The sequence below is a fragment of the Tessaracoccus sp. genome, from assembly GCF_016714275.1.
GTDB lineage: Bacteria > Actinomycetota > Actinomycetes > Propionibacteriales > Propionibacteriaceae > Arachnia.
This window is the reverse complement of the sequence record NZ_JADJNP010000002.1, coordinates 341,371-395,618: the sequence shown is the minus strand read 5'-3', so window position 1 is coordinate 395,618 and position 54,248 is coordinate 341,371. Positions and strand designations below refer to the sequence as shown.

58 protein-coding genes and 2 tRNA genes (2 of these 60 only partly in view) are annotated in these 54,248 nt (G+C 69.1%); 38 read left to right on the top strand and 22 right to left on the bottom strand.

From position 1 onward, the window contains the following. Together IPJ61_RS10440 and IPJ61_RS10435 are read left to right on the top strand one after the other, a co-directional pair. Positions 1-551: the 3' portion of a DeoR/GlpR family DNA-binding transcription regulator gene (locus IPJ61_RS10440; protein WP_297106695.1), read on the top strand. It extends 217 nt beyond the left edge of the window; the window shows 551 of its 768 coding nt (coding positions 218-768); its start codon lies off the left edge, out of view; the stop codon is at positions 549-551. A gap of 30 nt (positions 552-581) precedes the next feature. Further along, on the top strand, positions 582-1,577 hold the full coding sequence (locus tag IPJ61_RS10435; protein ID WP_297106691.1) for a 1-phosphofructokinase family hexose kinase: 996 nt from the start codon (positions 582-584) through the stop codon (positions 1,575-1,577). 338 nt (positions 1,578-1,915) lie between these two features. Here the strand turns inward: IPJ61_RS10435 and IPJ61_RS10430 are convergent, their stop codons facing one another. The 4 genes from IPJ61_RS10430 to IPJ61_RS10415 all read right to left on the bottom strand — a co-directional run bounded on the left by IPJ61_RS10430 (position 1,916) and on the right by IPJ61_RS10415 (position 4,894). Beyond that, positions 1,916-2,728, bottom strand: coding sequence for a hypothetical protein (locus tag IPJ61_RS10430; RefSeq protein WP_297106688.1), 813 nt, complete (start codon positions 2,726-2,728; stop codon positions 1,916-1,918). An 11-nt stretch (positions 2,729-2,739) separates the two neighbouring features. Continuing rightward, positions 2,740-3,237 (bottom strand): SigE family RNA polymerase sigma factor, encoded by a 498-nt coding sequence (locus IPJ61_RS10425; protein ID WP_297106685.1) that lies wholly within the window; start codon positions 3,235-3,237, stop codon positions 2,740-2,742. A gap of 280 nt (positions 3,238-3,517) precedes the next feature. Continuing rightward, on the bottom strand, positions 3,518-3,826 hold the full coding sequence (locus IPJ61_RS10420) for a hypothetical protein (protein WP_297106682.1): 309 nt from the start codon (positions 3,824-3,826) through the stop codon (positions 3,518-3,520). A gap of 12 nt (positions 3,827-3,838) precedes the next feature. Beyond that, positions 3,839-4,894, bottom strand: a complete 1,056-nt coding sequence (locus IPJ61_RS10415; protein WP_297106680.1) for a 3-isopropylmalate dehydrogenase — start codon at positions 4,892-4,894, stop codon at positions 3,839-3,841. A gap of 128 nt (positions 4,895-5,022) precedes the next feature. Between IPJ61_RS10415 and cimA the strand changes: the two genes are divergently transcribed. The 5 genes from cimA to IPJ61_RS10390 all read left to right on the top strand — a co-directional run bounded on the left by cimA (position 5,023) and on the right by IPJ61_RS10390 (position 8,714). Beyond that, the gene (cimA, locus tag IPJ61_RS10410) at positions 5,023-6,609 is read left to right on the top strand and encodes a citramalate synthase (protein WP_297106678.1); all 1,587 of its coding nucleotides are present in this window, start codon (positions 5,023-5,025) and stop codon (positions 6,607-6,609) included. A gap of 56 nt (positions 6,610-6,665) precedes the next feature. Then, positions 6,666-7,469 carry a fumarylacetoacetate hydrolase family protein gene (locus tag IPJ61_RS10405; protein ID WP_297106675.1) on the top strand — a complete coding sequence of 268 codons (804 nt, stop codon included), beginning with the start codon at positions 6,666-6,668 and terminating at the stop codon, positions 7,467-7,469. Further along, complete coding sequence (locus tag IPJ61_RS10400) at positions 7,466-8,392, top strand: CPBP family intramembrane glutamic endopeptidase (RefSeq protein WP_297106672.1); 927 nt, start codon at positions 7,466-7,468, stop codon at positions 8,390-8,392. Before IPJ61_RS10405 ends, IPJ61_RS10400 begins: the two co-directional genes overlap by 4 nt. A gap of 148 nt (positions 8,393-8,540) precedes the next feature. Further along, positions 8,541-8,612 (top strand) — tRNA-Gln (locus tag IPJ61_RS10395). A gap of 29 nt (positions 8,613-8,641) precedes the next feature. Continuing rightward, positions 8,642-8,714 (top strand) — tRNA-Glu (locus IPJ61_RS10390). A gap of 97 nt (positions 8,715-8,811) precedes the next feature. Here IPJ61_RS10390 and IPJ61_RS10385 read toward each other — a convergent pair. Together IPJ61_RS10385 and IPJ61_RS10380 are read right to left on the bottom strand one after the other, a co-directional pair. Continuing rightward, positions 8,812-11,349 (bottom strand): PEP/pyruvate-binding domain-containing protein, encoded by a 2,538-nt coding sequence (locus tag IPJ61_RS10385; RefSeq protein ID WP_297106669.1) that lies wholly within the window; start codon positions 11,347-11,349, stop codon positions 8,812-8,814. Between the two features lie 50 nt (positions 11,350-11,399). Then, the gene (locus IPJ61_RS10380) at positions 11,400-12,125 is read right to left on the bottom strand and encodes an IclR family transcriptional regulator (RefSeq protein ID WP_297106666.1); all 726 of its coding nucleotides are present in this window, start codon (positions 12,123-12,125) and stop codon (positions 11,400-11,402) included. Between the two features lie 105 nt (positions 12,126-12,230). Here IPJ61_RS10380 and leuC point away from each other — a divergent pair, with 105 nt between their 5' ends. Both leuC and leuD read left to right on the top strand, forming a co-directional pair. Further along, positions 12,231-13,637 carry a 3-isopropylmalate dehydratase large subunit gene (gene leuC / locus IPJ61_RS10375; RefSeq protein ID WP_297106664.1) on the top strand — a complete coding sequence of 469 codons (1,407 nt, stop codon included), beginning with the start codon at positions 12,231-12,233 and terminating at the stop codon, positions 13,635-13,637. A 2-nt stretch (positions 13,638-13,639) separates the two neighbouring features. Next, on the top strand, positions 13,640-14,245 hold the full coding sequence (leuD, locus tag IPJ61_RS10370; RefSeq protein ID WP_297106661.1) for a 3-isopropylmalate dehydratase small subunit: 606 nt from the start codon (positions 13,640-13,642) through the stop codon (positions 14,243-14,245). A gap of 90 nt (positions 14,246-14,335) precedes the next feature. Here leuD and IPJ61_RS10365 read toward each other — a convergent pair whose 3' ends face one another. Both IPJ61_RS10365 and IPJ61_RS10360 read right to left on the bottom strand, forming a co-directional pair. Next, complete coding sequence (locus IPJ61_RS10365; protein WP_297106659.1) at positions 14,336-14,674, bottom strand: type II toxin-antitoxin system PemK/MazF family toxin; 339 nt, start codon at positions 14,672-14,674, stop codon at positions 14,336-14,338. Beyond that, a complete protein-coding gene (locus IPJ61_RS10360) occupies positions 14,658-14,855 on the bottom strand; it encodes a hypothetical protein (protein ID WP_297106656.1) in 198 nt (65 codons plus the stop codon). The genes IPJ61_RS10365 and IPJ61_RS10360 overlap by 17 nt, the downstream gene beginning before the upstream one ends. A 95-nt stretch (positions 14,856-14,950) precedes the next feature. Between IPJ61_RS10360 and IPJ61_RS10355 the strand changes: the two genes are divergently transcribed. Together IPJ61_RS10355 and IPJ61_RS10350 are read left to right on the top strand one after the other, a co-directional pair. Further along, positions 14,951-15,301: an ArsR/SmtB family transcription factor gene (locus tag IPJ61_RS10355; RefSeq protein ID WP_297106653.1), complete on the top strand. Its 351-nt coding sequence runs from the start codon at positions 14,951-14,953 to the stop codon at positions 15,299-15,301. Positions 15,302-15,312: 11 nt separating this feature from the next. Next, positions 15,313-16,290, top strand: coding sequence for an SRPBCC family protein (locus tag IPJ61_RS10350; RefSeq protein ID WP_297106650.1), 978 nt, complete (start codon positions 15,313-15,315; stop codon positions 16,288-16,290). 139 nt (positions 16,291-16,429) lie between these two features. Here IPJ61_RS10350 and IPJ61_RS10345 read toward each other — a convergent pair whose 3' ends face one another. Next, complete coding sequence (locus tag IPJ61_RS10345; protein WP_297106648.1) at positions 16,430-17,566, bottom strand: hypothetical protein; 1,137 nt, start codon at positions 17,564-17,566, stop codon at positions 16,430-16,432. A gap of 234 nt (positions 17,567-17,800) precedes the next feature. Between IPJ61_RS10345 and IPJ61_RS10340 the strand changes: the two genes are divergently transcribed. Next, a complete protein-coding gene (locus IPJ61_RS10340; RefSeq protein ID WP_297106645.1) occupies positions 17,801-19,357 on the top strand; it encodes a prolyl oligopeptidase family protein in 1,557 nt (518 codons plus the stop codon). Beyond that, complete coding sequence (locus IPJ61_RS10335) at positions 19,300-19,833, top strand: prolyl oligopeptidase family serine peptidase (protein ID WP_297108130.1); 534 nt, start codon at positions 19,300-19,302, stop codon at positions 19,831-19,833. The genes IPJ61_RS10340 and IPJ61_RS10335 overlap by 58 nt, the downstream gene beginning before the upstream one ends. 109 nt (positions 19,834-19,942) lie before the next feature. Here the strand turns inward: IPJ61_RS10335 and IPJ61_RS10330 are convergent, their stop codons facing one another. From IPJ61_RS10330 to IPJ61_RS10315, 4 genes are all read right to left on the bottom strand, one after another. Next, positions 19,943-20,620, bottom strand: coding sequence for a helix-turn-helix transcriptional regulator (locus tag IPJ61_RS10330; protein ID WP_297106643.1), 678 nt, complete (start codon positions 20,618-20,620; stop codon positions 19,943-19,945). Between the two features lie 15 nt (positions 20,621-20,635). Beyond that, entirely contained in the window at positions 20,636-21,991 is a 1,356-nt protein-coding gene (locus IPJ61_RS10325; RefSeq protein WP_297106640.1) for a D-serine ammonia-lyase, read from the bottom strand. A 15-nt stretch (positions 21,992-22,006) separates the two neighbouring features. After that, a complete protein-coding gene (locus IPJ61_RS10320; RefSeq protein ID WP_297106637.1) occupies positions 22,007-23,347 on the bottom strand; it encodes a gluconate:H+ symporter in 1,341 nt (446 codons plus the stop codon). A gap of 172 nt (positions 23,348-23,519) precedes the next feature. Next, entirely contained in the window at positions 23,520-24,041 is a 522-nt protein-coding gene (locus tag IPJ61_RS10315) for an acetamidase/formamidase family protein (RefSeq protein ID WP_297106633.1), read from the bottom strand. A gap of 63 nt (positions 24,042-24,104) precedes the next feature. On the opposite strand from IPJ61_RS10315, the gene IPJ61_RS10310 reads away from it, so the two are divergent. The 4 genes from IPJ61_RS10310 to IPJ61_RS10295 all read left to right on the top strand — a co-directional run bounded on the left by IPJ61_RS10310 (position 24,105) and on the right by IPJ61_RS10295 (position 27,098). Next, positions 24,105-25,136: a prolyl oligopeptidase family serine peptidase gene (locus IPJ61_RS10310; RefSeq protein WP_297106629.1), complete on the top strand. Its 1,032-nt coding sequence runs from the start codon at positions 24,105-24,107 to the stop codon at positions 25,134-25,136. Positions 25,137-25,189: 53 nt separating this feature from the next. Next, positions 25,190-25,426, top strand: coding sequence for a helix-turn-helix domain-containing protein (locus tag IPJ61_RS10305; protein ID WP_297106627.1), 237 nt, complete (start codon positions 25,190-25,192; stop codon positions 25,424-25,426). Next, positions 25,419-26,675 (top strand): type II toxin-antitoxin system HipA family toxin, encoded by a 1,257-nt coding sequence (locus IPJ61_RS10300; protein WP_297106625.1) that lies wholly within the window; start codon positions 25,419-25,421, stop codon positions 26,673-26,675. The genes IPJ61_RS10305 and IPJ61_RS10300 overlap by 8 nt, the downstream gene beginning before the upstream one ends. A 141-nt stretch (positions 26,676-26,816) precedes the next feature. Then, a complete protein-coding gene (locus IPJ61_RS10295; RefSeq protein WP_297106623.1) occupies positions 26,817-27,098 on the top strand; it encodes a helix-turn-helix domain-containing protein in 282 nt (93 codons plus the stop codon). Between the two features lie 87 nt (positions 27,099-27,185). On the opposite strand, the gene IPJ61_RS10290 is transcribed toward IPJ61_RS10295, so the two are convergent. Next, entirely contained in the window at positions 27,186-27,752 is a 567-nt protein-coding gene (locus IPJ61_RS10290; protein WP_366505497.1) for a ClpP family protease, read from the bottom strand. A 20-nt stretch (positions 27,753-27,772) separates the two neighbouring features. After that, positions 27,773-28,384 carry a ClpP family protease gene (locus tag IPJ61_RS10285; protein WP_297106617.1) on the bottom strand — a complete coding sequence of 204 codons (612 nt, stop codon included), beginning with the start codon at positions 28,382-28,384 and terminating at the stop codon, positions 27,773-27,775. 302 nt (positions 28,385-28,686) lie between these two features. Here IPJ61_RS10285 and IPJ61_RS10280 point away from each other — a divergent pair, with 302 nt between their 5' ends. After that, positions 28,687-28,965, top strand: coding sequence for a hypothetical protein (locus IPJ61_RS10280; protein WP_297106614.1), 279 nt, complete (start codon positions 28,687-28,689; stop codon positions 28,963-28,965). A gap of 33 nt (positions 28,966-28,998) precedes the next feature. On the opposite strand, the gene IPJ61_RS10275 is transcribed toward IPJ61_RS10280, so the two are convergent. After that, the gene (locus tag IPJ61_RS10275) at positions 28,999-30,135 is read right to left on the bottom strand and encodes an acetamidase/formamidase family protein (RefSeq protein WP_297106611.1); all 1,137 of its coding nucleotides are present in this window, start codon (positions 30,133-30,135) and stop codon (positions 28,999-29,001) included. A gap of 115 nt (positions 30,136-30,250) precedes the next feature. Next, complete coding sequence (locus tag IPJ61_RS10270) at positions 30,251-30,409, bottom strand: hypothetical protein (RefSeq protein ID WP_297106609.1); 159 nt, start codon at positions 30,407-30,409, stop codon at positions 30,251-30,253. 153 nt (positions 30,410-30,562) lie between these two features. Here IPJ61_RS10270 and IPJ61_RS10265 point away from each other — a divergent pair, with 153 nt between their 5' ends. The 6 genes from IPJ61_RS10265 to IPJ61_RS10240 all read left to right on the top strand — a co-directional run bounded on the left by IPJ61_RS10265 (position 30,563) and on the right by IPJ61_RS10240 (position 35,577). Beyond that, on the top strand, positions 30,563-31,351 hold the full coding sequence (locus tag IPJ61_RS10265; RefSeq protein WP_297106606.1) for a lysophospholipid acyltransferase family protein: 789 nt from the start codon (positions 30,563-30,565) through the stop codon (positions 31,349-31,351). A 55-nt stretch (positions 31,352-31,406) separates the two neighbouring features. Beyond that, entirely contained in the window at positions 31,407-32,513 is a 1,107-nt protein-coding gene (locus tag IPJ61_RS10260) for a D-alanine--D-alanine ligase family protein (RefSeq protein ID WP_297106603.1), read from the top strand. A 1-nt stretch (position 32,514) separates the two neighbouring features. After that, on the top strand, positions 32,515-33,438 hold the full coding sequence (locus IPJ61_RS10255; RefSeq protein WP_297106601.1) for a thiamine-phosphate kinase: 924 nt from the start codon (positions 32,515-32,517) through the stop codon (positions 33,436-33,438). A gap of 84 nt (positions 33,439-33,522) precedes the next feature. Further along, complete coding sequence (locus tag IPJ61_RS10250) at positions 33,523-33,993, top strand: hypothetical protein (protein ID WP_297106598.1); 471 nt, start codon at positions 33,523-33,525, stop codon at positions 33,991-33,993. 4 nt (positions 33,994-33,997) lie between these two features. Further along, entirely contained in the window at positions 33,998-35,206 is a 1,209-nt protein-coding gene (locus IPJ61_RS10245; protein ID WP_297106595.1) for a phosphotransferase family protein, read from the top strand. Beyond that, positions 35,206-35,577 carry a hypothetical protein gene (locus IPJ61_RS10240; RefSeq protein ID WP_297106593.1) on the top strand — a complete coding sequence of 124 codons (372 nt, stop codon included), beginning with the start codon at positions 35,206-35,208 and terminating at the stop codon, positions 35,575-35,577. The genes IPJ61_RS10245 and IPJ61_RS10240 overlap by 1 nt, the downstream gene beginning before the upstream one ends. Here the strand turns inward: IPJ61_RS10240 and IPJ61_RS10235 are convergent, their stop codons facing one another. Together IPJ61_RS10235 and IPJ61_RS10230 are read right to left on the bottom strand one after the other, a co-directional pair. Further along, positions 35,578-36,243 carry a response regulator transcription factor gene (locus tag IPJ61_RS10235; RefSeq protein WP_297106590.1) on the bottom strand — a complete coding sequence of 222 codons (666 nt, stop codon included), beginning with the start codon at positions 36,241-36,243 and terminating at the stop codon, positions 35,578-35,580. Further along, positions 36,240-37,646, bottom strand: coding sequence for a sensor histidine kinase (locus tag IPJ61_RS10230; protein WP_297106588.1), 1,407 nt, complete (start codon positions 37,644-37,646; stop codon positions 36,240-36,242). Before IPJ61_RS10230 ends, IPJ61_RS10235 begins: the two co-directional genes overlap by 4 nt. Before the next feature lie 78 nt (positions 37,647-37,724). Here IPJ61_RS10230 and IPJ61_RS10225 point away from each other — a divergent pair, with 78 nt between their 5' ends. The 5 genes from IPJ61_RS10225 (at position 37,725) to IPJ61_RS10205 (ending at position 43,251) form a co-directional block, all read left to right on the top strand. Beyond that, a complete protein-coding gene (locus IPJ61_RS10225; protein WP_297106585.1) occupies positions 37,725-40,226 on the top strand; it encodes an FtsK/SpoIIIE family DNA translocase in 2,502 nt (833 codons plus the stop codon). A 25-nt stretch (positions 40,227-40,251) separates the two neighbouring features. Further along, positions 40,252-41,676, top strand: coding sequence for a 30S ribosomal protein S12 methylthiotransferase RimO (gene rimO / locus IPJ61_RS10220; protein WP_297106582.1), 1,425 nt, complete (start codon positions 40,252-40,254; stop codon positions 41,674-41,676). Continuing rightward, positions 41,670-42,278, top strand: coding sequence for a CDP-diacylglycerol--glycerol-3-phosphate 3-phosphatidyltransferase (pgsA, locus tag IPJ61_RS10215; RefSeq protein WP_459251297.1), 609 nt, complete (start codon positions 41,670-41,672; stop codon positions 42,276-42,278). The genes rimO and pgsA overlap by 7 nt, the downstream gene beginning before the upstream one ends. A gap of 31 nt (positions 42,279-42,309) precedes the next feature. Further along, a complete protein-coding gene (locus IPJ61_RS10210; RefSeq protein ID WP_297106576.1) occupies positions 42,310-42,789 on the top strand; it encodes a CinA family protein in 480 nt (159 codons plus the stop codon). Between the two features lie 186 nt (positions 42,790-42,975). After that, positions 42,976-43,251: a helix-turn-helix domain-containing protein gene (locus IPJ61_RS10205; RefSeq protein WP_297106573.1), complete on the top strand. Its 276-nt coding sequence runs from the start codon at positions 42,976-42,978 to the stop codon at positions 43,249-43,251. A gap of 26 nt (positions 43,252-43,277) precedes the next feature. Here IPJ61_RS10205 and IPJ61_RS10200 read toward each other — a convergent pair whose 3' ends face one another. Then, a complete protein-coding gene (locus IPJ61_RS10200) occupies positions 43,278-44,036 on the bottom strand; it encodes a DeoR/GlpR family DNA-binding transcription regulator (RefSeq protein ID WP_297108127.1) in 759 nt (252 codons plus the stop codon). Between the two features lie 101 nt (positions 44,037-44,137). On the opposite strand from IPJ61_RS10200, the gene IPJ61_RS10195 reads away from it, so the two are divergent. The 4 genes from IPJ61_RS10195 (at position 44,138) to rny (ending at position 47,869) form a co-directional block, all read left to right on the top strand. Then, positions 44,138-44,332 (top strand): DUF3046 domain-containing protein, encoded by a 195-nt coding sequence (locus IPJ61_RS10195; protein ID WP_297106570.1) that lies wholly within the window; start codon positions 44,138-44,140, stop codon positions 44,330-44,332. 166 nt (positions 44,333-44,498) lie between these two features. Further along, on the top strand, positions 44,499-45,542 hold the full coding sequence (gene recA / locus IPJ61_RS10190; protein WP_297106567.1) for a recombinase RecA: 1,044 nt from the start codon (positions 44,499-44,501) through the stop codon (positions 45,540-45,542). Continuing rightward, positions 45,532-46,047: a regulatory protein RecX gene (locus tag IPJ61_RS10185; RefSeq protein WP_297106564.1), complete on the top strand. Its 516-nt coding sequence runs from the start codon at positions 45,532-45,534 to the stop codon at positions 46,045-46,047. Before recA ends, IPJ61_RS10185 begins: the two co-directional genes overlap by 11 nt. A gap of 214 nt (positions 46,048-46,261) precedes the next feature. Continuing rightward, positions 46,262-47,869, top strand: a complete 1,608-nt coding sequence (gene rny, locus IPJ61_RS10180; protein ID WP_297106560.1) for a ribonuclease Y — start codon at positions 46,262-46,264, stop codon at positions 47,867-47,869. Between the two features lie 6 nt (positions 47,870-47,875). Here rny and IPJ61_RS10175 read toward each other — a convergent pair whose 3' ends face one another. Next, entirely contained in the window at positions 47,876-48,751 is an 876-nt protein-coding gene (locus IPJ61_RS10175) for an aldose 1-epimerase family protein (RefSeq protein WP_297106557.1), read from the bottom strand. A 253-nt stretch (positions 48,752-49,004) separates the two neighbouring features. Between IPJ61_RS10175 and miaB the strand changes: the two genes are divergently transcribed. Next, positions 49,005-50,474: a tRNA (N6-isopentenyl adenosine(37)-C2)-methylthiotransferase MiaB gene (miaB, locus tag IPJ61_RS10170; RefSeq protein ID WP_297106554.1), complete on the top strand. Its 1,470-nt coding sequence runs from the start codon at positions 49,005-49,007 to the stop codon at positions 50,472-50,474. Between the two features lie 27 nt (positions 50,475-50,501). On the opposite strand, the gene IPJ61_RS10165 is transcribed toward miaB, so the two are convergent. Continuing rightward, positions 50,502-50,684, bottom strand: coding sequence for an antitoxin (locus IPJ61_RS10165; protein ID WP_297106550.1), 183 nt, complete (start codon positions 50,682-50,684; stop codon positions 50,502-50,504). Positions 50,685-50,793: 109 nt separating this feature from the next. On the opposite strand from IPJ61_RS10165, the gene miaA reads away from it, so the two are divergent. From miaA to IPJ61_RS10145, 4 genes are all read left to right on the top strand, one after another. Then, positions 50,794-51,717, top strand: coding sequence for a tRNA (adenosine(37)-N6)-dimethylallyltransferase MiaA (gene miaA / locus IPJ61_RS10160; protein ID WP_297106546.1), 924 nt, complete (start codon positions 50,794-50,796; stop codon positions 51,715-51,717). Positions 51,718-51,781: 64 nt separating this feature from the next. Beyond that, the gene (gene dapF / locus IPJ61_RS10155; protein WP_297106543.1) at positions 51,782-52,597 is read left to right on the top strand and encodes a diaminopimelate epimerase; all 816 of its coding nucleotides are present in this window, start codon (positions 51,782-51,784) and stop codon (positions 52,595-52,597) included. Positions 52,598-52,667: 70 nt separating this feature from the next. Next, a complete protein-coding gene (gene hflX / locus IPJ61_RS10150) occupies positions 52,668-54,071 on the top strand; it encodes a GTPase HflX (protein ID WP_297106541.1) in 1,404 nt (467 codons plus the stop codon). 67 nt (positions 54,072-54,138) lie between these two features. After that, positions 54,139-54,248 carry the beginning of an ATP-dependent DNA helicase gene (locus tag IPJ61_RS10145; RefSeq protein ID WP_459251296.1) on the top strand. 1,807 nt of this gene lie beyond the right edge of the window, so only the first 110 of its 1,917 coding nucleotides appear in the window; the start codon lies at positions 54,139-54,141; its stop codon lies off the right edge, out of view.

Sequence of the window (54,248 nt, the reverse complement as noted above, 5' to 3'; positions counted from 1 at the left end):
AGGAGACGGCCCAGCCGGAGAAGCTGGCGATCGCCACCCGCGCCGTCGACCTCCTCCCCGAGGGCCGCGAGTTGACCGTGCTGCTCGACTCCGGCACGACGACGGCCAAGCTGTGCGGCCTCCTCCCAGAGCGTGTGAGCACGGTCTTCACCAACTCGGTGCGCTCGGCGGGAGTCCTCGCCGAGCGGCCGGGGATCGAGGTCTTCCTGCTGGGCGGCCGCGTGCGTGGAGTGACGCAGGCGATCGTCGGCGCCGAGGCCCACGCCATGTTGGCGAAGCTGAGGGTCGACGTCGCGTTCATGGGAACCAACGGCATCTCCGTCGAGCATGGGTTCTCGACCCCGGACCCCGCCGAGGCTGCGATGAAGGAGGCGATGGTGCGCGCCGCGCGCCACGTCTACGTCCTCGCCGACTCGGCGAAGTTCGGCTCCGACGAGGCCGTCCGCTTCGCTGCGCTGGCGGACGTCGACGGCCTTGTCACCGACGAGCAGCTCCCGCTCGCCGCCCGCGCCGCGCTCGAGGCGGCAGGGCTAGAGGTCACTCTCGCCTAGACGCAGTCCGTCAGAGGAGGAACGAACATGATGAGCGAACCCGCACTGGCGAGGGTCCTCACCTTCACGGCCAACCCCAGCATCGACCGGACCGTCCTCCTTCCCGGTCCGCTCGCGCCCGGCGAGGTGACCCGGGCGCTCGGTGTGACCGAGCAGGCCGCGGGCAAGGGAGTGAACGTCGCCCGGGTGCTGCGGCTCGCCGGCTGCCCGGTCACCGTCGTCGCCGCGGGCCTCGACGACGCGTTCCGGCGGCTCGCGGAGGAGGCCCGGCCCTCGATCGAAGTGCAGGGGCAGCGGTTGGGTGCGGGCCAGCGGGTCCGGATCAACACCACGCTCACCGACTCCGCGGGCGTGACCACGAAGATCAACGAGGCGGGCCCGACGCTCACAGCTGAACAACTCGAGGTTGCCGCTGAACTGCTGCTCGCCTCCGCCCGAGGCGCCGCGTGGGTGGCGCTGTCCGGCTCGCTGCCGCCAGGCGCCCCCGACGACTGGTATGCGCAGCTCATCACGCGACTGGCCCGATTGGGGGCGCGGGTCGCCGTCGACACCTCCGAGGCGGCGCTCGACGCCGTCCTGGCCGCGCTGCCGGAGGGTCGCTTCGACCTGATCAAGCCCAACTCCGACGAGCTTGCGCAGCTGGTGGGTGGCGACGCGGCTGCGTTCGAGCAGGCTGCGGCGGCGGGTGAGGTCGGCGACATCGTCGCGGCGGCCCGAGACTTGCACCTCCGCGGCGTCTCGAACGTGCTCGTGACCCTCGGCGGCGCGGGCGCCGTGCTCGTGAACGCCGACGGCGCCTGGTTCGGCCGCGCGCCCCGCACGGAGGTGCGCAGCACCGTCGGCGCAGGGGACTCGGCCGTGGCCGGCTTCATCCTCGCCCAGGTCGCCGGGCGCCCGCCCGCCGAGTGCCTCGCCTCGTCGATCGCCTACGGCTCCGCGGCGGCCTCGCTGCCGGGCACGACCCTTCCGTCGCCGCGCGACCTCTCACCTCAGCCTGTAGAGGTCACGCCGGTGGTGCTGCTCTAGGCCGGCCCGCAGCTGTCACAGATTCCGATGGCGTTGACGGTGCTGGTCTGGAGGCAGCCTAGGCAGCGGGTGCCGGGGTACAGCACCGAAGGCGGATTGTGGATCGGCTGCATCGGCGAGTACTTGACGGTCTTTCTCGGCGTTGGCGCCGAATCGTCCTCCTGCTTCGCCTGACGCGCTGAGTTCTTGACCAGCAAGGTTGCGTACCTCGGTGATGGAGCGCTGTCTATCTCGTAGGTGTGCCTGCGGGAGTGGGCGTGGTGGCGGAGTCTCCCCGGAACGACGCTACCGGCCCCGCGGGACGTGCCCACGGAGCCGGTAGTTGTGGCGCGGGTTGGCTAGCGCGACGCCATCATCTCGTCCAGGACGTCGTCCCACACGGGCGAGCTCAGCAGCTTCGCGATCTCGTCCTGGCCGAGCGGCAGCGTGCTCGTGGTCGACGTGATCTTCTTGCCATCCTCGCCGGAGCGCTTGATGGTGCTCAGGTAGAAGTTGATCTGGGCGCCGTCCTCGCGCTGGTAGTACCAGTCGTGCTTACCCTGCTTGTCGTCGAGGGAGCCCGCGAAGTACCAGACGTTCTTCTTGCCGACCTGGACCATGCCCGGGCCGTCGAGGTCGTAGCCACCGCCGTCGAAGAGGAACAGGTCGACGGTGGCGTAGCCGTCGTCGCTGGGGATCTTGAGGATGGCCGCGTGGTCGGTCTCGGTGCCTCCATCCGCGAACTCGAACCTGGCATCCGGCAGGAGTTCCTTGACTGCGGCCTTCAGCTTCTTGGAGGTGGACATGTTCGGGGCGGGCGGCTGCTCGTCCTGGCCCTGCTTGGCGTTCTGATCCTCCTGGGCGGGATCCACCTTCTCGGCCTCGACCTTCCGCAGGTTCTCCTGCTCGATCGGGCCCGCCGGGGCCTCGGACGCGGGCGGCGCCTCCTGAGGTGCCGTCGGGGCCGGCGGCGCGGCGGGCGCGATGTTGTTGCCGGGGGAGACGGCGTTGACGACGTTGAACGCGCCGATGCTCAGCGCGCCGACGACGGCGAGGGCCGCGACGCCGCTGACGGCGCGGCGGGTGGTGTTCATCCTGCGGCCCTTCGCGATGCCGCGCCGGACGAGGGCCTGGGTCTGGGCGTCGGTCAGTTCGGTGTTGTCGGTGTGCATGATCAATTCCTTCAGGCGTTGGCGGCCAACGGGGCCAGTTGGGGATGGTGGCGGAGCCGCGCCAGGGCGCGGGAGGAGGTGGTGCGCACCCACCCCTCGGATCGGTCGAGGAGCGTCGCCACCTCGGCGACGGGCCTGTCGTCGATGTAGCGCGCGACGACGACAGCCCGTTCCGTGGGCTTCAGCTCGGCCAGGGCCCTGGCCAGGTCGAGTCGCAGCTCGTGGTCGATCTTGTAGCCGGCGAGGGTCTCCGGGATGAGGTCGGTGGCGATCTCGCCCGAGGACTTCTTCCGGCGGCGGGAGACGAAGAGTCGGAAGAGGGTCTGCAGCGCGTACCCCGTCGGGTTCTGCCCCTGGTCCACCCGGTGCCAGTTGACGTACATCTTCGCGAGCGTGTCCTGCACGAGGTCCTCGGCCAACTGCCAGTCGCCCATGAGCAGCCTGGCGTGGCGAAAGAGCCGCGGCGTGGCCTGAACGGCCCACGCCTCGAACTCGTCGATCTCGTGCATCCGGTTTCCCTTCGTCACCAGCTAGTACGCGGTGACCCGGCGTCGACGTTACAGGCGCGGTAGCGCCATCCGTTCCTTGAGCCGCCGAGCGTGCCCCCTTGCTCGGCGCCCCAACCGGTGAGGGTCTCGTCTGAGGTCAACGTGGCTGCAAACGTTCGATCTGAACCGACATCGGCATCAGCATGGTTGGAAGAGTCAGCATGCTGACTCTTCCAACCACGCTAACGAGCGTGATGCTGTCGATCGCACGTTTGCAGCCAGGTTGTGTCGATGGCGGAGATCACTGCTTGGCGCGGATCCGCCTCTGCGGCGGCTGCGTCGTACTCGGTGCGCTGTTGCCCGTCACGTCCGAGGCGTTCGCGGGATGCTCGGTGGAGCCACCGGCGGATGGTCTGACCGGGCTGCGCCGCCCGGACGCAGCGACAGGTGCGCCCGTCGCCCCTGCTCCGGGGATCACCGAGAGGGTGGCTCCGTCGAGTCCTCCCTCGAGTTGCCGTCTGCTCACCTCGACGGCCTGGTCGGTGACGCGGAACTCTCGCCAGCCCTTTCGACGCGCGCTGCGTCGCTTCGCTCCTTCGTCGCGGGTCAAGGAGCGTGATGCTCAGCTCGCGAGGCGGGCGGCGATGCGGTCGCCGATCTCGACGGTGCCGAACTTCTGCGCGCCGCGCTCGGCGATGTCGGCGGACACCGCCTCGTCGATCTTGGCCGCCAACTCCGGCTTGCCCAGGTGGTCGAGCAGCAGCGCCATCGAGGAGATGGCCGCGGTCGGGTCGGCGATGCCCTTACCCGCGATGTCGGGGGCGGAGCCGTGCACGGGCTCGAACATCGACGGGAACTCGCCGCTGGGGTTGATGTTGGCCGACGCGGCCAGGCCGATGCCGCCGGTGACGGCCGCGGCCAGGTCGGTGACGATGTCGCCGAACAGGTTGTCGGTGACGATCACGTCGAACTGCGAAGGGTCGACGACCAGCGCGATCATCGCGGCGTCGATGTGCAGGTACTTCTGCTCGACATCCGGGAACTCGCGCCCGACCTCCTGGAAGACTCGGTTCCACAGCGACCCGGCGTTGACCAGCACGTTGTGCTTGTGGAGCAGGGTGAGGTGGCCGCGGCGCGACTGGGCGCGACGGTAGGCGTCGCGGACGACGCGCTCCACGCCGTAGGCGGTGTTGATCGAGACCTCGGTGGCCAGCTCGTGCGGGGTGCCGACGCGCACCGCGCCGCCATTGCCGCAGTACAGACCCTCGGTGCCCTCGCGGACGACGACGAAGTCGACGTCCTTGCCCTCGACGACGCTCGGCGCGAGCGGCGTCGGCACTCCCGGATAGAGCTTGGACGGGCGCAGGTTGATGGCGTGGTCGAACGCGAAGCGGAGCTTCAGCAGCAGGCCACGCTCGAGGAGGCCGCTGGGGATGGCCGTGGAGCCAGGGGCCGCGCCAACGGCGCCGAGGACGATGGCGTCGGCTCCCTTCAGTTCCTCGAGCACCGAGTCGGGCAGGACCTCGCCGGTGCGCTGCCAGCGCTCCGCCCCGAGGTCGTAGTGGACGAAGTCGAACGCATCGGGGCCGGCGACCGCGGTCAGCGCCTTGAGCGCCTCCGCCGTCACCTCGGGGCCGATGCCGTCGCCGCCGATGACGGCAATGCTGGCTGAAGTCATGGGGAGACCCTACGGAGCGGGCGCGGCCGGTGTCGCCCGTCTCACTGTCCGTCCACTGAATGAGACATCCGAAACGCCTCGCGGGCGCGTAAACTTCGCCGCGCCCCTGACCCTATGGAGGAGCCCTTATGCCAACGTTGCCCGTGCGCCCCGCCGAGTTCCACGTGTTCGACACCTCGTTACGCGATGGCGGACAGCAGGAGGGACTGAACCTCTCCGTCACGGACAAGCTCAAGATTGCGGGCTACCTCGACGAGCTGGGCGTCACGTTCATCGAGGGCGGTTGGCCGGGCGCGAACCCTGCCGACACCGAGTTCTTCCAACTCGCCAAGAAACTCGACCTCACGCACTCGAAGCTGGTGGCGTTCGGGGCCACCCGCAAGGCGGGCGCGAAGGCTGAGAGCGACGCACTGACCAAGGCCCTCGTCGACGCCGACACGGACTACATCTGCATCGTCGCGAAGTCGCACGACGAGCACGTGTTCCGCGCCCTGCGCACCACGCTCGAGGAGAACCTCGAGATGGTCACGGACACCGTGCAGTTCCTGCGCTCGCAGGGCAAGCACGTCTTCGTCGACTGCGAGCACTTCTTCGACGGTTACCGCGCCAACCCCGAGTACGCCATCAAGGTGGTGCAGACGGCGCACGACGCGGGCGCAGAGGTCGTCGTGCTATGCGACACCAACGGCGGCATGCTGCCCAGCTGGATGGGCGAGGTCGTCGAGGCCGCCGCCGCGACGGGTGCGAACCTCGGCATCCACTGCCACAACGACACCGCCTGCGCCGTTGCCAACACGCTCGCCGCGGTCGAGGCCGGCGTGATGCACGTGCAGGGAACGTTCAACGGATACGGCGAGCGCACCGGCAACGCCGACCTCTCTGCCCTCATCCCCAACCTGCAGATCAAGTACGGCTGGGACATCCTGCCCGCGGAACAGCTCGCCGAGCTGACCCGCATCGCGCACGCGATCGCGCTGGTCGCACACCAGCCGCTTGTGGGCCGCCAGCCCTACGTCGGCCACTCGAGCTTCGCGCACAAGGCGGGCCTGCACGCCTCCGCGATCAAGGTCGACGAGAACCTCTACCAGCACATCGATCCGGCCATCGTCGGCAATGACATGCGCATGCTGATCTCCGACATGGCGGGCCGCGCCAACATCCAGATCAAGGGCGAGCAGCTGGGCTTCGACCTCGGCGACCGCGAGCAGGCCGCCCGGATCACCGGCGTCGTCAAGGCCCGTGAGGCCGAGGGGTACTCCTACGAGTCGGCGGATGCCAGCTTCGAGCTGCTGCTCCGCGACCAGCTCGGCGTGCTCGAACTACCCTTCGAGGTCCACTCCTGGCGCGTGTTCACCGAGGAACGCGACGGCATCAACATCTCCGAGGCGACGGTGAAGCTCCATGCCAAGGCCGAGCGTCGGATGGTCGTCGGCGAGGGCAACGGCCCCGTCAACGCGCTCGACGCTGCCCTGCGAGCCGCGCTGATCCCGGCCTTCCCGGAGGTCGCCGAGTTCGACCTCACCGACTACCGCGTCCGCATCCTCGACGAGGGACACGGCACCGACGCCTCGGTGCGTACGCTCATCGACACCGCCTACGGCGGGTACTCCTGGACGACGGTCGGCGTCGGCACCAACGTCATCGAGGCCTCCTGGGAGGCCCTGATCGACGCGTTCGTTTACGGCATCATGACGCACCTGGTCTCCACCGACTGATCTGTCGGCACGGGCGTCGGCGCGTCGGCGGCGGACAACGCGGCTACCCTGTGCGCATGCGCATCGCACGTTTCGCCAAAGCCGGACAGGACCCCGCGTACGGGATCATCGAACTCAGCGTCGACGGGGGAGACCATCCCGACACCATCGCCACCCTGACCGGTGATCCGCTCGCGGGCGGGGCCGTCAACTACACCGGCGAACGGCACGAGCTCGACGACGTGCGCCTCCTCGCCCCGGTGATTCCGCGGTCGAAGGTCGTCGGCGTCGGCAAGAACTACGCAGAGCACGCGGCCGAGATGGGGGGTGCGGTGCCCGAAACCCCGCTGGTCTTCCTCAAGCCCAACACGTCCGTCGTCGGCCCCGACGACACGATCATCCGGCCGGAGGGCTGCGCCGAGCTGAGCTATGAGGGCGAGCTCGCCGTCGTCATCGGCCGGATCTGCAAGCAGGTTCCCGTCGAGCGTGTCCCCGAGGTCATCTTCGGCTACACCATCGCCAACGACGTCACGGCTCGTGACTGGCAGCGCTCCGACGGCCAGTGGTTCCGGGCGAAGGGCTCCGACACGTTCCTGCCTCTCGGGCCGTGGATCAACACGCACGTCACGATCGAAGAGGCCGGCGCGCTGTCGATCGAGACCCGCCTGAACGACGAGGTGCGCCAGGACGGCTCGACCTCGCAGATGGTGCGCGGCATCGCTGAGCTGATCAGCTTCATCACCCGGTCCGTCACGCTGCTGCCGGGGGACGTCGTGCTGACCGGGACCCCGGCCGGTGTCGGCGCCATGCAGCCCGGTGATCTCGTCCACGTCACGATCGACGGCTTGGGCACCCTCAGCAACCCGGTCGCCGACGCGTGAGTGCCGCCCCCGGTCTCCTGCTCTCCGGAACGCCTGCCGTCGACCCGCCGGGCGGCCTCACCTATCCTCTCGCGCTGCGCCGCGACGGCTTCCACGGCATCTCTTCGATGTTCGGGATCGTCGTCGGGTTAATGGCCTTCGCCATCTTCATTCCGTTGGCATCGCAACTGGTGCTGCGCGTCGGTCATCTCCTCCGCGGGGGCGACTGGGAGCAGTATCGCCAGGCGGCGCAGGCCTATCAGCTGCCGGAAGGCCCTGTTGCAGGGCACCTGGCCTTGGCGCTGCTGATCCCGATCTCGCTGCTGATCGTCCGTTACATCCACGGCGTTCGCCCGCGCTGGCTGGCGTCCGTGCATCCCGGCATCCGGTGGCGATACCTGCTGCTGATGGTCATCGTCGCCGTGGTCGTGCTGAACGCCGTGCTGTGGCTGGGGTACGCGGTGAAGGGCGGGCCGACGTTCCACAGCGGGCAGTCGGGTTGGCTGACCTTCCTGGCGTTCATCGCCGTCACGGCGCCGCTGCAGGCGGCTGCCGAGGAGGTGTTCTTCCGTGGGTACCTGCTGCAGGCCATCGGCTCCGCGGCGGGCCGGACGTGGGTGGGTGTCGTCGGGTCCTCGCTGCTGTTCGCGCTGATGCACGGGGTGCAGAACCCTGCGCTGTTCGCGCACAGGCTGGCCTTCGGGCTCGCCGCCGGAGCGCTGGTCGTGCTGACTGGCGGCCTTGAGGCCGGCATCGCCGCACACGTCGTCAACAACGTCGCCGCCTATGCCTATGCCCTGTTCACGACGTCGGTCGCGGAGTTGCGCGCGGTGCGGGCGATCTCCTGGAGCGACGCGGCCTGGGACATCTCGGGGTTCGCCGTCTTCGCGGTCGTCGCCTGGCGGATCGGCGTGGCGATGAGGCTCGCGACCCGGACCCCCTAATCCGGGGTTGGCTAGCTATTTTGTCGGCGCGGGGAGGATTCGCGGACCAGAGATCCCCACAACTTGTGGGCTTGGTTCGCGATGGTGTACTGTTCTTACTCGTGCCCGGGAAACCGGGCGCCTAGAGGATCGGGAAACCGAGCTCTCTAGGGGTATGGGGTAATTGGCAGCCCGGCGGTTTCTGGTTCCGCTAGTTCAGGTTCGAGTCCTGGTACCCCTGCGGAAGGTGTAAACCTTCCATGCGCTAGAGGCCCCGTTGTGTAGCGGCCTAGCACGCCGCCCTCTCAAGGCGGTAGCGCGGGTTCGAATCCCGTCGGGGCTACAAGAGATTAAGGCCCTAGTCAACACAAGGTTGGCTAGGGCCTTTCGCATTGCCCGGAACCTCCGACATGGCACCAACCTGGCTCCGACGTCGGCCACTACTGGATCAGCAACTGCTGCGCGACGATGTCGGCGTAGAGCGTCAGCCCGCCGGCGTCGGCCACGTGCAGCGCGTCGCCCAGCGCTCCGGCGTTCGGGGCGAACTCGGCAAGCAGGTTGGGCTCGTCCAGCACGCGGGCCGGGTTGAAGTGCACCCCCGGCCTTCCATCGAAGGCCGCCACGTAGAAGATGTCGGACTCGACCAACTCCTGGAAGAAGTGGCTGCCATAGCTCAGCTCCGGCCGGAACTCGCCCGCGCTGTAGGTGTGCTCGCACAGCACCGCGAAATGGTTGAGGTCGACGAAGTGCGCGGGCACGCCCAGCGACGCCGTCGTCGTACCCCAGCGGCCCGGGCCCATCAGCAGCGCAGCCCGGCCGTCGAGCTTGCGGTTCACCGTGCCGATCAGCCTCGCCACCTCGTAGCGCGCCTGCTCACCGAGGCCGAGATAGACGTCGGGGCGGACCGCGACGACGAGGTCGAGCGGGAGCTGCGCGTTCCCGCCCATGAACGACCCTGTCGTGGCCATCAGGCTGCGCTCGGCGTCGAAGTCCGGGATCCGCACGGAACGCCCGACGCCGCGGGTCTGTAGCGGCCGGCACTGCACGAGGTTCAGCGTCGGCTGGCCCGAGCGGTCGAAGTTGATCGTGAACTCCGTGTCCACCGGGTGCGCATAGCCGTGGGCGAGGCAGGCGAGCATGTCGGCCATGAGCTCGGGGAGACCGCCGCTCAGCAGACCCGCGAAGTCGATGACCTCCATCGGATGCGCGGGGCGGCGCCTGCCGAGTTCCCTCAGCCGCCGTTCCGCCGCCCTGTCGCGGCTCGCGAACAGCGACCAGTCGAGTCGGGCCGCCGCCGCGCGCACCGCAGCCATGGGGAGCGGGTGGATCGTGTCACTGGCGAGGTCGAGGACGTCGACTCTGCGCTGCGAATACCGGCCCGCGTCCTCGTCGCCACCGGGGGAGGCCAGCGGGTCGGCCAGCGCCACGATGCGGGCGAAGTCGCCGCCCTTCCGGTCGACGGCGCGGGTCCCGAGCCCGACGACGAGGCGCGCCATGCCCCGGTCGGGGAGGTCCGAGTCCCAGACGTAGAGGCTCGAGCTGTTGGCCACGCCCGCCACGGGCGGAAAGAACAGCTCGCCGAACAGGTCGCCGGAGACGCGTTGGACGAGCACCGCCATCTGCTCGTCGTGCTCGCCCAGGCCGCGGTCGGCACGGTAGCGCAGCGCGTCGACGCCGACGGCGGAGGCGTAGACAGTGCGGATGGCGTCCTCGAAGGCCTCCAAGCGCGTGTCGGGGCCACCCTGGTTGGCGAGGAAAACGCTCTCGTACTTGCCCGCGAACGCGTTGCCGTAGTCGTCCTCCAGCAACGAGCTGGACCGCACGATGATCGGCGAGGAGCCGAAGTACTCCATCAGCTGCAGGAACTCCTCGCGGATCCGCTGAGGGAACCGGCCCGTCGGGATCGCGGTGTGCAGGTCGGACGCGGCGTCGAAGTACCCCTGCCTCTTGTGGTGTGTCCACAAGTCCCACCAGCCGTTGGCGATGAGGAAGCTGACGAACACATCGGCTCCGACGAAGAAGGAGTCGTGCGGCTCGAGCCTGCCCGCGAACCGGTGGGCGTTGTCGTGCTCGAGCATGGAGCGCGCGAGCAGCATGCCGACCGACTTGCCTCCGATGCGGCCCGTTCCGATCATTCGTGACGCCACGGCGAGCAGATCGATCAGGCTCATGTGGGCGCGGCAGAGCTCGACGATCCGACCGTGCGTGCCGACGATCATCCTGAGTAGCGCGTCGCGGGCCTCCGCCTGCTCCTCCGCGGGGCCGGTCAGCGCCCCCCATGCCTCGTCGACGCGGCGCTCCCACGGGTCCGGGCTGTCGATCCGCCGCGCAACCGATGCGAAAAGGCTCGCGGTCACGCCCGACGACGTGACCGAGATCGCGTCGCCGCCCGTGAGGAGGTGAGGGAAGAACATCGTCGGGGAGTGCCGGCGCCATACCTTGAGCGGCTTGACGTACAGCTCGTCGTCGATGCGGTGGAGGTCGAGCAGCAGCTGCGTCGTCTGGCGGATGCCCGCCACCGTCGCGAACGTGTGCTCGTGTCGGATCAGCGCGAAGTAGGCGATGGTGTCCAGCTCGAACAGCGGGGGACAGGTGATCTGGAAGAAGTTCATCACCATGAGGTCCGAGTTCCACGCCTGGTGGAGGTCCGGCAACGGATCGAACACGTAGTAGGAGAACTGGCCGACCTCCACGAGAAGGTCAAGGACCTCGACGGAGAAGCTCTCGAAGCCGACCGTCGGGTCGATGAGGCGGGTCTCGACGCCCTCGACGTGGTCGAGCCATGGCTCGCGAATGCCGAACCTGACGTGGACGACGCGGCGGCCGTCGCGTTTTGCGCGGGCTATGAAGGGCTCGACGACGGTGAGGAAGTCGCTGGCGAGGTCGACATGCCAGACGACGTTGTCGCCCAGCCACAGGCCCTCGATGGTCTGGTCGAGGCCGGGGATGCCGGTGCTCGGCTGAGCTTCCTTGATCATGGGCTCACGTTAGTACGGCGCGGGCGCCAAGGGACAGGGTCGTCCGGGACCTACTCCGGGTTGCCGCTGCGGCGAAGCACGTCGCTCAGCCGCTCGGCCGCGGCGAGGACGGCGGGGGCGTGGAGGCGGCCGGGGGAGCGGGTCAGGCGCTCGATGGGGCCCGACACCGAGACGGCGGCGATCAGCTTGCCCGACGGCGCGAGGACCGGCGCCGACACGGAAGCCACGCCGGCCTCCCGCTCGGCGACCGACTGCGACCAGCCCCGACGGCGCACGGCCTGCAGCGTGGAGAGCGAGAACGAGGCGCCCTCGACGAGCTTCTCCAGCTTCTCCGGCTCTTCCCAGGCGAGAAGCACCTGTGCCGCCGACCCGGCGGTCATCGGCAGCTGGGAGCCGACGGGCACGGTGTCCCGCAGGCCCTGCGGGCGCTCGACGGCGGCGACGCAGATGCGCGCCTCGCCCTGGCGCCGGAACAGCTGCACGGACTCGCCCGTGATGTCGCGCAGGCGGTTGAGGATGGGGCCGGCCGTGGCCAGCAGCGGATCCTCGCCGGCCGACTCGGCCAGCTCGATCAGGCGCGGACCGAGCACGAAGCGGCCCTGTAGATCGCGTCCGACGAAGCGGTGGTGCTCCAGAGCGACGGCGAGGCGATGCGCCGTCGGCCGGGCCAGCCCAGTAGCGGTCACGAGGCCCGCGAGGGTCAAGGGATTCCGCTCCAATGCAGAGAGCACCGCGGCCGCCTTGTCGAGTACGCCGACGCCAGAAGTTTCGTCCATATGTTGAGACTAACAGTCCGAATGCTGGACACGCAACTGCTGGGTCGGCGCAGGGGCGCGCATACTTGGGCTCGAGAAATCGATCCGCATGAGAAGCGAGGAGCCATGGGTAAGACCCTGAGCGAAAAGGTATGGGACGCGCACGTCGTCCGCTCGGCCGAGGGTGAGCCGGACCTGCTGTACATCGACCTGCATCTCGTGCACGAGGTGACCAGCCCGCAGGCCTTCGAGGGCCTTCGGCTGGCGGGCCGCCCGGTGCGCCGCACGGACCTGACGCTTGCCACCGAGGATCACAACACCCCGACGCTGAACATCCTGGCTCCCATCGCCGACCCGGTCTCGAAGAAGCAGGTCGACACGCTGCGCCAGAACGCCAAGGACTTCGGCGTGCGCATCCACTCGCTGGGCGACAAGGACCAGGGCGTCGTCCACATCATCGGCCCCCAGTTGGGCGTGACCCAGCCGGGCATGACGATCGTCTGCGGCGACTCGCACACCTCCACCCACGGCGCTTTCGGCGCGCTGGCTTACGGCATCGGCACCTCCGAGGTTGAGCACGTGCTGGCCACCCAGACCCTGCCGCAGGCCAAACCGAAGACCATGGCCGTCAACATCAACGGCGAACTGCCCGACGGCGTGACCGCCAAGGACGTCGTGCTGGCGCTGATCGCGAAGGTCGGCACCGGCGGCGGCCAGGGCTACATCGTCGAGTACCGCGGCACGACCATCGAGAACCTCTCGATGGAGGGCCGCATGACGATCTGCAACATGTCGATCGAGTGGGGCGCCAAGGCCGGCATGATGGCGCCCGACGACACCACCTTCGCGTACCTGAAGGGCCGCCCGCACGCGCCCGAGGGCGAGGACTGGGATGCCGCCGTCGAGTACTGGCGCACCCTGAAGTCCGACGACGACGCCACCTTCGACGTCGAGGTCGACATCGACGCCACGCGGCTCACCCCGTTCGTCACCTGGGGCACCAACCCGGGCCACGGCGTCCCGCTGGGCGGAACCGTCCCCGCCCCCGAGGACTTCGACTCCGAGGTCGAGCAGGCAACCGCGAAGCGGGCCCTGGAGTACATGGACCTGACGCCGGGCACCCCGATGCGCGACATCAAGGTCGACACCGTTTTCCTCGGCTCCTGCACCAACGGCCGCATCGAGGACCTGCGCCTCGCGGCGTCGGTGCTGAAGGGCCAGAAGAAGGCCGACAACATCCGGATGCTTGTCGTGCCGGGCTCGGCCCGCGTCCGCATCGAGGCCGAGCTTGAGGGTCTCGACCAGGTGTTCCTGGACTTCGGCGCCGAATGGCGTGCCGCCGGCTGCTCGATGTGCCTGGGCATGAACCCCGACCAGCTGACCCCGGGCGAGCGCTCGGCGTCGACGTCGAACCGCAACTTCGAGGGCCGCCAGGGCAAGGGCGGGCGTACGCACTTGGTGTCGCCGGCCGTCGCCGCCGCCACCGCCATCGCCGGCCACCTGGCCGCCCCTGCCGACCTGATTGGACGCTGACCATGGATGCCTTTATCAACCACACCGGCATCGCCGTCCCGCTGCAGCGCAGCAACGTCGACACCGACCAGATCATCCCCGCTGTGTACCTGAAGCGGATCACCCGGACCGGCTTCGAGGACGGCCTGTTCGCCGCCTGGCGCAGCGACCCCGAGTTCGTGCTGAACCGGGCGCCGTTCACGGGTGGCACGATCCTGATTCCCGGGCCGGACTTCGGCACCGGCTCCTCCCGCGAGCACGCCGTGTGGGCGCTGCAGAACTACGGCTTCAAGGTCGTGATCGGCACGCGCTTTGGCGACATCTTCCGCTCGAACTCGGGCAAGGCCGGCCTGCTGATCGCGCTGGTCTCGGAGGAGGATCGCGACCTGCTCTGGGCCGCGATCGACGCGGACGGATACGTCGAGACCACGGTGGACCTGCCGTCGCAGACGATCACCCGCGGCGACCTCGTCGTGAGCTTCCAGATCGACGACTACACGAAGCACCGCCTGCTGAACGGCCTCGACGACATCTCGCTGACGCTGCAGCACGCCGATGCGATCGCCGCCTACGAGGCGACCCGCCCGTCGTTCAAGCCGAAGACGCTCCCGGTCCGCACCGCCGGCTGACGTCGTCGCTATAGAGGGGCGCCCCGCACCCTTGGGTGCGGGGCGCCTCTGCGGTTGTGGCGAGCCGGCCGTACCGCACCTTCTGAGCGCTCAGGCGTCGATGATGAGCGCCACGACGTCGCGGATCTGCCGGAGGGTGGCAGGGCCCACGTTGCCGACGCGCGCGCTCACGCGCGCCGTGGCGACGGACCGGATGTGTTGACACTGTGCAGCGGAGACGACGCTGAGACCGTTGTGCGCATCCGATTCGACGGCGACTTCGGCGCCGCTGTCGCGAATGGTGCTTGTCAAGGGGACGACCTGGATGACGTTCGGGCCACCGCGGAGGATCTGGTGTGCGGTAACGACGACGGCGAGACGACGCAGCCCTGCCTCGGAGCCGGACGGCACACCGAGGTCGAGTTCAACCACGTCACCCGGCGTCAGCATCAAGCCAAGCTTGCTCGTCGTCGCGTAGCGGCTCCGAGAGGTCCTGCCCGATGAACTCTTGTTCCAGCAGTCGGACCGCTCGGGTGACTGTCTCGGTGAGGGTCTCGCCGCGTCTTGCTGCCAGCTCGTTCAGGGCGTCGCGCGCGGGGCGAGTGACGCGGATCGTCGTTGTGATGCTCATGTCCCCAGGATACGGCGTGTAGACAGAATTATCTACAGAACGGTCGCTCCGTGCGCCGTTGACACCGGAGCGCAGCCACGTTAATCTACAACCAAATGGTTGTAGATGGTGTTTCTCAGACGGACCTCACCAACGGCGAGGTGGACCGGATCTTCCGGGCACTCGCCGACGCGACGAGGCGCGACATCCTGCGTCGCACGCTCGTCGGCGAGGTGACGGTCTCGAACCTGGCCGCCGACTACGACATGAGCTTCGCGGCGGTGCAGAAGCACGTCGCGGTCCTGGAGGGAGCGGGTCTCGTGACGAAGATTCCCTCCGGGCGCGAGCGGAGGGTCCGGGCGAATCCCGAGACCATCAGCAAGGCCCAAGCGTTGCTTGACCACTTCACGCGGCTGTGGCAGAGCCGTATCTCTCGCCTCGACGACCTCTTCGCCGAGGACTCCTGAAAGGAGCCGCCATGCCCATCACGTCCGTCACTCAGGATCCCGAGGCCCTGACGCTCACCGTCGTCGCCGACTTCCCCGTTCCCGTGCGCCGCCTCTGGGACGCCTACGCCGACCCGCGCCAGCTCGAGCGCTTCTGGGGGCCGCCCGGCTGGCCCGCCACCTTCACCCGGCACGACGTCGCCGTCGGCGGCCGCTCGGACTACGCCATGATCGGGCCCGACGGCGACCGCTCCTGCGGCTACTGGGAGTTCCTGAGCGTCGACGAGGGCAGGAGCTTCGAGGTGCTCGACGGCTTCGCCGACGACGAGGGCGCCCCCAACACCGCGATGCCCACCATCAGGATGGAGTTCGTCTTCGAGGCAACCGACGGCGGCTCGCGGATGACCACCACCAGCCACTTCGCGTCCGCGGACGAGCTCGAGAAGCTCGTTGCCATGGGCATGGTCGAGGGCATGCGCGCCGCCATGGGTCAGATCGACGACGTGCTGGCCGACCTCGCGTCGTTCGCCGCAGGCAACGGCATCGTGGTCCAGCTGCTCGGCGACACCCGGGCGCGGATCAGCCGCGTCATCCGCGGCACGGTCGACCAGGTGTGGCGCGCGCATCACGAGCCAGAGCTCCTGCGCCGCTGGCAGCTCGGCCCCGACGGCTGGACGATGCCGGTGTGCGAGGTGGCCACCTCCGTCGGCGAGACCTACCGCTACGAGTGGGAGAACGAGGAGACCGGCGACCGGTTCGGCTTCACCGGCCAGCTGACCGAGGTCCTCGCGCCGGTGCGCGCGGTCACCACCGAGGCGATGATCGGGATGGACGGCCCCGTCGTCGTCAACGAGCTGACCCTCACCCCGGTCGAGGGCGGCACGCTGCTGACCATGGTGGGGAACTACCCCGACGCCGAGACTCGCGAGATGATACTTGCCACCGGCATGGCCGACGGCATGGAGACGAGCTACGCGCGGCTCGAGCGCGAGGTGTTCGGGGTCGCCTGACCCGGCCACTGACACGGCAGGGCGCCCTTCGCACTGCGACCGTCGTCCTGCCGCGTCTCGGCGCGCTGGAGTATGTGGCGCCCGGCCGCGGACCGGATCCGCTGGACCTGCGACAACCGCGCGCTCTTCGAGTGACGCGCTATTCGGCACGCGCCTCGTCAGGCGCCTGTGACGTCCACCGAGGCTCGCCCGTGTCGTCGTCTCGATGCCAGCGGGTCGGCTCGCCGGCTTCCGCTTTGTCGACAAGCCAGTAGGTGGCGCCGGGGTTCCAGCCCGCGATGACGCTGGCCGTGCCGTCGATCACCCGGATGGCGACGCCGGCCGCCGCCAGATAGCCGGCGTAGGACAGGTGGACGGCGTCGTAGTCGCAGGCGAGCCCGGCCCAGTCCGGGATGACAAGGGAGCCCGTCCATCCCGTTGCGCGGTACCAGTCGTGTCGCCTCGACGCCGTCACCGCGAGTGGCCGGGCCCGGCACAACGCTGCCCAGTCGTCGGCGCCGTTGATCTCCAGCACGTGGGCATCGGCCGGGGTATCGACGGGTAAGGCATCCGCGCGGGACCATCCGAGGGTGTCCTCGACGAACCAGAGACCCGACGGCGTCTGGTCGAAGAGCGGCGCGCAGGTGACCGGGAGGCCGTGCGGGGGAGTCGACCACCACGTTCCGCTGTACGGGGCCGTCGGATCCGCAGGACGGTCGCGCGCGGCCCGCTGTTCCTCGGCGACGAGATCCGCGCGCCAGGATCGGAGCGCCTGGCCCGCGGGCTGCCGGTGAGTGGTGGGTGCCTCAAGCCAGCGCAGGCCCACCTGGTTCCCCTCGGAGATGCGATCGCCCAGCCAGTCGGACTCCGGCGATGCGCAGATCAACTCCGCCACCGGGCGCAGTGCGTCGCGCACAGTGGGCACCGCCGCGAGGAGGTCGTCGCCCTCGGGGCCTTCCCAGTACGTCGCTGCATCGACGGAGGCCGCGAGGCAGGACCTCAGCAGCTCCGCGGTCGGGGTGACGAACCGCGTCGCGGCGAGGAGCGCTGCGACGTGGGAGGGTTGTGCCGCAAGGGGATCAGTCGCACCGTCGGGCGATCCCCAAGTCGAGCGGGTGATGCTCTTGCCCGCCCTCTTCGCGAGGCGGTAGCTCGCGTCGGCGACCGCCATCGACAGGGGACCGGCATGGTCAGGCCCGCCCGCGACCTCCGCCTGACACGCGAACTGGAGCAGCATCCGGCGCCCCCGCGGCCCGGCCAGCAGCGCCGCGGGCGCGAGCCGAGAGTCCTGAAACATGGCCCGATGCTACCCGCGTTCGTCGCGCCGTAGTGCGCATGCCGGCTGCTAGATCCCCGACTTGATACCTGCTAAAACCCCGACTTAGATGCTGCAAAACCAGGACTTAGGTACTGCGGAAACCATGACGGTGCCCATTCCTGCGCTGGGGGAACGCAGCGGTCGGGCATGGTTCGCAGCCTACTCAGGTGGGGGATGGGCACACGGCTAGGGTGGGGCCGACGAAGGAGCACCATGACCGACCCGCACCTGTGGCTGGAAGACATCGACGACCCAGCGGCGCTCGACTGGGTGCGCGCCCAGAACGGCGTGACGGAGGCCGAGCTCGCCGGCACCGACGAGTTCGCGCGGCTAGAGGGCGAACTCGCGGCCATCTATGACTCCGCGGAGAAGATCCCGTTCGTCGCCAAGCGCGGCGACTGGTACTACAACTTCTGGCGCGACGCCGAGCACCCGCGAGGTGTGTGGCGCCGGACGACGCTCTCCGAGTACCGCACGCCGGAACCCGCCTGGGAGGCGGTCCTCGACCTCGACGACCTAAACCGCGCGGAGGACGAGAACTGGGTGTGGCATGGCGTCGAGTTCCTCCGGCCCGACCATCCGCGGTGCCTGATCGCGCTGTCGCGGGGCGGATCGGACGCCGACGTCACCCGCGAGTTCGACGTCGACGCGCGTGCCTTCGTCGACGGCGGCTTCGAACGCCCGGAGGCCAAGGGGCACCTGACCTGGATCGATGAGGACACCGTCTACCTGGTCACCGACACCGGCCCCGGCAGCGTCAACCGCGCAGGCTACGCCCGCTTCGCCCGCAGGTGGCGTCGCGGCGCGCCCCTGGCCGAGGCCGACGCGGTGTTCGAGGGGCCGGAGGACAACGTCGGCTACGGCATTTACCCCCACCACGACCGCACGCCCGGCTTCGAGCGCGACCTCCTCGTCCACTACCTCGACAGCCGCGACACCGCGCTGTACCTGGCCGACACCGAGCGCACCTTCCAGCGCATCGACGCCCCGGACTCGGCCAACAAGTTCATCCATCGCGCGTGGCTGTTCATCGAGCTGCGCGAGCCGTGGGCCGTCGGTGATGTCACGCATCCGGCGGGCGCGCTGGTCGCCATCCGCCTCGACGACTACCTCGCCGGCGCTCGCGACCTTGCTGTCCTCTTCGCTCCGACGGACACGACCGCGCTGTCCGACGTCACGGTCACGCGCCACCACATCGTGCTGACCGTGCTCGACGACGTGAAGAGCGTCGTGACCATCCTCACCCCAGGCGAGGCCGGCTGGGAGAAGCGCCCCCTCGCGGGAGTGCCTGCGCTCGGCACGATCGAGGTCGGAGCCGTCGACGACGAGACCTCGGACGAGCTGTGGGTGATCGCGACCGACTTCCTGACGCCCAGCACGCTGCTGCTCGCCGACGCCTCCGTGGGCGCGACACCACCGGAGACGCTGAAGGCGGAGCCCGCCTTCTTTGACGCGGACACCCACGCGACCGAGCAGCGCTTCGCGATCTCCGACGACGGCACGCGCGTTCCCTACTTCCTGGTCCGGCCACGCGGCCGGGTCGACGCCGACAACCCGACCCTGCTCTACGGCTACGGCGGCTTCGAGATCTCGTTGACCCCGGCCTATGCACCTGGCGTCGGCAAGGGCTGGCTGGAGCGCGGCGGGTCGTACGCCGTCGCCAACATCCGCGGCGGAGGAGGGAGTACGGCCCGCGCTGGCACCAGGCCGCGCTGCGCGAGAACCGGCACCGCGCCTACGAGGACTTCGCGGCCGTCGCCCTCGACCTGATCGCGAGCGGCGTCACCACGTCGGCGCGCCTCGGGGTGCGCGGCGGTAGCAACGGCGGCCTGCTCACCGGCAACATGCTGACGCGGTACCCGGAGCTGTTCGGCGCCGTCGTCATCCAGGTGCCGCTGCTCGACATGCGGCGCTACAGCCACCTGTTGGCGGGCGCGTCGTGGATGGACGAGTACGGCGACCCCGACACCGACGACTGGGACTTCATCCAGACGTTCTCGCCGTACCACCTTTTCGACCCGGCGCGGGACTACCCGCCGACGCTGCTGCTCACCTCGACGCGCGACGACCGCGTACACCCCGGCCACGCACGCAAGATGATGGCGAAGCTCGCCGGTACAGGGAAGCGGGCCTGGTATTACGAGAACATCGAGGGCGGCCACGGCGGCGCGGCCGACAACCGTCAACGCGCACACATGGACGCCCTCTACCTCGAGTTCCTGCGGCGCCACCTTGCGGGCTCTTGACTGCGGAGACACTTCGTGAGGTGGCTCGGCGCTGCTCACAGCGGAACGACGGCGCGGCCTCGGCGTACGCGACTACCGTGTCTTCCATGGGAGTGTCAGCGCTGCGGCATTAGCTCCCCGCCGCTGGGCGCGTTTGCTCTGCCCGTGCGGTCTGGATGTAGCGGTAGGCGGTAGGTTCAGAAACACCCAGTTGGTTGCAGATCGCCTGGACCGAGCCCTTGAACTGGAAGAAGCCACGCTCATGCAACCGGCGCACGGCCTCAATCCGATCGTCGAGGCGGAAACGGGAAGCTCGAGTTGCGCGCTCCTGCTCCAGCGTGCGGATGACCTGGTTCGCTGCCTCTTCGACCGAGGCGACGAGGTTCTCCTCGACATGTCCTTCTGCCGAGCTTGGCAGGTATACCCCCACCAAGCCTGCGACAACGGTTTCCAATTGCCGGAGCAGAGTGTGATCGGTGTTGATGCAGAGCATCCCGACGATGCGGCCCTCCTTGCGGATGAAGAACGTCGACGATGTCAGCACCGTCGACGAACCGGGCATCGTGCCGCGGTAGTTGACGGCGAAGTCCTGCTCCTCGGCGGGATGATCGTCGCGGACACGCAGAACGAAGTCCGTGGCTGGCGATCCGACCGAGCGGTTCGTCACGTGGCCGTTTGCGATGGCAATCACCGACGCGTCGATGTTGGAGAGATCGTGCAGCACCACCTCGTGGTTCTCGCCGAGCACCTTTCCTAGGAACTCAACAAGCGGGACGAAGCTTCGGACATGATCGGAGTCCGCGACCATCTGTGCCTCCTATGTTCAGCCCAACAGTTCCCGGCCGTGTGCCACATATGCCGCCATCTCGTCGCGGGGCACCATGCTGCCGCCCGTGGCCCATGCGAGGTGGGTCGAGCGAGCGAGCAGGTCGTCGTCGAGGCCGATCCGGGAACGGTAGTCGTCGGCCCCAACCACGCGAGCCATGCCGGCGAGTCCCGCGGTCGAGGACGGCTCGATGTCGATGCCCTCCACGTCGTGCAGCATGGTCAGCATCCGGTAGAGGTTCTCGTCCGTGACACTGAAGTACCCGTCGACGAGGTGCTGCATCGCCTTCCCCACGAAGCCCGAGGGGCGCGCGCACGCCAGCCCGTCCGCCGCCGTGACGTTATCGATCCCGAAGTCGTTGACCGACATCGCGTCGTGCAGCCCGGAGTAGACGCCGAGGAACATGCTGGGGCAGTGGGTCGGCTCTGCGAACACGGGATGGACGGCATCGCCGAACTCGGCGCGGAGGCCGAAAGCGACTCCGCCAGGTCCACCCCCAACGCCGCAAGGGAGGTAGACGAAGAGCGGGTGGTCTGCGTCAACGGGGACGTCGAAGGCTTGGAGCTGTCCGGCGAGCCGGTGCGCTGCCACCGCATATCCGAGGAAAAGGCTGGTCGAGTTTTCGTCGTCGACGAAGTAGCAGGAGGGATCCCCTTCGGCCTGCTTGCGGCCCTCTGCGACGGCGACAGAGTAGTCGGATGCGTACTCGACGACCTCGACGCCGTTGGCGCGGAGCTTGTCCTTCTTCCACTGGCGGGCGTCGGCGGACATGTGAACCGAGGCGCGGAAGCCGAGCTTCGCGCTCATGATCCCGATCGACAGTCCGAGGTTGCCGGTCGATCCCACCGCCACCTGGTGCTTCCGGAAGAACTCGGTGAAGCGAGGAGTGGCGAGGACCGAGTAGTCGTCGTCGAGGCTCAGCATTCCGGCCCCCACGGCGAGATCCTCGGCGTGCCTGAGTACTTCGTAGATCCCGCCGCGGGCCTTGATTGAACCCGAGATCGGCAGCTCGGCGTCCAGCTTCAGCATGAGGTTGCCCGGCAGCGGGCGGCCTGCCTCGCGCTCAAGGCGCTTCTTCATCGCGGGGGCGCCGACGAGGGGCGACTCAAGGATGCCGAGCGTGCGTCCGGTCTCCGGGAAGACGGCGAGGAAATACGGCGCGAAGCGCTTCAGACGGGCCGCGGCGTCGATGATGTCGTCGTTGGTGAGCCCTACGGACCCGATCGCCTCTGTGGTGGGACGGACCTCAGGGTTGAACCACTGGGTCTCAGTGGTGGCGACGAGGTCGGCGATGAGAGGGAGGTCGCGCTTCCAGTCGGCGAGCGTGCGGCCGTGAATGATGGTGTCGGTCATGGTGATGTTGCTCCTTTAAGCGACGGTGCTGAGGATGAGAGCCCCGGCCAAGCCGACGACCGAGGCGGTGGTGGTGGCGAGCGTGAGTGTGCGCAGGGTCTGCTGCACGGACATGCCCATGAACTCCTTGAACAGCCAGAACAGGCTATCCGTGACCTGGGTGAGCCCGATTGCGCCCGCCCCGATCGCGATTGCCATCACCTCGGGGCTGACCCCGGAGGTGGCGACCATCGGCAAGACGATTCCGGCGGCCGAGATCATTGCTACGGTTGCCGAACCGACGGCGGCGTGCAACAGCAGCGCGATCAGCCAGGCAAGGATGATCGGACTTACGGGCAGCCCGGAGAGGGCGTCGGCGATGCCGTCACCGATGCCGGAGGCCTTTAGCACCTCGTTGAACGCGCCACCCGCGCCGATGATGAGGAGGATTCCTGCGATGGGTGAGAAGCTGGAGTCGGAGACGGTGAGGAGCTGTTGCATGGTCATACCGCGGCGCAGCCCGAGGGCCCAGTAGGCGAAGAAGACCGAAATCAGCAGCGCGGCGATGGGGTTGCCGATCATTGAGACCATAGGCAGCGCCGCGGAGGTCTCCGGGAGCAGCGACGTCACCACGGTGCGGCCGACCATGATGAGCAGCGGCAGCAGGATGGCGAACAACGTGATGCCGAATCCGGGCAGGTCCCGCTGCGCGACCGGCGCATCCTCGACTGCGGAATGCCCCTCGGGGAGCGGCGGGTCGACGAGCTTCTGCATCCCGAAACGGCTGAAGACCGGGCCGCCGACGATCGCGGCAGGAAGGCCGACGAGAAGGCCGAATGCGATCACCTTGCCGACGTCGGCGCCGAGCATTCCTGCGATGGCCGTCGCCGCGGGATGGGGCGGGACGATGCAGTGGACGACCATGAGGGAGACCACGAGAGGCGTGCCGAGCTTGACCCGCGAGATGCCCGCCTCTTTGGCGATGACGAACACGAGCGGCACGAGGAGGACGAAGCCGACCTCGACGAAGACGGGGATACCGGCGATGAAGCCGATCAGCATCAGCACCCAGGTGGCCCGCTGCCGCCCCAGGGTGTTGAGCAGGCTGATCGCGATGCGTTCCGCGCCGCCCGAGGTCTCGAGCAGCTTCCCGAGAATGGCGCCGAATCCGATGATGAGGGCAAGGAAGCCGAGCGTGCCCCCGACGCCGCTCTCGATCGTTTCGGCGAGGGTGTCGAGTGGCGTCCCGGTGGCGATGCCGACGCCGAACGCGGCGAGCGTCAGGGCAAGAGCGGGGTGCAGCCTGACTTTGACGATGAGGAAGACGATCGCGGCGATCGCCACGACGAGCACTGCGATGAGTGCAGGTGTTGACATGGAGTACCTCCTAGGTTTGAGGAGAGATTATCGCAGTGAGAATTTCCGCTCGAAGGCGGGGTCGGTGTTCATCCGACCGTGCAAACGCACACGTTGCTGCGAGTCCGCTCCACCTCGTCGCCTCGAGGATCAGGCCCGCAGCCGACCGGGAGGGGCCGCGGTATTGGCACGCTCACGCGCGTCGGTCACGGATCACCGCGTCGAAGTCGGACTCGCGGATGCGGGCGTGGACGCCGCACACCACGTCGACGACCTGCGAGATGTCGAAGTCGGTCGCGGCGCTGAGGTAGGCGTAGGCGAGGTGCTCGTCGAGGCCCCATCGCGCCCGAATCAGCGAGATCGCCGCGCGGACGCACGCCCGCATCGCCTCGTCCAGGTCCGCGTCGAGGCCGGTCGGCACGAGGTAGCCGCCGGACCGGATGAGTGGACCCGTGACCTCGCCGAACGCGGCGACGGCGTCGTCGAGGCCGACGACGTCGAAGCGGAGCGTTGCCCGCAGCGACGCCTCGAGTGCCGTGAGCGCCACCTCGCCGTCGCCCTGCGCGAAGTGCGGGTCACCGATGTAGGCCAGCGCCCCGGGCACCTGCACGGGGAGATACAGCACCGACCCCTCGACGAGCAGGTTGATGTCGATGTTGCCGCCATGTCTTCCGGGGGGCACGGAGTGGGGGCGGTCGTCGGAGTTGACGGCCACCCCCATGATGCCGAGGAAGGGCGCGAGCGGGAACTCAACGACCGGCTCCCCGCCCTCGACGACGTGAAGAGCGTCGTGACCATCCTCACCCCAGGCGAGGCCGGCTGGGAGAAGCGCCCCCTCGCGGGAGTGCCTGCGCTCGGCACGATCGAGGTCGGAGCCGTCGACGACGAGACCTCGGACGAGCTATGGGTGATCGCGACCGACTTCCTGACGCCCAGCACGCTGCTGCTCGCCGACGCCTCCGCGGACGCCGACGCCCCCGAGGCGCTGAAGGCGGAGCCCGCGTTCTTTGACGCGGACACCCACGCGACCGAGCAGCGCTTCGCGATCTCCGACGACGGCACGCGCGTTCCCTACTTCCTGGTCCGGCCACGCGGCCGGGTCGACGCCGACAACCCGACCCTGCTCTACGGCTACGGCGGCTTCGAGATCTCGTTGACCCCGGCCTATGCACCTGGCGTCGGCAAGGGCTGGCTGGAGCGCGGCGGGTCGTACGCCGTCGCCAACATCCGCGGCGGAGGGGAGTACGGCCCGCGCTGGCACCAGGCCGCGCTGCGCGAGAACCGGCACCGCGCCTACGAGGACTTCGCGGCCGTCGCCCTCGACCTGATCGCGAGCGGCGTCACCACGTCGGCGCGCCTCGGGGTGCGCGGCGGTAGCAACGGCGGCCTGCTCACCGGCAACATGCTGACGCGGTACCCGGAGCTGTTCGGCGCCGTCGTCATCCAGGTGCCGCTGCTCGACATGCGGCGCTACAGCCACCTGTTGGCGGGCGCGTCGTGGATGGACGAGTACGGCGACCCCGACACCGACGACTGGGACTTCATCCAGACGTTCTCGCCGTACCACCTTTTCGACCCGGCGCGGGACTACCCGCCGACGCTGCTGCTCACCTCGACGCGCGACGACCGCGTACACCCCGGCCACGCACGCAAGATGATGGCGAAGCTCGCCGGTACAGGGAAGCGGGCCTGGTATTACGAGAACATTGAGGGCGGCCACGGCGGCGCGGCCGACAACCGTCAACGCGCACACATGGACGCCCTCTACCTCGAGTTCCTGCGGCGCCAGCTCGCGGCCGACGATGCTTGACTACATATTGGTAGTAGCATAGCCTGACTACCGATACGTAGTCAGGAGGTGTGATGTATTCGGGAAAGGTGACCGGGCCGGAGTCGCTCGGGAGAATCCTGCAGCAGTCGCGGCTGCTCAAGGGGTGGAGCCAGCGCGAGCTGGCCGACAGGCTGGGCATCTCCCAACGCTACGTCTGGGAGATCGAGGCGGGGAAGCCGTCGGTCTACACCGAGCGGCTGTTCGCCTTCATGCGTGAGACGGGCATGACCTTGACCGCGACCGTGCCGGAGAGGGACGACGGTGGCTGACCTCCTCGTCGAGCTGTACGACACCGTCGTCGGGCGCATCGCGGGGGATTGGCGCAGCTTCGACTTCTCGCCCGAGCCTGAGGCGCTCCGGCGGTTCGGCCTGGATAGCTCGGTGTTGTCTGTCGCCGTGCCGCTGGTACCGGTGTCGACCAGGTCGCGGCGCGCGCAGCGCCAGGCCTTCTTCGCCAACCTGCTACCCGAGGGTCAGGCGCTCATGCGGCTTGCTGCCCGCGTGGGGGTCGAGCAGCACGACGTCGTGGGTTTCCTCCGCCACTACGGACGCGACGTCGCGGGCGCGCTGCAGATCTGGGATCCCGATGTGGTCGGCGAACCGCGGACGCCGCGCCGGGTGTCCCTGGACGAGACAGGCATCGCCGCCCTGCTCCTTGACGCGCAGGGAAGCCCGCTCGGGAACCGGCCGTTCGGGGGCAAGACCTCGCTCGCCGGCGTCCAGGAGAAGATCGTCCTCGCCTGGGACGGTGCGTGGGCCCAGGTGGTGGATGGGTATCCGTCGACGCACATCTTGAAGCCGGAGGTGCCGAGCCTGCGATCGATGATCTACGACGAAGAGTACGGCGCGCGGTTCGTGCGCGCGCTGGGCCTCGCCTCGTTCGACACCGCGCTGAGCATCTTCGATGGCGTGCCAGCCCTCGTCGTCGAGCGGTTCGACCGCACGACGACCGTGGCGTCGGGTCTCAAGACACCCGGACGCGTTCATGTGGAGGACTTCGCGCAGGCCCTCGGGCTGACGGGCAACCAGAAGTACCAGCGTTACGGCGGGAGGGTGACACTCGGTCGGGTCGCGGACGTGCTTCGTCAGCACGATCCATCGTCGCTGGCGGCGCTCAGCCGGACGGTGGTGGCCGCTGTCGCGACCGGGAACCTGGATCTGCACGCGAAGAACCTGGGCCTCCTGCACCCGGAGGCCGGCTCCGTGAGCCTTGCTCCCGCCTATGACTGGGTGCCGATGGCGCACCAGTCGACGGACGGCGAGCTAGCCATGGCAGTCGGCCGGGAGTACCGGCACGCTCCCCTCACCACAGAGCACCTGGTTCGTGAACTCCGCGGGTGGGGTGTGAGTGGCGCGGGGAGCCTCGTGAGCGAGACCCTCGAGACGATTCTCGAGGTGGCACGGCGAGAAGCTCCGGCCGAAGGCGCGCATCTGGGGTTGCAGAGCGACATCGTGACGTTCGCGGAGCGCCTGCTGCGTGGGGATCCGGTTGGCCGGGCCATCAGCGTCGCGGGCTGATTTCGCCGCTCAGACTTGACCATCAACACGAGCGCCATAGGCGGCGGCGCTCCGCGCAGGGGCGTGGCTCAATCCGGCGGAGCCGCACTGCTCACAGCAGAACGAGGGCGCGGCTGCGGTGGGCGCGACTACCGTGTCTCCATGGGAGAGTTGCGAGCCTTCAAGAGATCGGATGTGGAGCCGTTGTGGCGCGAGGCCGTCGGGGAGACGCTCCGTCGCCGTCGGCTGGATGAGGGACAGCGCCTCGCCGACGTCGCCAAACGGGCCGGCGTGTCGCCGCAGTACCTCTCCGAGATCGAGCGCGGACGAAAGGACGCGTCGTCGGAGGTGCTCGCCGCCGTCGCCGGTGCCCTCGACCTCACGGTGCGCGAGTTGGCCACCATCACCGTTGCGGGCGCCGGCCCGGTCTGCCTCGCCGCATAGTCCATGGAGTTCTGACGCACGACCCGCCCTTCTGTGCCCGTTTGGGCACAGAAGGGCGGGTCGTGCGCCATTCCTCCATGGTCGCCGTCAGCGCTCCGTGAGGACCCGGTCGACGATGCCGTAGTCGACGGCGCCTTGGGCCGTGAGCACGAGGTCGTGTTCGGTGTCGACGCGGACCTGTTCCGGCGTCCGGCCGGTGTGCCGGGCCAGGACCGCCTCGAGCAGGCTCCTTGTCCGCTCCACCTCGTCGGCCTCAAGGATCAGGTCCGGGATCGTGCCGCGGTGGCCCTCGGCGGCGGGCTGGTGCAGGACGACACGGCCGTGCGGGAGGATCTGGCGGTGCCCGGCCGCGCCGGCGGCCAGGAGGACCGCCGCGTTCGCGACCACCTGGCCGACGCAGGTCGTGTGGATCGCCGGACCGACGAACTGCATGGCGTCATAGATCGCCAGCATCGAGGTCGTCGACCCGCCGGGCGAGTTGAGGTACAGGCTGACGGGCGCGTCGGGGTTCTCCGACTCCAAGTGGATGAGCTGGGCGATGACGGCGTTGGCGACGCCGTCATCGATGGGCGTGCCGAGGTAGAGGATGCGGTCGCCGAGCAGCCGGGAGTAGATGTCGCTGGTGCGCTCGCCGCCCCGGGTCCTCGTGGACACGTAGGGAATGGTGTAGCCGGTCACGACGCCACCGCCAGACCGACGGCGGCGCGGGGCCGCGGGCGGATGTCGTCGAGGCTCGTCACGACCCGGTCGATGAAGCCGTAGGTGAGCGCCTCCTCGGCCGTGAACCAACGGTCGCGGCGGGAGTCGCGCTCGACGGTCGCCACATCCTGGCCCGTGTCGGAGGCGATGAGGCCGAGGACGGTGTCGCGGGTCTGGCGGAGGTCGTCGGCCTGGATGGCGATGTCGCCGGCGCTGCCGCCGATCCCCGCGGAGCCCTGATGCAGCAGCACCTTCGAGTGGGGGAGGCTGTACCGGTGCCCTGGGGCTCCCGCGCTGAGCACGAATTGGCCCGCGCTGGCGGCCAGTCCGAGGTTGATCGTGCGGACGGGGGCGGGGATAGTGCGGATCGTGTCGCGGATGGCGAGCATCGACGTGACGGAGCCGCCGGGGGAGTTGATCCAGAGGTAGATGTCGGCGGACGGGTCGTCGCTGGCGAGCAGGACGAGCGCGGCACACAGCCGGTTGCCGAGCGTGTCATCCAGCGGTGACCCGAAGAACAGCGTGCGCTGTTCGAGCAGGCGCGCGGCGAGCTGCTCGTCGAGTGGGGTGAGGGGGTTTTCGGTCATGATGCCAGCCTCCTCGCTCGGTGCGACACAACCCAGGGCGTGCCGCTGAGGGCAGCGCTGCTCACAGCAGCCCGCGATACCTAAATGACATGACATATTAGTGAACGGTTCCCGAATTCTCGGCGAATTGATAGAGGTCGAGGGGCTGTTCGTATCCATATCGGCTCTGCCATTGGCGCTCACTAGTCGACCAAAGTAGCCTTCGCGAAGACAGCGACGGGCAAAGCATGTTTGTTTTGACAAAACAGCGAAGCTGGCTACCGCCACTGAAAGGTATTTGAATGTCAATACAGTCACGTTTCGTGCGTGTCGGAGCAGTGGTCACCGCCACCGCCCTGGCCTGCATGGGGCTCGCCGCCGCGCCGGCTGCAGCGGCGCCGAAGGGGCCCAGGAACGTCATCTACATGATCGGCGACGGCATGGGGTACAACTCCGTGGACCTCGTCAACATCCTCATGCACGGCAAGACCCATTACCAGGTCGACACCGGCGGCGACAACAAGCCGCTCCTCGCAGGCACAAACTCGCCGCGTCCCAGCACGGGCTTCCAGAGGTCGTCGTCCATGATGGCCTGCTCGTAGCGCCGAAACGCGGCCAGCAGATCGGCCGGGATCTCACACGCGTCGCTCGCGGATCACCGCGTCGAAGTCGGACTCGCGGATGCGGGCGTGGACGCCGCACACCACGTCGACGACCTGCGAGATGTCGAAGTCGGTCGCGGCGCTGAGGTAGGCGTAGGCGAGGTGCTCGTCGAGGCCCCATCGCGCCCGAATCAGCGAGATCGCCGCGCGGACGCACGCCCGCATCGCCTCGTCCAGGTCCGCGTCGAGGCCGGTCGGCACGAGGTAGCCGCCGGACCGGATGAGCGGACCCGTGACCTCGCCGAACGCGGCGACGGCGTCGTTGAGGCCGACGACGTCGAAGCGGAGCGTTGCCCGCAGCGACGCCTCGAGTGCCGTGAGCGCCACCTCGCCGTCGCCCTGCGCGAAGTGCGGGTCACCGATGTAGGCCAGCGCCCCGGGCACCTGCACGGGGAGATACAGCACCGACCCCTCGACGAGCAGGTTGATGTCGATGTTGCCGCCATGTCTTCCGGGGGGCACGGAGTGGGGGCGGTCGTCGGAGTTGACGGCCACCCCCATGATGCCGAGGAAGGGCGCGAGCGGGAACTCAACGACCGGCTCCCCGCCCTCGACGACCGGGAGCCGACCGACGAGGCCGCCGTCGCGCCCGGCCACCGGGCAGAAGACGCTGACGGTGCGCGCCCGCCGCGGAAGCTCGCCCGCGAGCGCCCCGCGGCCGTGCCGGTTCGAGATGACCCCGTAAGGAACTCGTGGTGCCAGGCGCTCGACTGTGATCTTCAGCAGGTCGCCTGGTTGGGCGTCACGGACGTAGATCGGACCCGTGACGACGTGCGGGCCGTCGATGTGCGGGTCGTGCCCCGGGCTGGTCGCGATCTCGACGGCGTCGCCGAGCACCGCCTCGGCGGGCACACCGTGCCCGCCGAAGTAGCCGACCGGATCCCGGCCCTGATCCTCAAGGATGCCCTCGTGGCTCACCGTGTCGATCGTGACCGAGGTACCCGGCGAGACGGTGAGCACCGGGGTGTCGGCCCGACACGGGAGGCGCCCCCACAGCACGTTCCCCGGCGTCGCCGGGAGGTACAGGTCGCCAGGGATGGGCCCCTCGCCCCGTTGCAGGACCTCCGCCATGAGATCGTCTTCGGCAATGCGCGCAACGGTCTGGGTCATGGGGGGTCCTTCGTTGGAGCGGGAGCGGGATGGGGGAAACCCGGATTCTGTGGTCTCGACTCGCCGACTCGGCTGGCGCCTCGTGCGGCGGCTCAACCAGCGGAGAGCCGTGCGTTCAGTCAGCGGCGTCGGCCTTCGCGAACCGGGCGTCGGGCGCGGCCAAGTCGATCTCCTCCGCCCCGGCCGTCGTCGTGCCGTTGCGGACGGAGCTGCCCAGCGGAGCGATGGCCAGCTGGATCAGGCGGATGGGCGCGTGCGTCAGGGTCTTCCTCATTGCTGCCTCCGATGGTTGACGAAGAGGTACGGGTCGGGACTGGTTGCCGACGACGCTAGGACTCGCGGATGAGACCCTGGCGACGACCAGGTTTCAGGCAGTGTGCTTGTTGTATCAATCTCGTGACGAAGCCGAATGCGGAATGATGGGGTGATGCAGAAGAGGGACGAGAAGCCCTGGCGGCGACGACGCCGCGACGTCAACCGCGAGCCCGCCCCGGTCGTGTACCGCGCGCTCGTCCGGCTCGTGCGCGTGTTCATCCCCCTGGTCGCCCGCCGGCACTGGGCGGGTCAGGAGCACATCCCCGCGACGGGGCCGGCGATCGTCGTCGGCAACCACATCTCAAACTTCGACCCCATCGTGCTGGGCGAGTACCTGGTCTATAGCGGGCGGTGGCCGCGGTTTCTCGGCAAGGCCGACATCTGGCGCGTGCCCGTGCTCGGCTGGGTGGCGCGGCAGTGCCAGCAGATCCCCGTCTACCGCGACACGGACCGCGCCTCCGACTCACTGATCCACGCCCGCAAGGCGCTGGAGCGAGGGCAGTTGATCGCGCTGTACCCGGAAGGCACCATCACGGCCGACCCCGACGGGTGGCCCATGACCGGCAGGCGCGGCGCCGCGCAGTTGGCGTTGCGAACAGGGGCGCCCGTGGTCCCGGTCGCACAGGACGGCGCGCAGCTGGTGCTCGGCGGCAAGCGGATCGAGTGGCGGCGCCTCTTCGGGCCGCGGCGCGACATCCGCGTCGAGGCCGGCCCGCCCATCGACCTCAGCGACTTCGATGGTGCTGAGCCCACAAAAGAGGTCCTCGACAAGATGACCGAGCGCATCCTCGACACGCTGACGGGGATGCGCGCCGAACTCACCGGACTCACCCCTCCGGAGGACCGCTACGACGCTCGGCGGGGCGCGCGAGTGCCCAGGGGGCGCGCCATCGGCGAGTAGAGTGCTGCCCCGGGCGCGAGCGCACGGCTCGCCCGACCTAACTGGAGGAACACCTGTGAGCACTCGTGTCGCGCTGATCTTCGGCGGCCAGTCTTCGGAGCATGGCATCTCCTGCCTCACAGCCGCCTCCGTGCTCGAGGCGATCGACAAGGAGCGCTACGACGTCGTCGGTGTCGGGATCACGAAGTCGGGTCGCTGGACACAGGTCCCGTTGGAGGTGATCGCGAGCTACAGGATCGTCGACGGCGTGGCCCCCGAGGTCGCGGAGCCGGAGTTCGAGGCCGTCTGGATGGTGGGTGAGCGCGGCTGCGAGGTCGCTACGCGGGATGGCGAGCGCCTAGTCGATATCCATGGGGTCGACGTCGCGTTCGCGCTGCTACACGGCCCTTTCGGAGAGGACGGCACCATCCAGGGCATGTTCGAGATGATGGGTATCCGCTACGTCGGCAGCGGCGTCACCGCGTCCGCCGTCGGCATGGACAAGCACTTCATGAAGGTGGCGTTCGAGGCCGCGGGGCTGCCCGTCTGGCCGTACGTCGCAGCGTCGGCGCATCGCCTGCGCACCGATCGCGACGCCGTCCTCGCGGAGGTCGCGCGGCTCGACTACCCGTTGTTCGTGAAGCCCGCCCGCGGTGGCTCCTCGATCGGCATCTCGCGGGTTACCGATCCTTCGCAGCTCGACGCCGCCATTGCGGAGGCTCAGCGTTTCGATCCGAAGGTCGTCTTCGAGCAGGGCTTCGTCGGCGCGCGGGAGCTGGAGTGCGCGGTGCTCGGCAACCCCGAGGCGCCGCTGGGCTGCGACGCGTCGATCGTCGGGGAGATCCGGGTCCAGGCAGAGGACGGCTTCTACGACTACGAGGCCAAGTACTTCGACGAGCACGGCGCGGCGCTCGATGCCCCCGCAGTGCTCGACGAGGACACCGCGGAGCGTCTGCGGCAGCTCGCGAAGGAGGCGTTCGTCGCCGTGGACGCGGAGGGCCTCGTGCGCGCCGACTTCTTCGTCCACGAGGACGGCATCTTCATCAACGAGGTCAACACCATGCCCGGGTTCACCGAGATCTCGATGTACCCGACGCTGTGGCAGGCCTCCGGCCTTACCTATCCGCAGTTGGTGGCCCGGCTCATCGACCTCGCCCTTGACCGCCCGGTGGGGCTGCGCTGACGTGGCGAGCGAGTTCGAGCTGATCGCCCGGATCACCGACGGCCTCGAGGTGGGCGACGACGTCGTCCTCTCCGTCGGCGACGATGCGGCCGTGCTGCGGCCGACCGGCGACACGGTTGTGACCACCGACATCCTCGTCGAGAACGTGCACTTCAAGCGGCAGTGGTCGCCCGCGCGGGCCGTGGGCCGCAAGGCGGTCGCGGTCAACGTCTCCGATGTCGAGGCCATGGGGGCTCGGCCCAGCGCCGTCGTGGTCGCGCTCGCGGTGCCGAAGGACCTCGAGCAGGCGTGGGTCGAGGAGTTCGAGGCCGGCGTCAAGGAGGAATGTGCCACGGCGGGCGTGAGCCTCGTCGGCGGCGACCTCTCCAGCTCCGCGCAGATCGTCGCCTGCGTCACGGCCATCGGCGACCTGGAGGGCCGCGCGCCGGTCACGCGCGCCGGGGCGAGGGCGGGCGACGTCGTCGCGGTCTGCGGCAGGCTCGGCTGGTCCGGAGGAGGACTCGTCGTCCTGCAGCGCGGCTTCGGCTCGCCCAAGGACCTCGTCGCCGAGCACCTGACGCCTACGGTTCCCTACGGGCAGGGCGTCCTCGCCTCGGACCTCGGCGCTACCGCCATGCTCGACATCTCCGACGGCCTGCTCGCCGACCTGGGCCACATCTGCGAGCGGTCCGGCGTCGGCATCGACGTCGACACCGCGCTGATCGAGATCCCGGACCCCGTCGCGCGTGTGGCGGCCGCCACAGGGAAGAGCGCGCTCGGCCTCGTGCTGACCGGGGGAGAGGACCACGCGCTGGCCGCCACCTTCCCCGCGACCGCGGCGCTTCCCGGCGGGTGGCGCAGGGTCGGCACCGTCACGGCGGGCGACGGCGTGACGGTCGATGGCGCACCATGGGACGGCGTCGCCGGCTGGGACCACTTCGGATGAGAGAACTCTCATCCGCCTCTCCTCGTCGGCTCACATAGGCCTGATTTTCTTGTCTCCATCGACCAGTTCAGGAGGAACAAGATCATGAATACCAAGCGCACCGCACTCTGGGCCGTGACCGGCGTCATCGGCCTCTCCGCCGTCGGCGGGTTCGCCTGGGCAGACAGCCAGCGCCCCACCGACACCCCCACCCCCGCCGTGACGGCTCCGGCCTCGCCGTCGGTGTCCGGCCCCTCCCAGGGCGCCACCACTCTGACGGCCAACACGGCCCCGACGGCGAACACCGCCAACACCGCCCCGACGGCGCAGACCGCGAAGACCCCGGTCAGCCCCCAGACGGCGAAGTCCCCGGTAACGCCGAAGTCGCCGGTGAGCCCGCGGACCGCGAAGTCCCCGGTTTCCCCGAAGTCGCCGGTCAGCCCGCGCACGGCCAAGTCGCCGGTTTCTCCGAAGTCGCCGGTGAGCCCGCGGACCGCGCACTCCCCGGTCTCCGCGAAGTCTCCGGTCTCCGCGGTCACCCCGCAGTCGCCGGTCAGCGCCCCTTCGGCCGACTGACCGCATGACCGAGATGCTGCTCAAGGAGACCCGGCTACTCACCTCCCCCCAGGCGGCCGGGCTCCTTGAGCTCGCCCTCACGGGTGACCCCGAGGCGTCGATTCCGGGCTTCACGGCGCGGCTCGACGAGCTGCACTACCGCCCAGGCGCCGAGGTCAGCGCCATCTACACGGTGAGCTACGAGACGGCACCCGGGGATGTGAGCATCGAGTACCTGGTGGCCACGACCGCGGAGGTCGAGGGCGCCGTCGCTACGCTGCAGCGCGCAGGCACCGTGCTCCGGGTCTGGCGGCATCCCGCCGACCCACGCCTCCCGGGCCTGCAGCCGTCCTGCGATCCGGAGACCGTGCTGGCCTGGCTCACCGAGGCGGGCGTGCCCGTCCCGGAGGCCCTGCACGTCGAGTTGCTCGGCTACCGGCCGCTCCGGCGGGCCGTGCTGCGGGCGACAGCCGACGGCGTCGACTACTACCTCAAGGTGCTGCGCCCCGGCTACGACGACAAGCTGGCCGAACGCCAGAACCTGCTCGCCGCCGCGGGCGTCACCATCCCGCTCCTGGCGCGTCCGGCGCCTGGCGTGCTGATCAGCCCCGCCGTAGCGGGGCACTCGCTGGCGCAGGCGCTCGTCGGCGACGGGCCCGTGCCCAGCGCCGATGACATCCTCGCGCTCCTCGACCGCCTCCCCGCAGGCGTCGCCGACCTGAAGCTGCGACCCTCGTGGAGCGCCCGCCTCGACTTCCACGCCGCGACCGCTCGGCAGCACGCGCCGTCCGAGGCCGCGCGTGTCGACGAGCTTGCCCGGACCATCCAGGGTGTCGTTGACCTCGGCCGCCACGGGTCGACGGTGCCCACGCACGGCGACTGCTACGAGGCCAACATCTTCGTCGACGGCGCGGGCCTGCGGTTCATCGACGTCGACTCCGCGGGCCCTGGGCTCCGCGAGGACGACCTGGCCTGCCTCGTCGCCCACCTCGCCGTCCTGCCGACGCTCGCGCCCGGCGCGTATCCGCGGGTTCCGGAGCTTCTCCGCGAGTGGCAGAGCGCGTTCGACGAGGCGGTGGACCCGGCCGACCTCCGCGCCCGCACGGCCGCGGTGCTGCTCAGCCTCGTCTCCGGCGCGACGTCGGACCAAGCGCTCGTCCGACTCGCGTTGGCTGAGAGCTATGCCGCGGCCGCCCAGGCGATTACGCTGGAACGAAGGAAGGGAGCCCTCTGATGGCCAAGTCTGGTTACGCGTGGGTAGCCTCCGGCGCGCTGGGCATCGGCGCGTGTGTCCTCGGTGTCGCGACCCTGCTCAATCACGAGCCGGCTGATGCCGTCGCGCGCCCCGCCGTCACGGTCGGGCCCTCGTCGGCGGCCCGGACCCCTGAGCCCGGTAACCCCACTCACACGCCGACGGCATCCACGAGCGCCCCGGTGCCCACGAAGACGGCGACTCCCACCAAGAAGGCCACCGCCCCGACGAAGAAGCCGACCAAGAAGGCGACGCCGACGAAGAAGCCGACCAAGCAGACCACGCGCAGCGCCTCGACTGCGCCGTCGGCGGTGTCCGCTGTCAGCGCCCCCTCGCCGGTCAGCGCGGATTGATCAGCGGTTCAGCAGCCGGTAGCCCATCCCGCGGACCGTCTCGAAGCGCTCCGAGCCCAGCTTCTTGCGTAGGTAGCGCACGTACACGTTGACGACGTTCGAGCCGGGATCGAAGTCGTAGCTCCATGCTCCGCTCAGCAGCTGTTCGCGGCTAAGCACTTGTCCGGGGTTGCGCAGGAACATCTCGGCGAGGGTGAATTCTCGCGCGGTGAGCTCCACCTCCTTGCCTCCGACCGTCGCGTGCCGGGTGCGCAGGTCGAGGGAGAGGTCGCCGTGCGTCAGCACGGTGGGGGAGTCTCCCGCGGTGTCGGCGCGGAGCCTGAGCTGGATCCTGGCGAGGAGCTCCTCGAAGCTGAACGGCTTCGCCATGTAGTCGTCGGCGCCCGACTGCAGCCCCGCGACGGTGTCCGCGACCGACGAGCGCGCCGTCAGCATGATCACCGGCATGGAGACGCCCTGGCCGCGGATCCGGGCGAGTACCTCGAAGCCGTCGATGTCGGGCAGTCCCACGTCAAGCACGATGAGGTCGGGCTCGCCCGCCACCGCGCGGGCCACCGCGAGCAGGCCCGAGGCCTCGACGACCGGCGTGTACCCCGCGGCCTTCAGTCCCTTGGCGATGAATGCCGCGATGCGCGGCTCGTCCTCGACGATCAAGATCTGACTCACGCGTGCTCCTTCTCCACCACGGGCACGACGATCGTGACCCGGGTTCCTACCCCTTCGGCCGAGTCGACGAGGACCCGCCCGCCGTGCGCCCTTGCGATCGACGACACGATCGCAAGGCCGAGCCCGGTGCCGGTCCCCGAGCGGCCGCGCTCGGCGCGCTCCAGGACCCTGCTCTGCTCCTCGGCCGCAATGCCGACGCCTTCATCGCGCACCCACAGCCGCAGCTCGTCGCCGTCGATGCTGCTGCCCATGCCGATCCGGGAGCCCTCCGCTGAGTAGCGGACGGCGTTGGCCGCGAGCTGCAGCCACGCCTGCGAGATCCGCTGGGCGTCCAGCGCGGCCTCGATGTCGGCCAGGTCCTCCAGCACCCAGTGCCGCGTCCCGAGCGTCGTCGCCTTCGCGAGCGTCTCGTCGGTGAGGCGCGCGACGTCGGTGGGCCGGGGCATGACGAAGTCGCGCTGCTCGGACTTTGCGAGCGTCAGCAGGTCATCGACGAGGCGGCGCATCCTGTCGAGTTCGTCGATGACGAGCGCGCGCGAAGAGGCGACGTCCTCCGGGTCGGTCGCGTCCATGATCTCCAGGTGGCCGCGCACGATGGTCAGCGGCGTGCGGAGCTCGTGGCCGACGTCGTCGAGGAGCTCGCGCTGGCCCGTGACCGCCGTCTCCAGGCGGTCCAGCATGCCGTTGACCGTCACGGCGAGCGCGGAGAGGTCGTCGGTGCCCTCGATCGGGACGCGCTGCGAGATGTCGGTCTCGGTGATCCGTTCGACGGTCTCGCGCATGGAGCGCATCGGGCGCAGTAGCCGTCCGACGATCAGGGCGATCAGCATCGCCACCAGCACGAGGGATCCGGTCGCGACGAGCGCGTAGGTGGTGAAGATGGGGCGAAGAGCCGCGCGCTCCGTGGTCATGTCGACCGCGTGCACCATCGCGCCCGTCGCCCCGTTCTCGGTGAATATCACGGGTACGACGACATAGCGGACGTCGCCCTGATCGGTGACGATGTCGCCGAACGTGACCACCGGCTCCGCGGTCTGGGGAAGGACGGCCTCGACGAGCTGTGGGAGTTTCTCGGGGCGGAACCGCACCGTCGAAGGGGCGGCCCACCGGACGCGCCCGTCGACAACGGCGAAGGATCCCTCGGAAGGGAGGTGGACTTCGCGCTGCATGGCGGCATACAGGAGCCCCTCGGGACCGGAGAAGGGCTCGCCGGTCGCGGGGTCGAACTCGCCGGCGAGCAACGCGATCTCATCCGCCACGCGGGTCAGATCGGCGGTGACCCGTGCCTGGAGGCTCGCCTGCGCCTGCAGATAGACCAGCACCCCGCTCAGGAGAAGCGCGAGACCGGTGAGCAGCACGACGGCAGAGATCACTCGCGCCCTGATGCTCACGTGCCGGTCCATGTGCCCAGTGTGCCCAATCGGGCCGCGGGCGGCCCGCCATCGTCCGCAAACGGCTCGTTGTCGGTTAGGGTGGCGACCATGGCGTCCCGCACTACTTCCCCAGCGCGGAACACCGGCACCAAGGCGCGCTCCTCGAGCGGGTCAGGCGCTGCACGTTCCACGGCCAAGAAGCCGGCCCCCAAGGGGCCGGCCAAGTCGACCACGCGCTCGTCCCGTCCGCCCGCGAAGAAGGCTCCCGTGAAGCAAGGCCCCGGCATCGGGATGACCATCCTGAAGGGCATCGGCGCGGCGTTCGGCGCGCTCGCCGCGGGGGTCGGATGGGTCGCGCGCAGCTTCGGCGGTGCCGCGCAGGACGTCGATCCGAAGCTTCGCCGCGACGGCTGGGGCCTGCTCCTGCTCGCGATGGGCATCGTCGTGGCTGCGCGCTTCTGGTTCGCGCTGCCGGGTCCGGTCGGCAGCGCGCTGGGCGTCGCCGTCACCACCGTCTTCGGTTCCTTCTCGCCCGTCGTCCCCGCTGTGCTGCTGTACGGCTCCTGGCGCGTGCTGCGGCACCCGCGTGACGTCGAGGCCGCGCCCCGCACCGGCCTTGGCTGGTTCCTGATCACCATGGGCGCGCTCGGCCTCGTGCACATCGCGCGTGGCCTGCCGACGCCGGCCGACATGCCTGCCGTCCGCGAGGCTGGCGGTGTCGTCGGCTACGTCGCGTCCAGCATTCTCACCGACCTCGTCACGGCCTGGGTGTCGGTCCCGCTGCTCAGCCTCGTCACGCTCTTCGGCGTGCTGGTGGTCATCGGCCGCCCGCTGCACGAGATCTTCGCCGGTATCCGCGCGCTGTTCAGCTCGCTCGTGGAGCGTGACGACCCCGAGCCGAAGGAGAAGCTCGCCTATGGCGTCGACGTCCCGTACGACACCCCGCTGATCGAGGACTCCTACCGCGAGGACGAGGTCTACGAGCCCTCCGACGACTTCGTGCTGCAACCCGATCCGGAGCCCGCGGCGCTGCCGGCCGGGCAGCGCACCACTGCCGGGCGCCCGAAGGACGAGGCGCGCGAACTCGACCCGCCGCAGCACACCCCGGCGCCACCGCGGGCGGAGCAGCTGCAGCTGAGCGGCGACATCGCCTACCTCCTCCCCGACGACCAGGCGCTGTCTCCGGGATCGAAGCCCAAGCTGCGTACCGAAGCCTCCGACAAGGTGGTGCGCCAGCTGGCCGCCGTTCTGCAGGAGTTCGAAATCGACGCCCGCGTGACCGGCTATACGCGGGGCCCGACGGTCACGCGTTACGAGGTGGAGCTCGGTTCGGCCATCAAGGTCAGCAAGGTCACCGGTCTCGCCGACAACATCGCCTACGCCGTCGGATCCAACGAGATCCGGATCCTCACGCCCATTCCCGGCAAGTCCGCGATCGGCATCGAGATCCCCAACCTCGACAAGGAGGTCGTCTCGCTCGGCGACGTCCTGCGCTCGCCGAAGGCCAAGAACGACCACCACCCCATGACGGTCGGCCTCGGCAAGGACGTCGAGGGCGGGTTCGTGCTGGCGAACATGGCCAAGATGCCGCACCTGCTCGTCGCGGGAGCCACCGGCTCCGGCAAGTCGAGCTTCGTGAACTCGCTCATCACGTCGATCATGATGCGCGCTACCCCGGACGAGGTGCGCCTGCTGCTCGTCGACCCGAAGCGTGTCGAGCTGAACCAGTACGAGGGCATCCCGCACCTGGTCACGCCCATCATCACCAACCCGAAGAAGGCCGCCGAGGCCCTCGCGTGGGTGGTGCGCGAGATGGACATGCGCTACGACGACCTCGCCCACTACGGCTTCCGGCACGTCGACGATTTCAACAAGGCCGTTCGTGCGGGCCAGGTGAAGCCGCCGGAGGGGTCCGAGCGGGTACTCACGCCCTACCCGTATCTGCTGGTCGTGGTCGACGAACTGGCCGACCTCATGATGGTCGCCCCACGCGACGTCGAGGAATCGATCGTGCGCATCACGCAGCTCGCGCGCGCGGCGGGCATCCACCTCGTGCTCGCGACACAGCGGCCGTCGACCGATGTCGTCACCGGCCTGATCAAGGCCAACGTGCCCTCGCGGTTGGCGTTCGCCACGTCGTCGATGACCGACTCCCGCGTCATCCTCGACCAGCCCGGTGCGGAGAAGCTCGTCGGCAAGGGCGACGGCCTCTTCCTGCCGATGGGTGCAAGCAAGCCGATCCGTGTGCAGGGCGCATGGGTGAACGAGTCGGAGATCCGCGATGTCGTCGCGCACGTGTCCGAGCAGCTGCAGCCGAACTACCGCGAGGACGTCACGGCGGGCTCTTCGGCGGAGAAGAAGGTCGTCGACGACATCGGTGACGACCTCGACCTCGTGCTGGACGCCTGCCGCCTCGTCGTGGAGCTTCAACTGGGCTCGACGTCGATGCTGCAGCGGAAGCTCCGCGTCGGCTTCGCGAAGGCCGGACGTCTCATGGACATCCTGGAGAGCAGGGGAGTCGTCGGCCCGTCCGAGGGCTCGAAGGCGCGCGACGTGCTCGTCAAGCCCGAGGACCTCGACGACGTTCTCGCGAACCTCGCCGCGGGCTGACGGCTGAGCGATAATGAACCCCACCATGACGAGCCGACTGAGAAGCGTCCACATCGCCTCCCTCGGCTGCGCGCGCAATGACGTCGACTCCGAGGAGTTGGCGGCGCGGCTGGAGTTGGGCGGGTTCACGCTCGTCGCGGACCCTGAGGCTGCCGAGACCGTCGTGGTGAACACCTGCGGGTTCGTCGAACAGGCCAAGAAGGACTCGATCGACACGCTGCTGGCCGCCGCCGACCTGAAGGAAGAGGGCGGCGTGCGCTCGGTGGTAGCGGTCGGCTGCATGGCGGAGCGGTACGGCGCGGAGCTCGCAAGGGAGCTGCCCGAGGCCGACGCGGTGCTGGGCTTCGACGACTACGTCGACATCGCCGACCGGCTCCGCTCCATCCTCGACGGCGAACGCCACATCTCGCACGTCCCCCGCGACCGGCGTCAGTTGCTGCCGATCACGCCGTCGGCCCGTCCGGCGGCGGCCGGCGGCGTCGCGACGCCCGGCCACGCCCCGCTGCCCGAGGGTCTCGCGCCCGCGACCGGGCCGCGTACGCTGCGCCGTCGGCTAGACAACGGCCCGTCCGCCTCGCTCAAGATCGCGTCGGGATGCGACCGACGCTGCGCCTTCTGCGCGATCCCCGCGTTCCGCGGCAGCTACCTATCGCGCCCCGTCGAAGAGGTGGAAGCCGAGGCCCGCTGGCTGGTCGAGAACGGGGCGAAGGAGCTCTTCCTTGTCTCCGAGAACACGTCCTCCTACGGCAAGGATCTGGGCTCGGACGTGCGCCTTGAGGGCCTCCTGCGCCGCCTCTCCCGCCTCGATGGGCTCGAGTGGATCCGCGTGTCCTACCTCCAACCCGCCGAGATCCGCCCCAGCATGCTGGACGCCATGCTCGGCACCGAGAAGGTCGTGCCGTACTTCGACCTCAGCTTCCAGCACGCTGCCCGGCCCGTGCTGCGGGCCATGCGCCGCTTCGGCGACGCCGACAGCTTCCTCGACCTGATCGGCCGAATCCGGGCCGTCGCGCCGCGCGCGGGCATCCGTAGCAACGTCATCGCGGGTTTCCCCGGTGAGACCGAGGCGGACGTCGAGACGCTGCGGCGGTTCATCGTCGACGCCTCGCTCGATGTGCTCGGTGTCTTCGGCTACTCGGACGAGGACGGCACCGAGGGCTTAGGTCTCCCGGGGCACCTTCCAGAGGACGAGATCGAGGAGCGCCGCGCGCTGCTGGCCGATGTGGCCATCGACGTCTGCGAGGCGCGCGCCGCCGACCGGATCGGTGAGGAGATCGTCGTGCTCGTCGAGTCTGTCGACGGCGAAATCGTCGGCAGGGCCGAGCACCAGGCGCCGGAGACCGACGGCGCTGTCACCCTGATCGGGGCCGACGACCTGGGCGTCGGCCGCCTGATTCCCGCCCGGGTCGTCGACTCGGCCGGCATAGACCTGATTGCGGAGGCATCGTGAGCGACACACCGAGCCACGGGGCACCCGTGAGCAACTGGAACCTCCCCAACATCCTGACGGTCGTCAGGATCATCCTCGTGCCCGTCTACGTCGTGCTCCTCTTCCGGGACCCCGGGCTCTTCGAGTGGCGGTTCGCCGCGACGGTGGTGTTCGTCCTCGCGATGCTGACCGACCTCGCGGACGGCTACATCGCCCGCAAGTACAACCTGATCACCGACTTCGGCAAGCTGTGGGACCCGATCGCCGACAAGGCGCTCACCGGAGCCGCCTTCATCTCCCTCAGCATTCTGGGGGAGCTGCCCTGGTTCTTCACCATCATCATCCTGGTCCGCGAATGGGGCATCACGTGGGTGCGCGAGATGCTCAAGAAGTACGGGACCGTCATGGCCGCCAACAAGGGCGGCAAGGCGAAGACGGCGACACAGACGTTCGCGTTGATCCTGTTCAGCCTCGGCCTCGTATTCCTGCCGGGCTGGCTCCAGGTCACGGCCTGGGCGCTCATGTGGGCGGCGCTGATCCTCACCGTCGTCACCGGGATCGACTACCTCATCGGCGCCTGGCGAATCCGCAGGGACGCCCTGGCCAAGGGGGAGTCCGGGTAGCCTGGGAGCAGTCAACGAGGAAGGAAGAGCCATGTCGCTGGCAGCGGATGTGATCAAGAAGATGTCGGAGCGGTCGGTGACGCTGGCCACCTGCGAGTCGATCACTGGCGGTGGCATCGGAGCGGCGCTCACCTCGGTCCCCGGAGCGTCTGCCGTCTTCCGGGGCGCCCTCGTCACCTACGCCCGGGATCTCAAGGCGTCGCTTGCGGGCGTCGACGAGGAGCTGATCCGTCACGACGGCGTGGTCAACGAGCTGACGGCCCTCCAGATGGCGTTCGGCGCACAGCGCCAGTGCGAGTCGGACTGGGCGGTCGCGACGACCGGCGTCGCCGGCCCCACGGAGATCGACGGCGCCTCCGTCGGCACGGTGTGGTTCGCCGTCGTCGGTCCACGCGTTGGCGTCTCGTCCGCACCGCAATACACCGAGCTCAAGCAGCTGGAGGGCGACCGCGAGCAGATCCGCGCCGCCGCCATCGAGCACGCCTTCGAGATGCTGCTCCGCGTCCTGTGACCACCCGCTGCTCGCTGGGCCACCGCTTCCGTAACAGACCCTAGTGATGCGTCCACCCCACTTGCCGCCAAACGGCACGCCCATACCGGACACCCACTAGTTCGCTTACCGGGAACAAATCCGCAGAGGGCGGAGTTACACCAGGCGAGGCGGACACAGGGTTCCCTCGAAGCAAGGTAGGTAGCCGTGAAGACGATTCTGATTCGTAAGGTGATGGGCGAGACACTCCGGGAGCTCCGGATGTGCGCCGGCATGACCCTGCGAGAGGTCTCCATGGCCAGCATGGTGTCCCTGGGGTATCTCTCCGAGATCGAGCGCGGTCACAAGGAGGCCTCGAGCGAAGTCGTCTTCTCGATCGCCCAGGCCCTGAACGTCTCCCTCTCCGACCTCATGATCACGATCAGCACGAAGCTCGCGGCTCTCGAGGCCGAGCGTCAGGGACGGCTGGTCTCCGCCGCCTGAAATCCGTGGTCGGTGCGCCCCGAGGCTTAGCTTCGGGGCGCTTCCACGACGTGGACATCGACGCCGGCCGCGCGGATCGCTGCGAGCTGCGCGGGTTCGATGTCCGAGTCGGTGACCAGGATGTCGATGTCGCCGATGTCGGCCATCTTGGCGAGCGTAGGGGTGCCGATCTTCGACGAGTCGCAGGCGACGATGACCCGCTGAGACCGCTCGATCATCGCGCTGTTCGTGCGCGCCTCGATCTCGTCGTGGGTGGTCAGCCCGTTCTCAGCCGTCAGGCCGTCGCCGCCGATGATCGCCGTGCCGATGTTGACGTGCTTCATGGTGGACTCGGCCAGCGAGCCGACGAGCTCGAGCGAGTTCGGCCGTAGCACGCCGCCTGCGATAAGGACGCGAACCTGTCCCTGCTCCGCGGCGGCAAGACCGATGCTGATCGAGTTGGTGATGATGGTGAGGTCGCTACGGTGCTGGAGCGCACGCAAGACCTCGGCGGTCGTCGTGCCGCCGGTGAGGCCGATCGCGTGCTTGCCCGGCGGAAGGAGCGTGACGACGTGGGCCGCGATCCTGCGCTTCGCCTCCAGATTCCTGCCGTCGCGCAGCCGCACGGGGAGCTCCGCGTTGCCCTTGGCCGGGTGGGCGCCCCCGTGCGTGCGTTCGAGCAGACCCTGCGCCTCCAGCACGGCGACGTCGCGGCGGATGGTGGCGCCGGAGGCGTTCAGCTTCTCCGCGAGATAGGCGAGCGGAAGGTGCCCTCGCTCATTCAGCAGGGCGAGCAGAGCGACCATGCGGTCGGACCGCTTGTGGGAGGGCATCCCCGGTGCATTCATGAGACGTACGCTAGTGCACGCGTACGGCCGATGCGCACCCTAACCGGTACGGTTGGCGCGTGCGCGAGGTTGAGCTGTGGCAGCGGATGGACGAGGTCCTTCCCGCGGGATATGCCGCGTCATGGGCGGATCAGGTCGTGATGGAGGAACTGGGCAGCAGGACGGTGCGCGAGGCGTTGGCCGCGGGGTTGCCGTGCAAGCGGATCTGGCGGGCTGTCTGGCGCCAGCTGGAACTCCCGGCGACGCTGCGCTGAACGGGGGTCGGCCCCGGCGTGTCGCGGCCATTCGAACGAATGTTCGGTAAGCTGTGCGGGTAGTTATCCACAAGGTCGGGCGTCGGTGAAAAATTGTCGGTGCCGTTTCCTACTGTAAGAGACATCAGCCCGGTGACGCGCCGGGAGCCCAGGAGAGGAAAGAACAATGGCAGTTGCAGACCGCAGCAAGGCGCTCGAGGCCGCACTCGCGCAGATCGAGAAGGCCCACGGGAAGGGCTCGGTCATGCGGCTGGGCGAGGACTCCCGGCAGCCCATGGACGTGATCCCCACGGGGTCGGTGGCGCTGGACGTCGCTCTCGGCATCGGCGGCCTGCCTCGCGGGCGCGTCGTCGAGATCTACGGCCCCGAGTCCAGCGGCAAGACGACGGTGGCGCTGCACGCCATCGCCAATGCGCAGCGCGAGGGCGGCATCTGCGCCTTCATCGATGCCGAGCACGCGCTCGACCCGGACTACGCACAGAAGCTGGGAGTCAACACCGATGAGTTGCTGGTCTCGCAGCCGGACAACGGCGAGCAGGCGCTGGAGATCGCGGACACCCTTGTGCGTTCCGGCGCGCTCACTCTCATCGTCATCGACTCTGTAGCCGCTCTCACGCCGCGCGCGGAGATCGAGGGCGAGATGGGCGACTCCCATGTCGGCCTGCAGGCCCGCCTCATGAGCCAGGCGCTGCGCAAGATGACCGGCGCGCTGAAGACGTCGAACACCACCGCCATCTTCATCAACCAGCTGCGAGAGAAGATCGGTGTCATGTTCGGCAGCCCGGAGACCACCACCGGCGGCCGCGCGCTCAAGTTCTACTCCTCGGTCCGGCTCGACGTGCGCCGCATCGAGACGCTGAAGGACGGCACGGAGATGGTGGGCAACCGCACCCGCGTCAAGGTCGTCAAGAACAAGGTGGCCCCGCCCTTCAAGCAGGCCGAGTTCGACATCATCTACGGCGCGGGCATCTCGCGCGAGGGCTCTCTGATCGACATGGGCGTGGATGCCGGCATCATCCGCAAGGCGGGCGCGTGGTTCACCTACGAGTCGGACCAGCTGGGCCAGGGCAAGGAGAATGCCCGCAACTTCCTTCGCAACAATCCTGACGTGGCTGAGGAGATCGAGCGGCGCATCCGCCTGCACCTCGGCATCGACAAGGAGGACGTGCCGGAGGGGATCAACCCGGAGACCGGCGAAGTTGACTTCTGAGCAGGAGAGGGAGTGGGTCACGCAACTCGACGTGGCCCGCACCATCGCGCTGGATCTCCTGACGGCCAGGCAAAGGTCGGCGCACGAGCTGCGGGCGGGACTGCTGCGGCGCCGCACCCCACCGGACGTGGCGGATGAGGTGATCGCGCGGCTTACGGAGGTGGGCCTTGTCGACGACGCGGCCTTCGCCGAGGCACTGACCACCTCGCGTGTCACCCACAGCCATCGGGGCCGTGCGCGCATTCGTCAGGAGCTGCGGGAGAAGGGTGTCGACCGCGAGGTGGCCGAGGCAGCGCTAGCTGATCTGGACCCCGATGCGGAGTTAGAGGGTGCGCTCGCGCTCGCGCGACGCAGGGCCCGGTCTCTTGCGGGGCTTGAACCGCACGTCGCACGCCGTCGGCTGGCGGGTGTCCTCGCGCGGCGGGGCTACTCGCCGAGCGTCGTCTCCGCCGCCCTCGCCGACGCGCTGAGTGATGTTGTTGAGTTTCCCGAGGGCGACCAATAGGCTCAGGGCCAAGGTCACAGACCCTGCATGAAACCCGGCCGGCCCCCCGGCCAAACGACTTCGACATGACAAACCGGCGGTCCGCCGCCGTCTGAACGATTCATCGCGCCACTGGTCGGCGTGCACTTTTCAGACCCCGCCCCTCGGCGGGGGAGCGAGCCGTCGCCATCGTGGCAGGGCCTTGTGGCCGAGCGATATGCCATGAGGAGGCACCGTGCCCGAGGTCGGATGGGTGTTAGCCGCCATTGCGTTGGTTGGAGTCGTCGTTCTCGGCGTGCTGCTGCGCCGCGCGTCGACGCGTTCCGCGGAGGATCGCGCCAAGTGGGAGAAACGGTCGCGGGCGGACATCGCATCGGCGCGAGAGTCCGCTCAGGCCGCAGCCGTCACGCTGCGCGCGGACGCGGAGCGTGTCCTCGCCCAGGCGGAGGCCCGGGCCAAGGAGGAGATGGCCGACGTCGAGCGTCGGCGCCGCGAGATGGAGGCTTCCATCGCGTCGCAACGCGCCGAACTCCGCGAAGAACGTGCCGCCCAGGAGCGCAGGGCCGAGAGGCTGCACGAGCGGGAGGACAGGGTTGCCGCAGACGCCGAAGGGGTCGCGGCCAAGGCCCAGCGGCTGGAGACGCAGCGGACCCAGCAGCGGGAGGCCCGCGACCAGCTTCGAGAGGAACGCGAGAGCGTCGCGCAGGAACTCGAGCGGGTCGCGGGGCTCACGGTCGCGGACGCCAAGCGCGAGATCATCGCCGAGGCGGAGCGGCAGGCGAAGCTCAGCGCCGCGCAGCTCGCCCGCACCATCGAGACCACGGCCAAGCGCGACGCGGACCGCGTCGCTCGCTCGATCGTCGTGACCGCCATCCAGCGGATCGCGGCCGAGCAGACGAGCGAGTCCGTCGTGAGCACCGTTCACCTCCCGAGTGACGACATGAAGGGCCGCATCATCGGTCGCGAGGGCCGCAACATCCGCGCCTTCGAGCAGATCACCGGCGTCAACCTGCTGATCGACGACACGCCCGAGTCCGTGCTCCTCTCCAGCTTCGACCCGGTGCGCCGAGAGGTCGCCCGGCTCACGCTCGTCGACCTCGTCACGGACGGGCGCATCCACCCGGCGCGCATCGAGGAGGTCTACGAGCGCAGCGAGCGCCAGATCCACGACCGGATCGTGCGCGCCGCCGAGGACGCGCTGCTCGAGGTGGGTATCGCGGACCTGCATCCGGACCTCATCCCGACGCTCGGCGCGCTTGCCTACCGGACGTCCTACGGCCAGAACGTGCTGCGCCATCTCGTCGAGTGCGCGCACCTGGCAGGCGTCATGGCCGCGGAACTCGGCCTCGACGTCGCCGTCTGCAAGCGCGCCGCGTTCCTGCACGACATCGGCAAGGCGTTGACCCACGAGGTGGAGGGACCACACGCCCTCATCGGCGCTGAGCTGCTGCGCCGCCACGGCGAGCACGAGGACATCGTTCACGCCGTCGAGGCCCACCACAACGAGGTCGAACCGCGCACCGTCGAGGCCATCCTCACGCAGGCCGCGGATGCGATCTCCGGATCCCGCCCGGGTGCCCGCCGCGAGTCGCTGGAGGCCTACGTCGAGCGGATGGAAAAGCTCGAGCGGATGGCGACGGCGCACGAGGGTGTGCAGCGGGCCTACGCCATGCAGGCCGGCCGGGAGGTGCGCGTCATGGTCTCACCCGAGGCCATCGACGATGCCGCCGCCCAAGTGCTCGCGCGCGAGATCGCGCGCGAGGTCGAGGCAAAGCTCAGCTACCCGGGGCAGATCCGGATCACGGTGGTGCGGGAGTCTCGCGCCACCGAGACCGCACACTGACGTAGATCAGCTGGCGCGGATTCCCCACACGGAGCGGGTCGAGGCGCCCGGCTCGAGCGTGATCAGGCCTGCGCGCGTCGGGCCCTCGTTGAAGGCGTCCGGGCCGCAGGTCATGGGCTCGACGGCGACCGCGTCGCGCTCCGGGGTGGTGTAAACCTGAACCCAGGGCAGCGTCTCGTCGGCCCAGAACGCGAGGGTCTTGTCGCCGAGCCCCAGAACGACTTCCCAGTCGACGGGCGCGCCGGTGAGCGCGGTGTCGAAGAACGTGTCGCCGATGGAACGCGGCTCGCGGAAGTCGTGCTCGGGGGTGACGGGGGCCACCTCGATCGGCAGCAGGCGCTCGGGATCGACGAGCAGCTCCTCGGAGAAGGGAAGCGTCAGCCGGGTCGTCGCGACGTCGGCGAGGACGTACGGGTGGGTGCCGTAGCCGTAGGGCGCGGTGCCGGCACCCAGGTTCTTCGCCTCGACGGTCACGGTGAGCCCGTCGTGGTCGAGGCGGTGCCCGATGGTGACCTCGAGCACCCAGTCCCATCCCTGCTGCGGGTAGAGGACGGTGGAGAGGACGACCTCGTCGGGCGTGTGCCGCACGAGATCCCAGGCAGCGCCCTGGGCGAGACCGTGCAGCGCGTTGTTGCGGGCGATCTCGTTCACGGGCAGCTGCCTGGTCACGCCGTCGTAGGTGTAGCGCCCGTCGCGGATCCGGTTGGGCCAGGGCACCAGCTGCCGACCCTTCGACCCGCCGGGCTGATCCTCCGTGAAGGTGTAGAGGGTCTCGGTGCCGTCGACCGTGAGGCTGCGCAGGCTCGCGCCCACCTCGGTCACGACGGCGGCGTAACGCCCGGACTCGATGAGGAACTGCTGACCGGTGGGAAGAATCGTCATGTGGCGAGCCTAGTGGCCCGTCGCACCCTAGATGCGCGGATACGCGGCGCCATGCGGGCGATTGACGTCGTTGTCGTCGGTCGACGTAGTGCCCCGCTATGACTCCCTTCTCCGCCTTGTCACTCATCCCGCCTGACGCCGCGTCCTGATCCGCACCTTTGGGCGCGACAGACCGCGAGACATTGCGTCGCGTTCGCGCGCGGAGGTCCCGGATATTGGGCGGCGGCGGGCGGCCCGTTAGCATGGGCGAGCTATGACTGACGCGCGCACCTACCACGTGATCACCTACGGGTGTCAGATGAACGTCCACGACTCCGAGCGGATCAGCGGCCTGCTCGAAGGCTCGGGGCTGACCCGCGTCGATCCCGCGGCCAGCGATGCCCTGGGCGCCGGGGCCGACGTCGTCGTGTTCAACACGTGCGCGGTGCGGGAGAACGCCGACAACAGGCTCTACGGAAACCTGGGCCATATGGCCAGCATCAAGGCGTCGCACCCGGGTCTCCAGATCGCCGTCGGTGGCTGCATGGCGCAGAAGGACCGCGACACCATCCTGAAGAAGGCGCCGTGGGTCGACGTCGTGTTCGGCACCCACAATGTGGGCGCCCTTCCGCGGCTCCTGGAGCGCGCGCGGATCGAGGACGAGGCGCAGATCGAGATCAAGGAGGCGCTCGAGACCTTCCCGAGCAACCTGCCGAGCAGGCGCGAGTCGGCCTACTCCGCGTGGGTCTCGGTCAGCGTCGGCTGCAACAACACCTGCACGTTCTGCATCGTGCCCGCCCTTCGCGGCAAGGAGGCCGACCGGCGGCCCGGCGACATCCTGGCCGAGATCGAGATGCTGGTGGCGCAGGGCGTGCAGGAGATCACGCTGCTCGGCCAGAATGTCAACGCGTACGGCGTCGAGTTCGGCGACCGTCAGGCGTTCGCGAAGCTGCTGCGCGCCTGCGGCGACATCGAGGGTCTGGAGCGCGTCCGGTTCACCTCTCCGCACCCGAAGGACTTCACCGACGACGTCATCGCGGCCATGGCGGAGACCCCGAACGTGATGCCGCAACTGCACATGCCACTGCAGTCGGGCTCCGATCAGATCCTAAAGGCGATGCGTCGCTCCTACCGCTCCGAGCGCTTCCTCGGCATCCTCGACCGCGTCCGCCAGGCGATGCCCGAGGCCGCGATCACCACCGACATCATCGTCGGCTTTCCCGGCGAGACCGAGGAGGACTTCCTGGCGACCATGGACGTCGTGCGGCGATCGCGCTTCTCCGCGGCCTTCACGTTCCAGTACTCCATCCGGCCGGGCACGCCCGCGGCCACCATGCCGAACCAGGTGCCGAAGCAGATCGTCCAGGAGCGCTACGAGCGACTGATCGATCTTGTCGGCGAGCTCGCCTACGCGGAGAACCTCGCCTTCGAGGGCCGCGACGTCGAGGTCATGTTCGCCACGGGGGAGGGCCGCAAGGACCAGGCAACGAACCGGATGAGCGGCCGCGCCCGCGACAACCGCCTCGTGCACGTCGCGGTGCCCGAGGACCCCGAACTGCGTCCCCGCCCGGGCGACCTCGCGACGGTGACCGTCACGCACGCCGCTCCGCACCATCTCAACTCCGACGCGCCGCTGCGAGACCTGCGTCGCACCCGCGGCGGCGATGCCTGGCAGGCGGCAAAGGAAATGCCCAAGCCGACCGGGGTCGGCTTGGGCATCCCCACCGTCGGGCGCCCCGCATAGGGACGGGACCGACGGCCGTCTCTTCAGCTACAAGGCGCCGCCGGTGATCTTGTCGAGGCCCTCGTTGGCCAGGTCCTGGACCTTGTCAACCTGATCGGCGAACTTGCCGCCGGTCTTCTCGTCGATGAAGTCACCGACCTTCTCGATGCCCTCCTCGATCTCGGCCTCATGCTCCTTCGCGGCGTCGCTGATACTGTCGAAGACTCCCATTGATTGCTCCTCTCTCTCGGGGACAGTTGCGCCAATCATGCACCCTCGGCCGAAATCCGGGAAGACCACCTCGCGGGGTAGAGGCCCCCTCGACTGGCAGACTGGTGCCGTGCCGCAGCCCCTGATCGTCCTCGTCGGCCCGACCGCGACCGGAAAGTCGCGGCTCGCCGTCGACCTCGCGCTGGGGCTGGGCGCCCGCGGCCGCCCGGCGGAGGTGGTCAACGCGGACTCGATGCTGGTGTACCGCGGCATGGACATCGGTACGGCGAAACCGACGCCGGCCGACCGCGCGGGCGTGCCGCATCACCTGATCGACATCGCCGACGTCACCGAGCGGGCCTCCGTCGCCGAGTTCCAGGGGCTCGCGCGCGACGTCATCGCTGGGCTGCGCTCGCGCGGCGTCGTGCCCATCCTCGTGGGTGGTTCGGCGCTCTACACCCGCGCGATCGTCGATCGTTTCGACTTCCCCGGGTCGGATCCCGAGGTCCGTGAGCGCTGGGAGGCAGAACTGGAGCGTCTCGGCGCTCGTGCGTTGCACGAGCGTTTGGCAGAGGTGGCCCCGGAGTCCGCTGCGAAGATCGAGCCGGGCAACGGCCGCCGCACGGTGCGGGCGCTCGAGGTGCTGGAGCTCACGGGCGGCCACGCGCCGTCGGTCCCGGAGTGGACGTACGAGTTGGACGACGTCCACCAGTTCGGCCTCGAGCTCGACCGGGCGGAACTGGACACCAGGATCGACGCGCGGGTGGACCAGATGTGGCGAGACGGCATCGTGGACGAGGTCCGAGACCTGCTGGGCAGGGGCCTCCGCGACGGCGCGACGGCGGTGCGGGCCATCGGGTACCGGCAGGTGGTGGAGTTCCTGGACGGCACGTGCACCGAGGAGGATGCCAAGACAGCGGTGAAACGCGCCACCCGGACCTTCTTCCGCAAGCAGCTCGGCTGGTACCGCAGGGACCCCCGCATCGTCTGGCTGCCGGCGGGCGACCCCGCCAACGTCGAGCGCATCCTGGCCTCCGCGGTGGGCATCTCCTAGCCCCCGCCCCAACGCGGGAAGCGCACCACTAGACTGGAGTCCACGCGTTGAGGAGGCCAGCGGTATGCGGAGGTACAGCTTTCACAAGGGGCACGGCACCCAGAACGACTTCATCATCGTCGATGACTCCTACGGCATGCACGACATGCATCCCGAGTTCATCCAGATGCTCTGCGACCGGCGCGCGGGCATCGGCGCCGACGGCGTGCTCCGTGTCGTGCGGGCCAGCAGCGTTCGGGACTGGGACGGCGAGCCCAACCTGTGGTTCATGGACTACTACAACGCCGACGGTTCCGTCGCGGAGATGTGCGGCAACGGCCTGCGTGTGTTCGCGCGGCACCTGATCAACGAGCAGCTGGTCGACAGCGGGTCCTTCGACGTCGCCACCAGGGCCGGCGTGAAGCATGTCGAGGTGGCAAGGTTCGGGCTGATCTCCACGGACATCGGCCACGCGGGCATCTCCGACGAGGAGATCACCGTGACGCTGGGCGGGCGGAGCTGGCCTGCCACGAAGGTCGACGTCGGCAACCCCCACGCGGTCGTGTTCGTCGTCGACGACGTCTTGGCGGGGCTCGACCTGAGCATCGCGCCGGTCTGGGCGCCGGGATCGGCCTATCCGGGCGGCGTCAACGTCGAGTTCATTCATGTCGACGGCCCGGGTGCGCTCTCCATGCGGGTTTACGAGCGCGGCGTAGGGGAGACCCGCAGTTGCGGCACGGGGGTCGTCGCCTCCGCGGCGGCCTACCGTGCAGTGTCGGGTCACGAGGAGCCTGTCACGGTCACGGTTCCCGGAGGGGAGCTGACGGTCGAGTTCGACGGAGACAACGCGCGCCTCACTGGTCCGGCGGTCATCGTCGGCCGGGGCGAGTTCTGGATCTGACCGCCACTTATCCACAACCCTGGCGAGGCCGCTTGGTCAGCGTGGGGTGGCCTGGGAGAATGGTCTGACGATGACTGAAGACCTGATCGACGAAGAACTCTCCGACTACGACGGCGACCAAGCCGACCTCGCCGCCCGGCACTCGCTGCGGCGGGTCTCTGGCATGCGCACGGAACTCGAGGACGTCACCGAGGTCGAGTACCGCCAGCTCCGCCTGGAACGCGTGGTGCTTGTCAGTGTCTGGACCTCCGGCACGCAGGAGGACGCCGACAATGCGATGGCCGAACTGAAGCTCCTGGCGGAGACGGCCGGCTCCGAGGTGTTGGACACCCTCGTTCAGCGCCGCAACCATCCGGACCCGTCGACGTACGTCGGCAGCGGCAAGGTGGAGGAGGTGGCGGAGGTCGTCCGGGCCACGGGTGCGGATACCGTCATTTGCGACGGCGAACTCGAGCCCGCGCAGCTACGCAACCTCGAGGACCGGATCAAGGTGAAGGTCGTCGACCGCACGGCGCTGATCCTCGATATCTTCGCGCAGCACGCCAAGAGCGCCGAGGGAAAGGCGCAGGTCGAGCTGGCCCAGCTCCAGTACTTGAAGCAGCGGCTCCGCGGCTGGGGCGGCAACCTGTCGCGCCAGGCCGGTGGCCGTGCGGCTGGCGGCGCGGGCATCGGCGGACGCGGGCCCGGCGAGACGAAGATCGAGACAGACCGCCGTCGGATCCACTCCCGGATCGCGATCCTGCGCAGGAAGCTGCGCGAGATGGACGCAACACGTGAGGGGAAGCGCGCGGAACGGCGCCGTAACCAGGTGCCGTCGGTCGCCATCGTCGGCTACACCAACGCGGGCAAGTCCTCGCTGCTGAACCGGCTCACGGGCGCGGGCGTTCTCGTCGAGGACGCACTGTTCGCCACCCTTGACCCGACGACGCGGCGTACCGAGACCGCAGACGGCCGCGTGTACACGCTGACCGACACCGTCGGCTTCGTCCGGCACCTCCCGCACGACCTGGTCGAGGCCTTCCGCTCGACGCTGGAGGAGTCCGCGCTGGCGGACCTGCTCGTGCACGTCGTGGACGCCTCCGATCCAGATCCTGAGGGGCAGATCGCCGCCGTGCGGACTGTGCTCGCCGACATCGACGCGGGGTCGGTTCCGGAGCTACTGGTGCTGAACAAGGCGGACCTCGCTGACGAGGGCACCATCCTCGCGCTGCGGGGCTCTCACCCTGGCGCTGTCGTGGTATCGGCGCGCACGGGCGAAGGGATCGAGGAGCTGCGGGAGGTCCTCGCGGAACGGCTGCCGCGTCCAGAGGTCGCCGTCACGGCGCTCGTTCCCTACGGCCGGGGCGACCTGGTGGACCGGATCCACAAGACCGGACAGATCGACTCCCTCGAACACACCGGCGAGGGCACCCTCGTCTCCGCGCGCGTGCGGCCGGACCTGGCGGACGAGCTCGCGGCGTTCGTCCGTGGCTGATCACCGCCGGATCCTCGCCGCTGCCGTCGGCGAAATCCACGGCGAGGCCCGTCCCGGTCAGCAGGCGATGGCCGACGCCGTCGCCGCCACGTTGGAGGGCGGCCCGCATCTGCTCGTGCAGGCGGGCACGGGAACGGGCAAGTCGCTCGGCTACCTGGCGCCCGCGCTCGCGCGCTG

Excerpts from the sequence above, each read along its gene's own strand:
- IPJ61_RS10405 (WP_297106675.1), top strand. The coding sequence starts at position 6,666 with ATGCGCATCGCACGTTTCGCCAAAGCCGGACAGGACCCCGCGTACGGG.
- IPJ61_RS10415 (WP_297106680.1), bottom strand. The coding sequence starts at position 4,894 with ATGACTTCAGCCAGCATTGCCGTCATCGGCGGCGACGGCATCGGCCCC.
- IPJ61_RS10285 (WP_297106617.1), bottom strand. The coding sequence starts at position 28,384 with ATGACCGAAAACCCCCTCACCCCACTCGACGAGCAGCTCGCCGCGCGC.
- IPJ61_RS10210 (WP_297106576.1), top strand. The coding sequence starts at position 42,310 with ATGTCGCTGGCAGCGGATGTGATCAAGAAGATGTCGGAGCGGTCGGTG.
- IPJ61_RS10350 (WP_297106650.1), top strand. The coding sequence starts at position 15,313 with ATGCCCATCACGTCCGTCACTCAGGATCCCGAGGCCCTGACGCTCACC.
- IPJ61_RS10275 (WP_297106611.1), bottom strand. The coding sequence starts at position 30,135 with ATGACCCAGACCGTTGCGCGCATTGCCGAAGACGATCTCATGGCGGAG.
- IPJ61_RS10380 (WP_297106666.1), bottom strand. The coding sequence starts at position 12,125 with ATGGACGAAACTTCTGGCGTCGGCGTACTCGACAAGGCGGCCGCGGTG.
- IPJ61_RS10250 (WP_297106598.1), top strand. The coding sequence starts at position 33,523 with ATGAATACCAAGCGCACCGCACTCTGGGCCGTGACCGGCGTCATCGGC.
- IPJ61_RS10200 (WP_297108127.1), bottom strand. The coding sequence starts at position 44,036 with ATGGTCGCTCTGCTCGCCCTGCTGAATGAGCGAGGGCACCTTCCGCTC.
- IPJ61_RS10345 (WP_297106648.1), bottom strand. The coding sequence starts at position 17,566 with ATGTTTCAGGACTCTCGGCTCGCGCCCGCGGCGCTGCTGGCCGGGCCG.
- dapF (WP_297106543.1), top strand. The coding sequence starts at position 51,782 with ATGCGGAGGTACAGCTTTCACAAGGGGCACGGCACCCAGAACGACTTC.
- leuC (WP_297106664.1), top strand. The coding sequence starts at position 12,231 with ATGGGTAAGACCCTGAGCGAAAAGGTATGGGACGCGCACGTCGTCCGC.
- IPJ61_RS10365 (WP_297106659.1), bottom strand. The coding sequence starts at position 14,674 with ATGCTGACGCCGGGTGACGTGGTTGAACTCGACCTCGGTGTGCCGTCC.
- IPJ61_RS10325 (WP_297106640.1), bottom strand. The coding sequence starts at position 21,991 with ATGACCGACACCATCATTCACGGCCGCACGCTCGCCGACTGGAAGCGC.
- miaB (WP_297106554.1), top strand. The coding sequence starts at position 49,005 with ATGACTGACGCGCGCACCTACCACGTGATCACCTACGGGTGTCAGATG.
- rimO (WP_297106582.1), top strand. The coding sequence starts at position 40,252 with ATGACGAGCCGACTGAGAAGCGTCCACATCGCCTCCCTCGGCTGCGCG.
- IPJ61_RS10355 (WP_297106653.1), top strand. The coding sequence starts at position 14,951 with ATGGTTGTAGATGGTGTTTCTCAGACGGACCTCACCAACGGCGAGGTG.
- IPJ61_RS10245 (WP_297106595.1), top strand. The coding sequence starts at position 33,998 with ATGACCGAGATGCTGCTCAAGGAGACCCGGCTACTCACCTCCCCCCAG.
- IPJ61_RS10230 (WP_297106588.1), bottom strand. The coding sequence starts at position 37,646 with ATGGACCGGCACGTGAGCATCAGGGCGCGAGTGATCTCTGCCGTCGTG.
- cimA (WP_297106678.1), top strand. The coding sequence starts at position 5,023 with ATGCCAACGTTGCCCGTGCGCCCCGCCGAGTTCCACGTGTTCGACACC.
- IPJ61_RS10425 (WP_297106685.1), bottom strand. The coding sequence starts at position 3,237 with ATGCACGAGATCGACGAGTTCGAGGCGTGGGCCGTTCAGGCCACGCCG.
- IPJ61_RS10165 (WP_297106550.1), bottom strand. The coding sequence starts at position 50,684 with ATGGGAGTCTTCGACAGTATCAGCGACGCCGCGAAGGAGCATGAGGCC.
- leuD (WP_297106661.1), top strand. The coding sequence starts at position 13,640 with ATGGATGCCTTTATCAACCACACCGGCATCGCCGTCCCGCTGCAGCGC.
- IPJ61_RS10240 (WP_297106593.1), top strand. The coding sequence starts at position 35,206 with ATGGCCAAGTCTGGTTACGCGTGGGTAGCCTCCGGCGCGCTGGGCATC.
- IPJ61_RS10330 (WP_297106643.1), bottom strand. The coding sequence starts at position 20,620 with ATGGTCGCGGACTCCGATCATGTCCGAAGCTTCGTCCCGCTTGTTGAG.
- IPJ61_RS10270 (WP_297106609.1), bottom strand. The coding sequence starts at position 30,409 with ATGAGGAAGACCCTGACGCACGCGCCCATCCGCCTGATCCAGCTGGCC.
- IPJ61_RS10295 (WP_297106623.1), top strand. The coding sequence starts at position 26,817 with ATGGGAGAGTTGCGAGCCTTCAAGAGATCGGATGTGGAGCCGTTGTGG.
- hflX (WP_297106541.1), top strand. The coding sequence starts at position 52,668 with ATGACTGAAGACCTGATCGACGAAGAACTCTCCGACTACGACGGCGAC.
- IPJ61_RS10175 (WP_297106557.1), bottom strand. The coding sequence starts at position 48,751 with ATGACGATTCTTCCCACCGGTCAGCAGTTCCTCATCGAGTCCGGGCGT.
- IPJ61_RS10360 (WP_297106656.1), bottom strand. The coding sequence starts at position 14,855 with ATGAGCATCACAACGACGATCCGCGTCACTCGCCCCGCGCGCGACGCC.
- IPJ61_RS10385 (WP_297106669.1), bottom strand. The coding sequence starts at position 11,349 with ATGATCAAGGAAGCTCAGCCGAGCACCGGCATCCCCGGCCTCGACCAG.
- recA (WP_297106567.1), top strand. The coding sequence starts at position 44,499 with ATGGCAGTTGCAGACCGCAGCAAGGCGCTCGAGGCCGCACTCGCGCAG.
- IPJ61_RS10430 (WP_297106688.1), bottom strand. The coding sequence starts at position 2,728 with ATGCACACCGACAACACCGAACTGACCGACGCCCAGACCCAGGCCCTC.
- IPJ61_RS10265 (WP_297106606.1), top strand. The coding sequence starts at position 30,563 with ATGCAGAAGAGGGACGAGAAGCCCTGGCGGCGACGACGCCGCGACGTC.
- IPJ61_RS10320 (WP_297106637.1), bottom strand. The coding sequence starts at position 23,347 with ATGTCAACACCTGCACTCATCGCAGTGCTCGTCGTGGCGATCGCCGCG.
- IPJ61_RS10435 (WP_297106691.1), top strand. The coding sequence starts at position 582 with ATGAGCGAACCCGCACTGGCGAGGGTCCTCACCTTCACGGCCAACCCC.
- IPJ61_RS10340 (WP_297106645.1), top strand. The coding sequence starts at position 17,801 with ATGACCGACCCGCACCTGTGGCTGGAAGACATCGACGACCCAGCGGCG.
- IPJ61_RS10225 (WP_297106585.1), top strand. The coding sequence starts at position 37,725 with ATGGCGTCCCGCACTACTTCCCCAGCGCGGAACACCGGCACCAAGGCG.
- IPJ61_RS10305 (WP_297106627.1), top strand. The coding sequence starts at position 25,190 with ATGTATTCGGGAAAGGTGACCGGGCCGGAGTCGCTCGGGAGAATCCTG.